The sequence below is a fragment of the Aeromonas sp. QDB39 genome (genome assembly GCF_027707585.1).
GTDB classification, from domain to species: Bacteria; Pseudomonadota; Gammaproteobacteria; order Enterobacterales; family Aeromonadaceae; genus Aeromonas; species Aeromonas hydrophila.
Map to the genome: position 1 here is coordinate 35,820 of NZ_JAPCIV010000025.1, position 48,833 is coordinate 84,652.

Below are 48,833 nucleotides of genomic sequence, written 5' to 3' on the forward strand. Positions count from 1 at the left end.
GCCCGTAGCTCAGCTGGATAGAGTACCTGGCTACGAACCAGGTGGTCAGAGGTTCGAATCCTCTCGGGCGCACCATATTGAAAGCAGTACCAAAAGTTTATGAGCGCCCGTAGCTCAGCTGGATAGAGTACCTGGCTACGAACCAGGTGGTCAGAGGTTCGAATCCTCTCGGGCGCACCATATAGAAGACAGCCTCGACCTCGGTCGGGGCTGTTTTTTTATATGGCCATGCCGCCGAAAGGGCTGACACCGCTCAGCTCTTGGTCTCCTCCCGTTTGGCTCGACAGCCGTCATCCGTCTCGGCCTCAGGCCAACAACCGCGTGACGAAGGCTCCTATGCCTGCATGACGCGCTACCCTGTCGCGAACCATTGCCCATCTCCTTATCCCCTTCATGCTCGCCCTGTTGCTGCGTATGGCTGCTTTACCTGAGGCAATACCTTTATTCCTCCTTTGTGATTGCAGGGCCCAGATGGGCGCAGAGGCGATTTGCGGGCAATAAAAAAGGATGCCGCAGCATCCTTCTTCATCCCCGTGGTGCGGGATCAGCTTTTCAGCCACTTGCGAATGCGGTTGGCATCGCCGACCGGGGTGCGTTTGCCCACCGAGTTGAGCAGCACTATGGCCAGCTCGCGGTTGTCCGGCTTGGCGCGCATCAGCAGGCAACGGCCCGCCTCGTCGGTAAAGCCGGTCTTGGAGAGGCGCACGTCCCAGTCCGGGTTCTTCACCAGCGGGTTGGTGTTGTTGAACATCAGGCTGTAGGCAGGGGTGCGAAAGCGCATGTCCTTGCTGGTGTCCTGGGTAAACTCGCGGATCAACGGCTGGCGATAGGCGGCGGCGATGAGCTTGGCCAGATCCTGGGCGGTGGAGACGTTGCGAGTCGACAGGCCGGTGGAGTCATAGAAGCGGCTGTTGCGCATGCCCAGCTGCTTGGCCTTGTTGTTCATGGCCCGCACGAAGGCGGGGCGTCCACCGGGATAGTGACGGGCCAGGGCCGAGGCCATGCGGTTCTCCGACGACATCAGTGCCAGGTGAAGGGCATCGCGGCGCGATACCTGGGTGCCCATGCGTACCCGCGAATAGGTGTGCTTGATGGCGTCTCTGTCGTTCTGATCGATGGTCAGGGTCTGGCCGAGATCCTGACGGGCATCCAGCACCACCAGTGCCGTCATCAGCTTGGTGATCGAGGCGATGGGGCGCACCCGGGTGGCATTCTTCTGGTACAGGGTCTTGCCCGTACCGACATCCATCACCAGCGCGCTGCTCGATTGCAGCTGCAGTTTGGCCGGGTTGGGGGCAGCCAATGCTGCTGGCAATCCCAGCAGTCCAACCAATGCATAAACCAGCGCCATAGCGCTAACCCGACACCGCATACTACCGACTCCATTCACGTCGAAAAAAAAGGCGCTAGATTCACTCATTTTTACCCTCGCTTGACAAGAGTGCCAGCGGGTAAATCGCCATTATTTAGCTAAAAAAAGGGCCATCTTGCGATGGCCCTGTGTATTTGTCTCAATCCCGTGGCGCACTGGCTTTGCGTTTGCTCAGCCAGCGCCAGATCAGCGCGATGAGACCGCCGACCAGCAGCACGATCGGCAGGCAGAGAATGATGCTGAGGAACTGGGACTGATACTCGGACGCCAGCTTGGTGTGGCTCAGGAAGTAGCCAAAGCCGACCAGCGGGCAGATCCACATGATGGAGCTGACCAGATTGACGATGAGAAAGCGCCCCTGAGGCAACTCGGTCGCGCCGACGATATAGGGGTAGGCGGTGCGCACGAAAGCGATGTAGCGGGCAGTGATCAGGGTCACGATGCCGTATTTGTCGAGCAGGTAGTACACCTTCTGCTGGTGCTTCTCTTCCACATGGGATAGCAGCCGGTGGTAGAGCTGGGTGTGGCCCAGGAAACGCCCCTGCATGTAGCCGAGCCAGGTGCCGACGAAGGTGGCCAGGATCAGCAGCGGGATCACCCCAAGGGAGAGCACGTCCTGATAGATAAGCACGCCGGTCAGGATCAACAGGCTGTCGCCAGGCAGAAAGGCGGTGGGGATGAAGCCATTCTCCAGCACCAGAAACGTCAATAACACGCCGCAGACCATGAAGGCCATCTTGGGATCGGATAGCGTCACCAGATCCTGATGCATAAAGGCGTGAGCCAGTTGGTAAAACTGCTCCATAGTTGCAAACTCCGCAGGTTAGCTGGGTTGATCAAGCAAGGGCATGGCCAGCACCTTGTCGATGCGCAGACCATCCATGTCAACAATTTCCAGTTGCCACTGTTCCAGCGTGACCAGATCTCCGGTCTGGGGAACGCGGCCAAGGAGCAGCATGATAAGCCCTCCGAGGGTGTGATAGTGATGTTTTTCTTCTTCCGGTAGCCGAACCAGTCCCAGACAGTCCTTCAGCTCAGGCAGCGGAATGAGGCCGTCGAGCAGCCAGCTGCCGTCGGTGCGCTGGAATGCCCAGTTGTCGTCGCCGTCCTCCTGCTGGAAGTCGCCGGCCAGGGTCTCCAGCAGATCCTGCTGGGTAACCAACCCCTGCAGCTCGCCATATTCGTCCACCACCAGCACCATGTGCTCGGAGTGGGTACGGAAGTGGTTGAGCAGCTCGAGGCCGTTGAGGGTCTCCGGCAGCAGGCTGCCATCCTGGGTTAGCGCCGCCAGATCGATGGGCTCTCCCTTGATGTAGGCGTGCAGCACCTTGCTGACGTTGATGATGCCCACCAGTTCCGACAGGCTGCCGTCACAGACCGGGAAGAAGCTGTGGCGATACTCCACCAGTCGCTGCAGATTCACCTCCAGCGGCAGGGCGAGGTCGAGATAACGGATGTCGCTGCGCGGCACCATCAGTGACGAGAGGCTGCGCTCGTCGAGGCGGAACACATTCCGTAACATGGTGTGCTCGTGATCCTCGATGATCCCGGCCTCGGAGCCTTCCACCAGCATGGCGTGGATCTCCTCCTGGGTCACGTTGGCGCCACCGTCCTGGCTGACACGCAGGATGCGCAGGCTGGCCTTGGTGGAGGCCGACAGCAGCCAGACGAAGGGGCGGGTGAGGGCCGCTAGCCACATCATGGGGCGGGCCACCAGACAGGCGATGCGTTCAGCGCTGAGCTGGCCGAGCCGCTTGGGCACCAGCTCGCCGATGACGATGGAGAGATAGGTGACCACCACGATGACCAATACGGTGGCGAGCAGGCTGCTGCTCTTGGGGGCCATGCCCCACTCCTGCAGCCAGAGCGCCAGTGGCTGGGCCAGCAGGGACTCGCCGTAGATACCGTTGAGCAGACCGATACTGGTGATGCCGATCTGCACCGCGGAGAGAAAATGGGTCGGATCTTCACTCAGTTTGAGGGCGATGGCGGCGGAGCGGCTCCCTTCGCTGACCATCTTGCTGAGGCGGGCCTTGCGCGCGGTGACGATGGCGATTTCCGACATGGCGAAGACGCCATTAAGCAAAATCAATCCAAACAGGATCAATATTTCCATACAGCAACAGCACTCCGAGTAGAAAAGATCGCTGGCAGTGTAATGAATTTGGGGGCGATGCGCTTGTGAAAGCGGGTGATTTGGCTCGCTAATTTTGCATGAAGAAGCGCAAAAAGCGTGGGGTGGCGGCGGGTGGGCAATAAAAAGCCCCCTGCAGGAGGGGGCTTCTACCAAGTCAAATCCGGCTTACAGCGCGGCGATCTCGGCCTGCTGGGCTTCCAGCTTGGTCAGCTGGAGACGGTAATCTTCCAGCTTCTCGCGCTCCTTGATGATGACCGCTTCCGGCGCCTTGGCGACGAAGGCTTCGTTGCCAAGCTTGCCTTCGATGCGGCCGCACTCGCCCACCAGACGGGCAACCTCTTTGGCCAGACGGGCCAGCTCGGCATCCTTGTCGATGAGACCGGCCATCGGGATCATCAGCTCGGTGGCACTGATCAATTTTTTGACCGACAGCGGGGCGGTTTCACCGGCCGCCAGTACGCGGATGGACTCCAGGCGGGCCAGCGACTTGAGGAAGGCCTCGTTGTCGGCTGCGCGCTGGGCATCCTTGGCATCGCACTGGAGCAGCACGTTGAGGGGCACGCTCGGCGCCACGTTCATCTCGGCGCGGATGTTGCGGATGCTGACGATGAACTCCTTCACCCACTCCTGATCCGCCATCGCGGCTTCGTCCACCTTGGCGGCGTCGAACTCCGGGAAGGCCTGAATCATGATGGTGTCGGCGTGCACGCCGGCCAGCGGGGCGACCGATTTCCAGATGGTCTCGGTGATGAACGGGATGATCGGGTGGGCCAGGCGCAGCAGGGTCTCGAGGACGCTGACGAGGGTGTGGCGGGCAGCGCGCTGCTCGGCCTCGGAGCCCTTGGTCAGTACCGGCTTGGTCAGCTCCAGATACCAGTCACAGAACTGGTTCCAGATAAATTCGTACAGCACGCCAGCCGCGATGTCGAAGCGGTAGGTATCGAGGGCGGTACGGAAGTCACGGATGGCCACTTGCAGCTGGGACTGGATCCAGCGATCCGCCAGGCTGAACTGCATCTCGCCACCGGCAAAGCCGCAATCCTGATCTTCGGTGTTCATCAGCACATAGCGGGAGGCGTTCCACAGCTTGTTGCAGAAGTTGTTGTAGCCATCCAGGCGCTTCATGTCCCAGTTGATGTCACGCCCGGTAGAGGCCAGCGCCGCCAGAGTGAAGCGCAGGGCGTCGGTACCGTGGGCCTCGATCCCTTCCGGGAACTGCTTGGCGGTACGCTTGCCGATCTTCTCGGCCATCTGCGGCTGCATCATGTTGCCGGTGCGCTTCTCCAGCAGGTCTTCCAGCGAGATGCCATCGATCATGTCGAGCGGATCCAGCACGTTGCCCTTGGACTTGGACATCTTCTGGCCTTCTTCGTCACGGATCAGGCCAGTGATGTAGACGGTCTTGAACGGGACTTGCGGCTGGCCGTTTTCGTCCTTGATGAAGTGCATGGTCATCATGATCATCCGGGCAATCCAGAAGAAGATGATGTCGAAGCCGCTCATCAGCACGTCGGTCGGGTGGAAGGTCTTGAGCGCCTCGGTGTTGTTCGGCCAGCCCAGGGTGGAGAAGGTCCACAGGGCGGAGCTGAACCAGGTGTCGAGCACGTCTTCGTCCTGACGCAGCACGGTCACGGACGGGATGCTGTGCTTGGCGCGCACTTCATCTTCGTTGCGGCCCACGTAGACGTTGCCGGCATCGTCATACCAGGCCGGGATGCGGTGACCCCACCACAGCTGACGGGAGACGCACCAGTCCTGAATGTCCCGCATCCAGGAGAAATACATGTTTTCGTACTGTTTCGGCACGAACTGGATGCGGCCATCTTCCACCGCCTCGATGGCGGTCTTGGCCATCGGCGCCACGCGCACGTACCATTGGTCGGTCAGCATCGGCTCGATGGGCACGCCACCGCGATCGCCGTAAGGCTGCTGCAGCACGTGATCCTTGATCTCGGCCAAGAGGCCCAGCTCGTCCAGCTTGGTGACGATGGCCTTGCGGGCGGCGAAACGCTCCATCCCGGCGAACTCGGTCGGCAGGGCGGCGTCATAGGCGGTGCTGGGGTTGCCGTTGCTGTCGACCACTTCGGCCTCGGCACGCACGTGGGCATCCAGGGTGAAGATGTTGATCATCGGCAGGTTGTGGCGTTTGCCCACTTCGTTGTCGTTGAAGTCGTGGGCCGGGGTGATCTTCACGCAACCGGTGCCCTTCTCCATGTCGGCGTGCTCGTCGGCGACGATGGGGATCAGACGATTCACCAGCGGCAGCAGAATGTGCTGACCGATCAGCGCCTTGTAGCGCGGGTCTTCCGGGTTTACCGCGACGGCGGTATCACCCAGCATGGTTTCCGGACGGGTGGTGGCGACGATCAGGTGATCCTGGCCTTCGGCAGTCTTGGCGCCGTTGGCCAGCGGGTAGCGCAGGTGCCACATGTGGCCCTTGATCTCGCGGTTTTCCACTTCCAGATCGGAGATGGCGGTGTTGAGCTTGGGATCCCAGTTCACCAGACGCTTGCCACGGTACATCAGGCCATCTTCGTAGAGACGGACGAACACTTCCTGCACGGCGGCGGAGAGGCCTTCATCCATGGTGAAGCGCTCGCGCTCCCAATCCACGGAGTCACCCAGACGGCGCATCTGGCGGGTGATGGTACCGCCGGACTCTTCCTTCCACTGCCAGATCTTGTCGATGAAGGCTTCCCGGCCGTAATCGTGGCGGGTCTTGCCCTCTTCTGCGGCGATCTTGCGCTCAACCACCATCTGGGTGGCGATACCGGCGTGGTCGGTACCTGCCTGCCACAGGGTGTTCTTGCCCTGCATGCGGTTGTAGCGGATCAGGGTATCCATCAGGGTTTGCTGGAAGGCGTGACCCATGTGCAGGCTGCCGGTGACGTTCGGCGGCGGGATCATGATGCAGAAGGAGTCTTTGCTGGTGTCGCCGTGGGGCTTGAAGTAACCCTGGGCTTCCCAGTGCTGATAGAGCGCCTGTTCGATGGCGTTGTGATTAAAAGTCTTTTCCATGGTCTCGCCGTATTCTGGATGGATGGATTCTGGTGTTGATTCGTCGTGGATCGAGGGTGGCACAGTCAGGGCTGCGCCGGATCCGGTGCGGCAAGGACGGGCTGATCCCTCATCTCGAGGGTGTGGCCTGCCTGGCGATAGTGCTTGTAGCGCTCGCGGGCTTGCTGCTTTTGCGTTTCGTCAGTGGGGACAAAATCTACCACTTGAGCGAAGTGTCCTGCAAACAAAGGTGTCTGTTTGGCCAGATTGATGAGGCGGGCATAGCGCCGCCGTGGCGGCTGATGGCCGATCTCCACCGGTGCCTGACCGCTCTCGCCCTGCAGCTGGTGCGGCACGAAGCGCTCCGGCGGCAACTGCCACAGCAGCTCGTCGAGGCGCAGGGCCTGCGCTTCGTCGTCGCACAGCAGGTAGAGATGGCCCGCCCCCCAGCTATCGGCTACGAGCTGGCAGGCGAGGCGTTCGACGGCCGAAGCCTGCGCGTCATCCTGCTCGCTCATCAGGTAAAAGGTCACTTGGCTCATCAGGTTGATCCCGTTTGCGGTGACGGACTATTGACCGCCGGTAAGGACGGGCAGGGGATATTCCTGCCAACCCTCAATGAAACAAGGAAGAGGCGGGCCTCTTCCTTGTGATTCAGGGTAACGCCATCCCGCTTGATGCACGCATCGAACGGGATAAAAGGGTTACTCCTTCTCTTCGATGACCACCCCTGACCGGTTCAGCAGGAACTGGGTCAGCAGGGGCACCGGACGCCCGGTGGAGCCTTTCTCCTTGCCACTCTTCCAGGCGGTCCCGGCGATATCCAGGTGGGCCCAGTTGTACTTCTTGGTGAAGCGTGACAGGAAGGCGGCGGCGGTGATGGTACCGGCCGGGCGGCCACCTATGTTGGCCATGTCGGCAAACGGACTCTCCAGCTGTTCCTGATACTCGTCGAACAGTGGCAGACGCCAGGCGCGGTCACCCGCCTGCTCGGAGGCGTTGAGCAGCTCGTGGGCCAGCGGGTTGTGGTTGGCCAAGAGGCCCGTGGTGTGGTGACCCAGGGCGATAATGCAGGCACCGGTCAGGGTGGCCACGTCGATCACGGTTTCCGGATCAAAGCGATCCACGTAGGTCAGCGCATCGCACAGCACCAGGCGGCCTTCCGCATCGGTGTTCAGCACTTCGATGGTCTGACCGGACATGGAGGTGAGGATGTCGCCCGGGCGATAGGCGTTGCCGCCCGGCATGTTCTCACAACCCGCCAGTACGCCGATGACGTTGATGGGCAGTTGCAGCTGGGCCAGGGCGTGCATGGTACCGAGCACGGAGGCGGCGCCACCCATGTCGTACTTCATCTCGTCCATGCCCTCGGCCGGCTTGATGGAAATACCGCCGGAGTCGAAGGTCAGTCCCTTGCCGACCAGCACGATGGGCTTGGCATCCGGATGACCCTTGTACTCGATGATGGCCATCATGGCTTCGTTGTCGGAACCGCGAGCCACCGCCAGATAGGAGTTCATGCCGAGCTCGGCCATCTCCTGCTCGCCGATCACCTTGGTGGTGATGTTGTCGAAGGCATCGGCCAGACGACGGGCCTGGGAGGCGAGATAGGCCGGATTGCAGACATTGGGCGGCATGTTGGCCACGTCGCGACAGACGCGCACCCCTTTCGCCACGGCCAGGCCGTGGGCGATGGCTTTTTCACCAATGGTCAGTTCCCGACGCGTCGGCACGTTGAATACCAGCTTGCGCAGCGGACGGCGCGGCTCGGCCTTGTTGGTCTTGAACTGATCGAAGCTGTAGAGGCCCGCCTTGGTGGTTTCTACCGCCTGGCGCACCTTCCAATAGGTATCCCGTCCCTTGACGTGCAGCTCGGTCAGGAAGCAGACCGCTTCCATGGAGCCGGTTTCGTTGAGGGTGGTGATGGTCTTGTTGATGATCTGCTTGTACTGGCGTTCGTCGAGTTCCCGCTCCTTGCCGCAACCGACCAGCAGCACGCGCTCGCTGAGCACGCCCGGTACTTGATGCAGCAACAGCATCTGGCCTGGTTTCCCTTCCAGGTCGCCACGGCGCAGCAGCGAACTGATGTAGCCATCGCTGATCTTGTCCAGTTGTTCGGCAACCGGAGAGAGGCGACGCGGCTCGAACACGCCGACCACGACGCAGGCACTGCGTTGCTTCTCAGGACTGCCACTCTTTACACTGAACTCCATGGAATCTCCTACATCCTAAAGACAAAAGGCACCTTTTATTGAATAATGCGGTGCTTGTTGGGGTATCAGAGGCGGAGCGAACAGGCACTGGCTCCGCAGTTCAAACTGGTAAAAATCCAATATACGGCCCTATTTTTCAGGCATTCGACTAAAAACACAAGTTTACTTGGGAATGACTGTGATCGTTTTCCGATATTTGTTCAGGGAAACCCTGAAAACCCAGCTGGCGGTATTATTCGTGCTGCTGCTCATCTTCGTCAGCCAGCAATTCATCCAGATCATCGGCGACGCCGCCGATGGTGAGGTGCCGACGCGCCTGGTCTCCACCCTGCTGCTGCTCAACCTGCCCAACATGGCCCTGTTGATGCTGCCCATCAGCCTGTTTTTGGCCATCTTGTTCGCTCACGGGCGCCTCTACGCCGAAAGCGAGATGACGGTGATGCATGCGGTGGGCTTCAGCCACCGTTTCGTGATGTGCAGCGCCATGGTGCTGGCCTTGCTGACGGCGGCCGTCGCCGCCTTCAACACCGGCTGGGTGGCCCCGCAAGCCAAGGAGCGCGAGTACCAGGTGATCGACGAGTTCAAGGCCGATCCGGGGATCTCCTTCCTGCAGGCCGGCCGCTTCATGGAGCTCGACAAGGGCCGCCTGGTGGCTTACATCCAGGATCTCAACGACAAGGGCTCCAAACTGCAGAAAATCTTCGTGTTGCAGCGCTCCCAGGATGGCAAGCCGCCGTCGGTGGTGGTGGCGACCGAAGGGGTGGTCACGGTCGACAGCAACGGTCTGCAGTGGTTGACCCTGAAGGATGGCTCCCGTTACGAGGGGCACTTCAATACCCGCCAGTTCCAGATCTCCGAGTTCGACGAGTACAGCCTGGTGATCCGCCAGCAGGAGATGGAGCGCTCCAACCGCAAGGCGGCGGCCAAGCCGACCATGGAGCTGCTGGGTACGCAGGACAACCAGCTGATGGCCGAATTGCAGTGGCGCCTGTCGCTGCCGCTCTCCATTCTGGTGCTGACCTTCCTGGTGGTGCCGCTGGCGCGGGTCAACCCCCGTCAGGGCCGCTATGCCAAGCTGTTGCCGGCCATCCTGCTCTACCTCTCCTACTTCCTGCTGCTCAGTGCCGCCCGCTCTGCCATCGACAGCGGCCGGCTGCCGCACTGGCCCGGCATGTTCCTGGTGCCGCTGGTCTATCTGCTGCTGATCGGGTTGCCGCTCAACCTGCAGGGCACCAGCTGGTGGAACGGGGTCAAGACCCTCTATTTCAAGAGAAAATCGGCATGATGTTGCCATCTGGGAGTCTCTACTGATGTTTGGCATTCTCGATAGACATGGCGATCGGGTCATTTTGATGTCGCCCCCGTTCCATACGTCTGTATTTGAGGAAAAAATCAGCATGCTGCTGCAACAGGGGGGTCTCTGCTGATGTTTGGCATTCTCGATAGATATATCGGCCGGGTTATTTTCATGTCGGTCCTGCTGTGCGAACTGACCCTGGTCGGGCTGGCGGCGCTCATCAAGTACGTGGAGCAGCTGAAGTCGGTGGGGGAAGGCAACTACGACATGCTCAGCGCCCTCTACTATGTGCTGCTCTCCATGCCGAAAGAGGCGGTGCTCTTCTTCCCGCTGGCGGCCCTGCTGGGCGGCCTCATCGGTCTGGGCCAGCTGGCGACCAGCTCCGAGCTGGTGGTGATGCAGGCGGCGGGCCGCTCCAAGATCAGCATAGTGATGGCGGCGCTCAAGACTGCCATCCCGCTGATGATCCTGGTGGGGCTGATGGGAGAGTACGTGGCCCCCATCGCCAAGCGGATGGCGGACGACATCAAGGCGGGCGCCCTGTCTGAGGGGCGGCTGACCGTGTCGGCTTACGGGGTGTGGGCCCGCGATGGCAATAACTTCGTCAATATCAACGGGGTGCGCAACGATGGTGCGCTGACCGGCATCACCCTTTACCGTTTCACCCCGGAGCGCAAGCTGATCGATATCCTGCAGGCGCAGGAAGGGGTGTTCGAGCAGCATCACTGGCTGCTCAAGCAGGTACAGGTGACCCGCTTCGATGACCCCAGACAGATCATGAGCGAGACCCAGCCCCAGATGGAGTGGAGCTCAGAACTCACACCCAAGCAGCTGGGGGTGGTGAGCATTGATCCTGAAAACCTGCCGGTGGCGGGACTGCTGGATTACATCGGCTATCTGGATGCCAACAAGCAGGATGCCGGGCGCTACAAGCTGGAGATGTGGCGCAAGTTGCTGTCACCGCTCTCGGTGGTGGCCATGATCCTGCTGGCCTCCTCCTTCATCTTCGGCCCGCTGCGCTCGGTCAGCATGGGGGCGCGGATGCTGATGGGGATCATGACCGGCTTTGCCGTCTACGTCAGCGATCGGGTGTTTGGCCCCATCAGCCTGGTGTATGCGGTACCGCCGATCCTGGCAGCCATCGCACCGAGCCTGCTGTTTGGTGGTATCTCTTTCTATATCCTGAGCCGCAAGCAGTAGCGGCCTGAAGAGCGGTGGCGCTGCTGACAAAAGGCGGCCATCGCTCCTGCTGCACTGCTGTTCGGTGGTATCTCCTTCTATATCCTGAGTCGTAAGCAATAAGCGTATCGGTCAGCAAAAAGGGCACCCTCGGGGTGCCCTTTTTCGTTGCTGCCACAGGATCAGCGATTGAGCTGTTCCAGGTTCTCTTGCTTGCCGAGCACCACCACTTCACATTCGGACCAGATGTCCTGAAACGCGCGGGGTGACTTGTGGTTGAACAGGCAGAGCAGGTTGCCGAGGCCGAAGGCCGCCGTGGCCAGCCGGATCAGGGCCTGGGTGATGCGAATGTTGCTGCCGTCGGCATTCTGGATGCGCAGACGCCAGGCCCGCATGCCGATGGTCTGACCAGCGCGGGTCCAGAACCAGGTGTAGAAACCACAGATGATGAAGGCGAGCCAGGCGCTGTAGATGGGGCTGGTCAGCAGCCAGGCGGCGTCCTTGCCTTCGGGCACGGTCGCCATGCCGGTTGCCAGCAGCAAGTGTGCAACTCCCATCCCGATAAAGCCGGCGATGATCAGCAATGAGATGACCACCAGATAGTCATAGAGCAGGGCGCCGAGCCGGCGCAGCAGGCCGGCAGAAGGGGAGCGCGCAGTCGCGGGAGGGGTCGGTGTCGGTTGGACGGATTTACGCTTGGCCATCGTTTTTATTCCATTAATATGATGCGGGCATTCTATGTAACTGACCCAACATCGGCAAGGCGTTGAATAAATGAGCAAACAACTGTGAGAGCAAGAAAAACACCTTGCATGCCCAAGCGCCATTCGTATAATCCCTCGCAGTTGCCCGGGTGGCGAAATCGGTAGACGCAGCGGATTCAAAATCCGCCGGTGAATAACCGTGTCGGTTCGAGTCCGACCCCGGGCACCATTCTTGAATTTCATGTCGTATCATGACATGGCTGAAACCCGCATAGTCTAAGGCTGTGCGGGTTTTTTGTTATGTCCTGTCGTATCATATAGCCTCATAACATACCCCCATCGTTGGGGGTACATCTGGGGGTATCAGTCCAGGTGGGGGTAAAAAGTACCCCCACAGGTCACTAGCCCGCGCCGTTCCTGGCCCGCCGAGTGTCCATCTTTTGTCCCCAACATGTGATAAGTACCCCCAGCAGAGACGGGAGATACCCCCATGCCGCTATCCGATATCACCGCCCGGCAGGCCAAATACACTGGCAAGCCTCAGAAGCTCTCTGATGAGAAGGGGTTATTCCTGCTGGTCAACCAGTCCGGTAAATATTGGCGGCTCAAGTATCGTCACGGCGGCAAAGAGAAGACGCTGGCTTTAGGGGTCTATCCTGAGGTGTCACTGAAAGAGGCGCGAGCCAAACGAGATGAGGCTCGTCGACTGATTGCTGAAGGTGTGGATCCGGGCCTCGTCAAAAAGCAGAGCAAGATCGCCAACAAGCTGGCTAGCGAGAATAACTTCGAAGCACTGGCGCGGGAGTGGCACCATAGCCAGCTTGCCCTGTGGAGTCCTGGTCACGCCACCCGGGTAATTGAATCTCTGGAAGTTGACGCCTTCCCTGACCTGGGGATTGTCCCTGTTACCGAACTGACTGCCCCCATGATTCTGGAGGCCCTACGGAAAGTGGAGAAACGGGGCGCAACTGAAACAGCAGGACGGATACTGCAACGGATCAGCGCGATCATGCGCTACGCCATTCAGACTGGACGAGCCAGCTACAACCCGGCCCAAGACCTGAAAGGGGCACTCAAGGCCACCAAGCAGGAGCACAGACCCGCTTTGCCCCGTTCTGAGCTGCCAGAGTTCTTCCGCCGTTTGGAAGCTGAGCCACTTAATCCGGCGACTCGTCTTGCCCTCCATCTGCTGATGTTGACCATGACCCGCCCTGGTGAAGTGCGCTTTGCGCGTTGGGATGAGTTCGATATGGAACGGGCAGAATGGCGGATCCCTGCTGCGCGGATGAAGATGCGAACCGAGCACCTTGTCCCCCTTTCTCGTCAGGCGTTGGCCGTGCTCGATGAGCTGCGCCAGCTGACAGGCCATTGTGAGTTGCTATTCCCGAGCGAGCGCAAACTGACCAATCCCATGAGTGAGAATACCTTGAGCTACGCCATGGGACGGATGGGCTACAAAGGGATTGCCTGCCCTCACGGATTCAGGGCGTTGGCCTCTACCACCTTGAACGAGGAAGGCTTTGATCCGGACGTGATAGAGCGTCAGCTTGCCCACGCCGAACGCAACAAAGTGCGGGCGGCCTATCACCGGGCTGAGTATCTTGACGACCGGCGCAAGCTGTTGCAGTGGCTTGCCGATTTCTATGACTCGCAACGGGGTAGCAATGTGCTACCAGTGAATTTCAACCGAGTGGGTTAACAACTTTGCTGGGGCTGATGCGAGAGCGCAAACCGTTCGGGCCTTATCCGGCAATTTAGAACAAGGCAAGTGTATAGAGGCAACATCATGACAAATGAAATATTTATTCCTCTTGAGTATTGCACCCCTTCTCGTGCGGCAAGATTGTTGGGGTGTGAACTTGAAGATATTTTCCACTGGTATGAGATTGGCGCTATTAAATTGTTTTTGAAGCTTGATGAAGATAGTGAATGGCCTTCTGGTGGAAGTGGGTTTGTCTGTAATAGCATATATTTTGATAGTGATATACTTGGTAAGGTATGTTATCAAGGTGAGAATGGTACGGTAGTAGATGAAGAATTCATCGGTGTTGGTAATGGAACTTTACATGGTCACGGTACTGACGTCATTTTTCTTCTCTCTGATGAATTTAACACTGATGAACTAGATACTGATGAAATCAATAAATATAGTGATATTTGTGCTGATGCTGTTGAAGAAGATGATACAGAAGTCGATTATCATAATGTATGGATAAAATTGGATAAGTATGACCCGCCAACAATTAAAGAGAGCGATACGCCAGCGGAGAGACAAGCTAAGCACGAGAGTGTCAAGAAATTCGACTATATAAGCTATAGGGTTTGGACCTCTGGTTTTCATGAGGTTGAAATCCCATATTCCTACCTAAGAGCTGGTTTTAAAGATGGGTTTGAAAATATAGTAATGGCTGACACTATTAGTTTGAGGGTTAATATTGGTGGTAGTTATGTTTATGTAAATAATGCTCGTATTGAAGATTGTGAATCCCTTTTTAGAGTTTGCAATGATGACTTATTGAGAATAAAAGAGAGCATTTCTTCTGGTAATGCGCTAAATAAATATGCTCGTAATACAGCGCCTCCTAATCAAAATATCTATTCAGATGTAGATGCTCCCGTACGAGTGACGGAAAGACAGAGCAATGCCATCGTGGATTTGCTGAAATCCCTCGGTTATACCCCAGCTGAGTTAAAAGGCAGTACAGAAGCGTTACAGCAAAAAATAACTCGTAACGGGCATAGCAAACAACTGAGTAGCCTGACAGCTAAAACTCTGAGAACTTGGCTAAGTAGAGGTGATGGTCGCTAAGGAAGTTATTCCATAACTTCCGGTAATTTTCTATAACTTCCCCACACATATCTCCTCTCATGGTTTGATAGCTCCTGACATCACAAGACACATCGAGGGCTATCAAATCATGTCATTACATGCATCATCTGAATTACCCAAGGAAGGTTTCGTAAGGGTCGGTACGCTGGCGAAATTGCTGGGGATCGCCGTGGTGACGGTTTGGCGTTGGACTGCTAACGGAAAATTACCCCAGCCGGTGAAATTGTCCGAGCGAGTGACAGCTTGGCGGGCTGAAGACATCCGGGATTGGATGAACGCCCAGGGTAGAGCGGCCTAGAGTGTGAACATTGCAGCAAAAGAAAGGGCTGCCTGAAATACAGTACAGCCCTGACCAATCCGCTGGCGCTTCATCGCATCATCACATGCTCGGCAAGCCAGCCAACCACCGACGTTAGGATAACTCCGTTATGAACTTTTCACCATATGGGCTCACCTCCCAGGGCGAAGCCTTGCCCAAATTCCCCGTCAGGGCGTGCAAAATGATATTGCATGACACGATCCGACACGGTACGATCTTACCCGTTGGGGCTACTAACCCCAACATTACTACTTCCGAGAGCGGTCACCCGCAGCCGACAATTAGCGGTTTTTTTGTGCCTGCCATTTGGGCTACTACCCCAGGCAATCGCACAGACAAACTTCACATTCACGCCGATCACGGCGGGAGTGTACCCGCTTTTGCGGTATGGTTGAGAGGCCCCAATAAGTCCGCAAGGACGAATAAGGCCCGCCTTCTCTCGGAGGTAGTTGATGCCATGCCGCACCCCCATTTGCAGCATGGCCGACTCACTAAACCGAGAGATATTGGCCATGGTCTACACCTTCTTGATCGCCCCAAGCGTCTGCCGTCTGGCAGATCTACACCGTATCCGCACCATTTCCGCCGTTGCCAGCAACGAAGCACAAGCCCGCTCTGCTCTGCCCGGTCTGCCCCTGGTGTTTTTGTCCCGTACCCCGAGCAAGGGGGCCGTAGCATGAAACGCACCATTCGAACTCGCCAGGTTATCCAAGCTGAAGCTCTGTTTGAGCAGTCTGCAATGCTCGCTTCTGCTTTGAGCTGCATCTGTGAGTCCAATACCGAGAGGATGCTCTATTTGGAGCTCTCCGACCTGTTGCATCCATTGCAGACCCAACTTGATGAATTGGAGGCGTGCTGTGCCGGGACACCGCTGGAGGAACCTGCTGAACGGATCAATCGTTATGCCTCCGTCCTACTCAAGGTACTCAATGGAAATCAGTCCCATATCGAGCCGTGTGTGATCAGTGTGTTGCTCGCCCCAGTCATTGCGGAGTTTGAGGCTGTCGAGCTGGCCAAGCTCAGGGAGGGTGTATGACCTATTACGCATGGGCTCCAGCGGCCCAACAACCCACATTCATGGGCCCAGCCAACCCCAAGACAGGCAAACGCTCACAAGCGGGCAGCCTGAGCGCCTTTGCCAGCCGTCGGCAGCGCGATGAGTTCATTGCCAGCACCAGCGGTATGGCGGGGGTCGTTACAGCCAAACAGGCCCGCCAGCTGAAGGCTGGGTTGGATGAACGCGCTTTCAATGAGCTGGTGACCGTTCTGGTGGGGGGTGATACATGAGCCAGGCAACATTCGTTTCTGACGTGGCCGCCGCGGCCTGTGGCCACTGGCCCGAACTGCTGGCCAATCTGGGTGTGACGGTACCGCCACGTAAGCAGCATGGACCTTGTCCGGCTTGTGGTGGGAAAGACCGCTTTCGGCTCGATGACAAGGGCGGGCGCGGTACCTGGATTTGTAGCCAGTGTGGTGCGGGTGACGGGCTGGATCTGATCCGCCGTGTCACCGGTAAGTTGCCGAAGGATGCTGCGGAACTGGTGGCGGGGGTGCTTGGCATTTCCCATGTTGCCATATCAGAAGCAGATCGAGAGCAATTGCAGCAGCAACAGCGCGCGCAGGCTGATGTAGAGCAACAACAGCAGCAGATTAAGCGCCAGAAAGCCGCCAGACGCGCTGCAGATATCCTGCGCGACTGCAAGCCTGGCCAATCCCCTTATCTGTCACACAAGCGCTTGAGCTGGCCCGGTGGGCTGTTGAATAGCTCCCTGATCCGGGTGGGGGAAGAGGCGTTCCCCGCTGGCTCCCTGGTGGTGCCGCTCTACAGCGAGACCGGCGAACTGGTGAACGTACAGCTGATCCGCCATGACGGGGTGAGGCACTACCTTGCCGGTGGCCAGAAGCAGGCTGCCTGCCACCGGATCCCGGGTAGTGCCCTGGTGGCGATTTGCGAGGGCTATGCCACCGGGCTATCAGTGCATCTGGCGACCGGTGCGACAGTCTACTGCGCCATGGATGCGGGTAACTTGCTGGCCATCGCTCAGGTGGTGAGGGGGATGGACGGACCCTTGCAACCGTGCCGGTTATGGCTTGCCGCCGACAACGATGCCACCAAGACGGGCAACCCGGGCAAGACCAAGGCCGAGCAAGCCGCTGCTGCAGTGGGGGCTGTGGTAGCACTACCGCCCACTGCAGGCGACTGGAACGACTACCACCAGGCCCATGGGCTTGAAGAGACCAAGAGAGCCATCATGAGCCAGATTGAACAGATCCAGCAGCAAGGCGCCAGCCAGAAGGAAGGGCCGCGAGCCGAAGTGATCCCATTGCATTCTGTGCCAGATGTGCAAGGCGAGCAGGATCAACCAATTGATGGTGAGGAACTGCCAGAGGGCTATGAGATCAGGGATGGTATGCTCTACGTGCATGAATGGGTGGGCTCGGGGCAGAACGGCAGGCAGGAGGAAACCCTGATTTCCCCTGAGCTTAGGGTGGTTGCCGAAACTTCTGATGAGGCGGGGTATGGCCAAGGGCGCTTGCTGGAGTGGCAGGATCGTGCTGGCCGTACCCGGCAATGGGCGATGCCGGTCAGCATGTTGGTCCACCGTGGTGGCCAGGAGGCGCTGGCGTCCTTACTCAATGGTGGCTTGCCCTTTGTGAACCTCAAGAAGCTCGACAAGTTGGCGGTCTATCTGATGATGAGTCAACCCGAGCGGCGGGTGACCTGTGTTGAACGTACCGGCTGGCACGGCAAAGCCTATGTGCTGCCGGGTGGGGGAATCGGGCCGGATGCTGAGCAGGTGATCCTGCAATCGGCCGGCTATCTGAGTAGCGACTTCACCAGCTCGGGGGAGCTGGCCGACTGGCAGCGCCAGATCGCTGCTATGGCCGTGGGTAACTCCCGCCTGTGCTTTGCCTTGTCGCTGGCCTTCGCCGCCCCCCTGTTGTCACTGGTGGGGCTGGAAGGTGGCGGTTTCCACCTCAAGGGCGAGAGTACCGATGGCAAGTCCACCATCATGAAGGCCGCCGCCAGCATCTATGGCCAGCCCGATCGCTATTGTCACACCTGGCGGGCAACTGGCAACGCCATCGAGGGGATCGCCAGTCGGCGTAACGATGCCTTGTTGTGCCTAGATGAACTGGGCGAGTTGGATGGGCGTGAGGCCGGACAAGTGGCCTACATGCTAGCGAATGGCCAAGGCAAGGGCCGCAGCAAGCAGGATGGTGAGCTAAAAGAGCGCAAGGCGTGGCGGTTGCTGTTCCTCTCCACGGGTGAACTATCCCTAGAAGATCACGCCGCCGAAGCGGGTAAGCGTACCCAAGCCGGGATGGAGGTGCGGACCATCCAGATCCCGAGCAGTACCGGTAAGCACGGTGCATTTGAGGTGCTGCACAACCAACCGGATGGGCGCGCCTTTGCCGATGCCCTCAATGAGGCCTGTAAGCACGAATACGGCACCGCATTTCGTGCCTACATTGAGACCTTGGCAACGGGGCTGGACGCATACAAGGAGCGGCTGAAGGCGGAGATCAAGCGGCTGGCCGTCGAGCTGACCCCAACGGGGGCCGGTAATCAGGTTGGGAGGGCTATCAATCGCTTTGCCATAGTGGCCGCAGCGGGTGAGCTGGCCACTGAACTGGGGCTCACTGGTTGGCCCCAGGGTGAAGCGACCCGCGCCGTGCGGGTATGCCTCAAGGCGTGGCTGGATGAACGGGGGCACCTGGGCAACAAGGAAGACAAGGCCACCCTGGATCAGGTGCGCGGTTTTGTGGTTGCGCATCAGCATAGCCGCTTTGCCGACTGGTTCGACCCCAACCACCGTCCGGCCAATATGGTCGGTTATCGCAAGAAGGAAGCCGATGGAGTGAGTTTCATTGTGCTGCCCCCTGGTTGGAATGAGATCACCCGAGGTCGGGATCCCAAGCGGGTGGCCCAGCTTTGTTTGGAGGCGGGTTATCTGTTGCCCTCGAATGATGGCAAACGAGCCCAGCGCAAGATCCGCCTGCGGGATGGCGGCGCAACGGTCTGGATTTACATGCTGACCGAGAGAGTGCTGGCTGATGAGGCCGATGGGCCGGAAGACGAATAGCCAGCCAGAAGAAAACAAGGGGTCGCCATCGTGCGGCCCTTTACTTTTTGTTGTTGTTCATGATATTCGCGCATGTGCGCGCACAGGGAAGATTTAAGAAAAAGTATGGGAACAGTGGGAACAAGATAGATAAATGACCTTCAAAGCCTTATCCAGCAAGTGATACTAATGTTCCCACACTCACAGAATTTAGTGGGAACAGATTGGGAACAGTGGGAACAAGTCGGAAATGTTCCCAACCCTTGTTCCCTTTGTTCCCACACCTTCCTGCGATCATGGGAACAGAGAAACCCAGTCATGGTGCGGGTTAGCGAGAAATGTTCCCATGTTCCCACTGTTCCCATCGTTTTTACATCACACATGTGTGCGTGCGCGAATAGCAAAAATGGTGGTTTTGTGTCAACTCCTTTCTCTGGCCGGCCGTGTTTAGGGCTTGCAGTTTCCCTCCCATGCTGGTGTTGCCAGCCGCGCCCGCGCCCCGCAGGGCCGACGCTTATGCCGAAGAGGACGAAGGACTCAAGCGCATAAGCAAAGTCGGTCACTATGCGTAAGTTTTCGCCCACTCATTTTCGCTTTTGGGGTAGCGTGGAATGAGAGTAAGCAGGGGGAGGCAGGTCAGGTATGGCGGGATGTCAGTTTGCACACATTGACGGGTATGCACGACAAGGCGGGAAGACAAAGACGGGGCGGGTACTGTCAGCCCAGCAGATAGCGGATGAGGCTGAGCGTAAACCCGGTGCTCATCCACATGTGAAAGAGCCTAATCCGCCGATCCTACGGTTTGGGGTTATGCCATCGGAGGCAGTGCAGCAGGCCATGGCATGGGCGGAGCAGGCCGTTGACCCGCGAGGGCGTAAGCTGAGGATTGACGGACTGTGTTTAGGGGCTGGCGTGGTCAGTGTCCCGGAGAACCTGCCCGATGAGCTCTGGCCAAGGTATCGTGACGCCATGATTGGGTATCTGAAAACAAAGCATGGCGACAGGCTGAAATCGGTAGTCGAGCATGTTGATGAGCCGCATCGGCACATCCACTTTTACCTGGTACCGCAGCCAGGCGAATCATTCGGTGCTGTACATCCTGGGGTTGCGGCGGCGCGGGCCTCAGCTGCTCGAGGGGAGCGAAAGGGTCTGCAACGTCTCGCGTTCAATCAGGCCATGAGAGCTTGGCAGGACGAGATCCACATTGTGTCCGCGGACTTTGGGCTTGCCAGGATCGGCCCGCGTCGGCGGCGACTACCGAGGGAAGTGTGGAACGCGGAGCAGCGTGCTTTGTCTGCCCATGCTGCGCTCATTAGTGCAACGAAGCCGAAAGGGCCAACCATGGGGAAAATCAACCAGATCATCGCCATGCAAGAGGTTGAGCACCGAACCGGGTTGTTGGGGCGGGGCGCTCCGCTCTACACCGAGGAGCAGCTACTGGCCGCGACGAAGGCTGCTGCACTGTATGGTGCTCGACACATGGCCGATCAGCGTCAGGACTTACTGGAGGCGGTGATCCTGCGAACCTCTGAGATTGAGGCCGCAGAGAGTCGGCTGGCCGAACTGGCCACCCAGGAAGCCGCAACTGCGCTCCGGTTGGCTGAGGCTGCCGAGAGAGTAAAGGAAGCCAACTGCAAGGCTCAGGCACGCATAGACGCTTCTTTGCTGCAGGCCGAGCAGGCGGAGGCAATGGCAATACGGGCCGAACGCTGGGCCAAGCAGGCCGTCACTGCCATGGAGGGTCGAATGAGAGAGATTTTGTCCCCCATCCTTGCCGCATTTACGGCGATCCTTCGCGACCCCAAGGCAATAGAACCCAAGGTCGAAGCAGATGCCGCGATTGCAGCGTTGGCGGAGCTACAGCCTCTTGCCACAGAGATCCAGCAAGCACTCTATCCCGTCGCAAAAGCAGTCAAAAAGACCCATAAAGTTAACCAAGCACTTGGGCTTGACCTTCATCCGTAACGACCTGATTACCAATAGCCATTAAGGGGTAATTCCCCTCAGTCCAGCTGAAATATCCAACTCCACCAGTGTGTCCGCCCTGGATACACTGGCCGCTGCTCACATTTCGCTTGAAACCGCCGCATCATCTCTCATAGCGGAGACAGTCATAACCGCCATTGTGTAACGCCATTACACAATGGCGGTGGCTCGTCTCCCTGCGTAAACCGTTGCAACCTCCATAAAGTAACCAACAGCAGGAGTGCATGATGACCAACCAAGTGTTCATTGAGCGTAAGCGTCTGACCGTACTAATCGGCTGTCGCTACGACACGATCGACCGCATGGTTGAGCGTGGAGAATTACCGCGCCCAATTCGCCTCGGTCGCAATGGCCGGTATCGCTTCATTCGTGCCGAAATTGAACCCGCGTTAAAGCTACATGGGATCGATCTGGCGAAGCTTGAAGCCGCCCATGCTGAAAGTGCTGTCTGATCATGCCAATCACCACGACACATGACCGAGGCGGGATCTTCCAGCCTGGCTCGACCTGGTTAACGATTTGCCAGGCTGTGTGTGGTGTATTGCACATAGCAGGACCGCTTTCTCCTGAACAGGCTCGATTGCTACTTACGATCTTCCGCAAGGAACTGGCGAAAGCTGCCCTACCGGCTCAATCCGAGGCTAGGTTAGACCCTTGGCACTACCTTACCGAACACTCCAGAGGGGTGGTCGTCTTAAGTGCTTCAGGTCAAAACATCTTGCGGCAGCAGCCTAGCCGAACCGCCCAAACCCTCGTCAAGAACACCATCAACCACTGGAGAGAAAACCATGAGCAAGCCGCTTAATCATGGCGCCATTTGCGGTCGTATTTTTGCCGCCATGCCCAAGCTTACCCCGCAACAGGAGGCCGTGTTGCTGGATAACCTGGATGGCATGACCAAAAGCGAACTAAGTGAATATGCCTCTAATGCCAGCGAGCTGGCAAAGACCCCTCTTCACCTGCGTGAAGAAAAGATGCTGCTGAGTTTGTCGCAGCAATTTGGCAGGGGATCTACTGGCCAGCCAGGTGTGATGAACTTCACGGCCGAAAACATGGATCGTCTCACTGCTGAACTGAAGCACCTGACCGAAACAGATTGCTGAATTGAACCCGATTTGGAGACCAGAAATGCATAACATCACAAATTTAGTCCAGGCAGCCCAACAAGCGCACCTTGAATATATGGGGTGGCATGATGGCGAGCATCGGTTGCTGACTTGCATCAGCGCATCACGTATCGATGAGATCAAGCAGGATATCCAGAGAGGGCGTGAGCTCCGCCGCACAGCGATTGCCCAAGGGAAGACGTCTGGAAAAGAGTACCGCCAGCTCTCAACTCATATCTCGTCACTTGAGGGTGAGTTGGCTGACATGGCGGTCGTTACCGAAGAGTTGGAAGATGGTGCATTTGAGCGCTCATGCTCTGGGCAGGCGTTGTGGCGCCATCACCTTAAGGAACGTTCCGCCCTTGCCCAAACCTATCTGGATGAATTGATCGCCAGTGATTTTGATGAAGCCCGCGAGGCCCTGGCTCCAATCTTGCCAATGCTGGCCAGATTAGTGTCCAGAGGTAAACAGAAGGCGGACATCGGCTCATTCTTGCAAGATGACACCAGTACTGTATTCACTCCCTCTGGCCTGATAGCTCCGGCAGAAATCCACCCGCTCGATATGGTGAAATCATTGGTGAATGAGTTGCTTGAGCCAATTTGGAGAGATACCGATCCGGAACTGGATCCTGTGGTCATGGACGAGATTAAGCGTATTCCTCCGAGCAATCTGATCCGTCTTGATTTGGTCGGCAGTCCATCTGCAAAAAGTAGCGCTCGTGCAAAACAGGCTTTGCGCCAGCAGAAAGCGGAAGAGCCTAAATCTGCGGTACAGGCAAGCCGTGATAACTGGTCGCCGGAGGCAATGCTGAGCAGAGCTAAACAGCTAAGTGAGTTGTGATTGTCCCAATAACCATTACAGAGCAAGGGGCATTCCAAATCGTGGTTACCCCTTGTTAAAAACCAACAGTTAAATCAATGGGTAAGAACAATGAGCTCTCTCAAACTTCAAATCCTGCTCGGGGCGGTCGACAAGCTCACCGCCCCCCTCAAAGCTGTTAGCGGCCAGAGCCGCCTGACCGCCAAAGACCTGGTCGACGCGAAAAATCGCATCAAAGAGCTGGAAACCCAAAGCGGCCAGATTGAAGGCTATCGCACCCTGGGCCGCCAGATTGGCGCCACCCGGGCCCAGCTCACCCAGGCCCAGCGCGACGCCCAGCAGATGGCCCAACAGCTCGCCCAAGTAGAACGGCCCACCAAGGCCATGACCCGCGCCATGGAACAGGCCAAGCAGAAGGTGCGCGACCTCTCCCAGCAAGAGCGCGAAATGGTCGCCCGCCACGGCAGCTTGAAACGCGCTATGAACGAAGCTGGCATCAACACCAAGCAGCTCGGCGAGCACCAGCGCCGCCTCAAGACCGATCTGGCCGCCGCCAACGGCCAGCTTGACCAACAGCGCTCCAAACTGGGCCAACTGGCTGACCAGCAAAAGCGCCTCAACCAAGTTAAGGCCAGCTACCGCCAGACCCAGGAGCTACGCGGCCAGCTGGCAGGACATGGCGCTGCTGCGCTTGCCACTGGAACCGCCATGGGCCTAACCACCATTAAGCCGGTGATCGAGTTTGCCAAGGCTGAAACAGCTGCCGTCGATCTCAAAGTCACCATGATGGGCAAAGGCGGAGTGGTAAATAAAGACTTTCAAGCGATCAGCAATCTGGCGACCCAGCTAGGTAATAAGCTGCCGGGTACCACAGCTGATTTCCAGAACATGATGAACACCCTGAGCAAGCAGGGTATGACTACCAAGGCTATCCTTGGCGGCTTGGGGGAAGCAACAGCCTATCTGGGTGTGCAGCTCAAAATGCCATATGACCAGGCAGCGCAATCAGCCTCAAAGCTGCAAGATGCCACCAGAACAACCGAAAAGGACATGATGGGCCTGATGGATGTAATCCAGAGGGCAAACTACCTGGGGATGGATATAGGCAACCAGGAGGCGGCCTATGCCAGCTTGTCGCCGATCCTGAACTTGATAAAGAAAGACGGTCTCGATGCCGCCAAGGCACTTAGTCCGCTGCTGGTCATGGCTGACCAGGCAAGCATGGGTGGTGAAAAAGCAGGTAACGCCTATCGCAAGGCGTTCCAACGCAGCATGAATGCCAAGAATATGGATAAGGCCAACGACCTGCTGAAAGGCAATGGCATAAAACTCGACTTCACCGATGGTAAGGGCAATTTTGGCGGGTTGGATAAGATGTTCGCTCAGCTTGGCAAGCTCAATAAGTTGAGCGAACAGAAGCGGCTGGCCGTGTTCAATCAGGTGTGGGGTGACGACAGTGAAACCCAGCAGGTGCTCACCCTGATGATGACCAAAGGCTTGGCGGGGTATAACGAGACCATCGCCAAGATGGAGGCACAAGCTTCGTTGCAGGAACGGGTAAATGCCCAGCTGGGCACACTGGGTAACCTATGGGATGCGGCCACAGGCACATTCACCAATGCCATGGTCAATTTTGGTGAAGCGATTAGCCCGGAAATCAAAGGCATCATCGAATTTATTGGCAACCTGTCAGAACGACTTGGTAACTGGTCAAAGCGTAATCCTGAACTGTCCAACACCCTGATGCGAATTGCTGCGATAACCTCTCTGGTTACTGCTGCTCTTGGTGGGCTATCACTGGTTCTGGCCACTTTGCTTGGCCCAATGGCGATCATGAAACTGACTTTCGGGGTGCTGGGGGTCACCTTTGGCGGAATGCTTGGAGCTATCGGTGCGATATTGGTTCCACTAGCTGGGTTAGCAGCATTGGGTATTACTATCGTCAAACTATGGGAGCCAATCAGTTCATTTTTTAATGGGCTATGGAAAGGGATCTTGGTTGGGTTGTCCCCTGTATTTGAATCTTTAAAGCCATTCTCTCCTTTGGTTGAGGGGATTAGCAGCAGTGTGAAAGCTCTAACTGGTTGGTTCGGTGATCTACTTGCTCCAATCAAGTTTTCCAAAGAAATACTGCAGGGTTTTGGGAATGCTGGTGAACTTGTTGGCCGCATACTTGGTGAGGCATTTAATTTCGCCCTTACCCCTCTCAAGGCTTTCCTGAAAGGCATAGAGTGGCTACTCCAATCTCTGGGGGTACTGGAAACCAAAAAAATTCCAACATTCAAGCTTCCGGCCGCAGATGCCTTGGGGTATCCGAATGGTAACTTTGGTGTGCCTGCATACTCATCTGCATACACCTATGGGGCAGGTAATCGACCTCGTATCGTTGAAGCTCCAAAGCTAGCCCCAAGGGCGAGTAAAACCATCAACAGCCAACCGTTCTATCAGCTGAATGTAACGGCTACACCAGGGATGGATGAGTCACGACTGGCCCAGATGATGGTAGACAAAATTAAAGAGCATGAGCGAGCTAACAAGCGATCGGCTCTGGCCAGCTTGTCTGACATCAACTGAGTGCAACCATACCGATAATCTAAATTTGAAAGCCCGGCCATTTGGCTGGGCTTTTTTACTACGAGCAGAATGACTTGAAGGCGCACAGATAGAGCTCAGCTGTCCAAAAACACGTAGAACTTCTTCGGGAGTAATTTGCTGCATGTAGACATGTAGACATGTCGACCTGACCCTGCACTGATTGCAGTCCAGCTCGCCACATGACGGGCCTTTATTGGCTTGCACCAGAGCGCCTGCGCGGCTCGCTGTGGCATCGGCGGAGTTGTGGCACCTTGCACACTCTCAGATCCTTTCATGCGCCCCCAGAGCGGCTGATGCAGCCTGCCAGCCCCCACAGCGCGCAGAGTAACCCCCGCCACTCCTGCCCGCTTTATGTGTCAATTTCCATTCACTTGAAAGACCATTCCCGCATGGCTGCGCTCAGCGCCAGTATTGGCGCGGGGCCGCGAGGAAGGGGCGAAAGACAATCTTTCAGAATCCTTCAAAATCTTTCACTTTCCGTCACGCCGAACTGGTGGTTTGGGAGTGCTCATGCCAAACGAGGCTAAAACCGCGATTTTGGGCATGGTTTTATCTGTCTTACGGGTTATGCCGTGCTTGCACTTGGCATTGCGGAGTCCATATGAATTTTATGTCTGGGGGTACTTATGGGGGTACATGCGATCTTGCTTGTTGATTTACATGATAAAAATCATAGGCTTAATATCAAAATTCGATAGAGACCCCGGCACCATCAAATTCCAAAACAAAAGGCCATCAGCAATGATGGCCTTTTGTTTTTCCGCTTTTCCCCTTTCTCATCGCTCTTCCGTTCTCTGGCTGATACCGACAAGCCGGCTACTCGCCGATGTCCTGCATGGCGTCCCTCTGCGCCATTTCGGTGCGGCAGTATGTGTGTGCACAGCGGAAGTGCGCACTTGCTCAAGTTAGCGCGTCCCGTGCGCCAATCTGGTGCGTTACTTCGCCGGTACCAGCATAAATCAATGATTTTAATCTATTTATTAAGTTGGCCTGCTTTGTGCTTTGAAGCACTTATGTCGCCATGATACCGCTCATCCGAGGAATGATGGGCGGGGCGGTCACCAGTGTGTAGCGAATGTGGATGTACGTGAATCGTCGGTTTCGATGTTCATATCAGGAAATGGACCCGGCCGGGAGCCGGGACGACAGGGAAGGAGATGGCTGTATGCTCAAGAGACTCGTGATGACTGGCCTGTTGGCGCTTGCCGCCTTGCTGGCCGCCCCCAGTTGGGCTGAAGAGGTGGTGGCCGCCTCGGCCGAGGTCGTGCAGGCTGCGGCACCGGCAGTAGTGACCATCAACAAGGGGGACAATACCTGGATGCTGCTGTCGGCAGCCCTGGTGATCCTGATGTCCATTCCGGGCTTGGCCCTGTTTTATGGCGGCCTGGTGCGCAGCAAGAACATGCTGAGCGTGCTGATGCAGGTGTTCACCCTGTTCTCGCTCATCTGCGTGTTGTGGATCCTCTACGGCTATTCACTGGCCTTTACCGAGGGCAACAGCGTTTATGGCTCCTTCAGCAAGGCGCTGCTCAAGGGAGTCACCCCTGATTCCATCGCCGCCACCTTCAGCAAGGGGGTCGGCATCAGCGAGTTCATCTATGTGGTGTTCCAGGGCGCCTTTGCCGCCATCACCTGCGGTCTGATCGTGGGGGCCTTCGCCGAGCGCATCAAGTTTGCCGCCGTGCTGCTGTTCTCGGTGATCTGGTTCACCTTCGCCTATATCCCACTGGCCCACATGGTGTGGTACTGGGCGGGTCCGGATGCCTATACCACAGCCGATGCCGCGGCAGCGGCCACCGCGACCGCCGGGTATCTGTTCCAGCACGGTGCGCTGGACTTTGCGGGCGGCACAGTGGTGCACATCAACGCGGCGGTGGCCGGTCTGGTCGGTGCCTATCTGGTGGGCAAACGCCTGGGCTATGGCCGTGATCCCATGACTCCGCACAGCCTCACCATGACCATGATCGGGGCTTCCCTGCTCTGGTTCGGCTGGTTCGGTTTCAACGCCGGCTCCGCGCTGGAAGCCAACGGCACGGCGGCACTGGCCTTCATCAATACCTGGGTGGCTCCGGCGGCGGCAGCCCTCTCCTGGACCCTGGCCGAGTGGGTGATGAAGGGTCGTCCCTCCCTGCTGGGGGCGGCTTCCGGCGCCGTCTCCGGGCTGGTGGTGATCACTCCGGCGGCCGGCTTCGTCGGAGTGGGCGGCGGTCTGGTGATGGGCCTCATCAGCGGTGTTGCAGGGCTGTGGGGGGTCCACGGTCTCAAGCGGCTGCTGGGCGCCGATGACAGTCTGGACGTGTTCGGCGTGCACGGGGTGTGCGGTATCCTGGGGGCGCTGCTGACCGGCGTCTTCGCCAGCCCGGATCTGGGCGGTACCGGGGTGTGGGACTACGTCACCAACCATGTGGCGGAGGGCTACTCCATCTTGGCGCAGGTCAAAATTCAGGCCATCGGGGTCGGGGTGACCATCCTCTGGTCCGGCATCATCTCGGTGGTGGCCTACAAGCTGGTGGATCTGCTGATCGGCCTGCGAGTGAAAGAAGACGCGGAGCGGGAGGGGCTGGATGTCACCACCCACGGCGAGAAGGCCTACAGCCTGTAATCCGCCATCTGTTAGTCAGCAATATTGCCGCCGGCCATGCCGGCGGCTTTTTTATGTCCGCCCACCAGGCCGAGCATCCTGTTTGATGTCTGGCCAGCGGCGATGATGGCCCGTCCGTGGTCACCATGCCCTCTTATTAGGACAGCCCCTGAATCGCGCCGGGGGATTCCGGCTTTTTCGGCAGATAACGCTAGGCGGGGCAATGTCCTCGGTCTTGTTGCTGTTTTATGCCTGCAATTTGGCCGGATCTCCGCTAAACTCTGCCACCTTTTCTTGATGGGGCTGGCCGGGCCGGTTCCATCGCCCCTCTTTATATGTACTTTTGGAGCCGCTCATGCCGTTAGTGGGACATCAACACCAGATCGAGATCCTGGAACTGACCGACAAAGGAGATGGCAAAGGACGCCTGTTCGACCGCCCCCTGTTTGTCGAAGGTTTGCTGCCCGGTGAGCAGGCGCTGGTGGAGCTGACCGAGGTCAAGCCCAACTATCTGCACGGCAAGGTGACCGAGCTGCTCCAGCCCTCCGCCGATCGGGTCGCCGACTTCTGCCCCAACACCGAATGCGGTGGCTGCCAGGTGCGCCCGCTGGCCTATCCGGCCCAGCTCAAGCTCAAGCAGGCGCTGGTGGAGAGTGCGCTGGAACAGGCCGGGCTGGGTGATACCACCGTCAGGACGATCCTCGGCATGGACAGCCCGTTTGCCTATCGCAACAAGGCCCAATATGCGGTGCGCGGTTGTGACGCCGGCGCCGAGATCGGCTTTTATCGCAAACACTCTCATGACCTCATCACCGCCGATGATTGCGCGGTGCAAGATTCCCTGCACGTGGAGCTGAACGCCCGGGTACGCAACTGGATGCGCGAGCACGACATCGCCGCCTATGACGAGGTAAACCACACCGGCTGCGTGCGCAACCTGATGACCCGCAAGGGTTTCAAGAGCGGCGAGCTGATGGTGGTGCTGGTGACCCTGGGCGAGGAGCTGCCGTTCGAAGCCGAACTGCTGGCGAGCTTAAGCGATCTGTCGGTTACCACCCTGGTGCAGAACATCAACGAGGAGCGCACCAACCGCATACTGGGTGCCACCAACCGGGTGCTGCTGGGTGAAGGGGTGATCCGCGACAAGATCCACGAGCTCGAGTTCGAGATCTCGCCACTCTCCTTCTTCCAGAACAACCCGAGCCAGACCGATGTGCTCTACTCCAGCGCCCTCGAGTATGCCGAACTGACCGGCAACGAGACGGTGTTCGACATCTATTGCGGTATCGGCACCATCTCCCTGTTCCTGGCCGGCAAGGCTGCCAAGGTGGTGGGGATCGAGTCGGTGGAGAGCGCCATCAGCGATGCCCGTCGCAACGCCGCCCTCAACGGCATCGAGCACACCGAATTCCACGTCGGCAAGGCCGAGCAGCTGATGCCCGAGCTGCACGCTCAGGGCGTGACTGCTGACGTGGTGGTGATGGATCCGCCGCGCAAGGGCTGTGACAAGGCCGTGCTGCAGACCCTGGTGGCCATGGCGCCGCGCCGGCTGGTCTATGTCTCCTGCAACCCGCAGACCCTGGCCCGCGATCTCGCCTGGCTGGTCAAGCAGGGCTTCGTGCTGGATGAGGTGCAGCCGGTCGACATGTTCCCGCACTCCATGCACGTGGAAGCGGTTGCCCGCCTGAGCCTGCCGGCCAAGGGCTGATCGCCGTTGGACATGCTCCCTCGTGTCAGCCGTCTGAGCCTGTCCACACAGGCGTGAATTGAATTAGCCAGATGGCTCTGATAAAAACGACTCCAAATGGAGTCGTTTTTTTATACCTGTCATTCCGGTATCGAGTCGTGGCATTAGCTGATTCGGAGCAGATAGGCAGAAACGGCAAGGGGACGACAGAGACGAGGAACAGACCATGAAAGGCATCTTGTTACGCTGGCTGGCTCGCTACGATGGCTGGTGCGAGGAGTGGGGACTCACACCGGAGAACCGGCGCTGCTGCGTGCCGGTGCGCCGCGAGCAGGATGACGCGCCGCAGACGGAGCGGCAGGGCGAGTCGGAATCGCTCACTGGAAATTGCGGGTCACGGCACCAGTGACGCTGTTGTAGTCGAAGGAGAGGCCAGCTGGATAGGCCGGGAAGCGGCCGATGGAGTCACGCAGGGTATAGCGGCAGTTGCTGTGCGGCTCCCCATCCGCATCTACCTGGTTGGCAGGCAGTTCGCTGGACAGGTAGTCGGCGTTGAGCTGGATCTCGGGATCCTGATCGACCGAGGCGACGGTATAGCTGCTGTCCAGCAGTCCCTGAAACAGTAGGCGGCAGTCTGACTGGTTGCTCACCGAGATGTAGTCACCCTGACCTGCGACATAGGGCTCATCTATCCCCTTGCGGCCCTGATCTTCGTCGGTGCCGGCGGGCCAGCCATAGCGGTTGATGTCGAGATTGCGCTGCCCCATGCTGCCGAGATTGTAGAGCGCCTGATCCTGCGCCTTGACCGCCCAGCCGGCATGGGCCAGCTGCACCGCGCTGGCAAAGCTGGTGGCGGTGGTGGCGACCGTACTCTTGAGAGCGTCATCCTTGAGATTGATGAAACGGGGCAGGGCGGTGACGGCCAGGATCCCCAGCACTATGATGACCAGCACCAGTTCTATCAGGGTAAAGCCGTGGCTTGTGCGTTTCATCATGATATGGACCCATTAATTACGACAAACAGGTGAGAGCGACATGCAACTGATCGACACCCATTGCCATCTCGATTTTCCGGTCTTCGATCCCGATCGGGCGGCGCTGCTGGCCGAGTGCCGCCAGCTGGGGGTGAGCGAGTATATCATCCCCGCCGTGGGAGAGGAAAACTGGGGCCGGGTGATGGCGCTGGCGGCAGAGCACGACGGTATTTCCTATGCCCTGGGTGTGCACCCCTGGTATGTGGGGGGGCAGACTCCGGCGGTATTGACCCGGTTGCGACGACTGCTGGCCGAGCGTCCACGCGGGCTGGTGGCGGTGGGCGAGTGCGGGCTGGATCTGCGCTCTCATGTGCCACAGGAGGGGCAACTCGAGATGTTCGAGGCTCAAATCAAGCTGGCTATGGAGCATGAGCTGCCCTTGATCGTCCATTCGGTGCGTGCCAACGACACTGTCGCCAAGATCCTCAGGCGCCTGCGTCCGGCCAGAGGGGGCGTCATCCACGCCTTCAGCGGTTCTCTGCAGCAGGCAGAGGCGTTCTGGCAATTGGGATTTCGGCTCGGTATCGGCGGGGTCATCAGCTTCGAGCGGGCCAACAAGACCCGAGAGGCTGTGCGCGACATGCCGCTGGAATCCTTGCTGCTGGAAACCGACGCCCCCGACATGCCGCTGCAGGGTCAGCAGGGGGCGCCCAACACCCCCGCCAACCTGCCGAAAATTGCGCAACTGCTGGCCGATTTGCGGCAACAACCGCTGGCCCATGTTGCCTCGGTGTTACGTGAATCCACTTTGCACGCTTTCCAACTGGGCAAGTCACAAATTAACAGCTGATTAACTATTGATAGCGGCATGATAAAAAACGGGATAAGTAAAAATCGTTTGCGGTCTAATTTGACGACCCCTAGCGCATTTCATGCTTATAAAATGTGACCAGCATTCTACTTTGTCGCACCGTAATTAGTATAATGCGCACCCTTGATTGATGGCTTTGAGATACAAGTTGTTAACAAGCTGGAAGGTGCTACTAAAGAGGAAGTGTTAATAATGAATTTGATAATGGGTCTGGTAGGGATGGCAACGCTCGTCCTTATCGCGGTGCTGTTCTCCAGTAATCGCAAAGCAATAAAAATTCGCACCGTTGTCGGTGCCTTTGCAATTCAAGCTGGACTGGGTGCATTCGTGCTGTACGTCCCGGTTGGCCGAGATATTCTGGTGGGTGTATCCGATGCCGTTTCCAGCGTCATCGGTTATGGCCAAAACGGTATCGAATTCCTGTTCGGTGGTCTGGTCAGCAACAAGATGTTCGAAGTATTCGGTGGCGGCGGCTTTATCTTCGCCTTCCGCGTATTGCCGGTCATCATCTTCTTCTCCTCGCTGATCGCCGTTCTTTATTACCTGGGCATCATGCAGTGGGTCATCAAACTGCTGGGTGGTGGCCTGCAAAAAGTACTGGGCACTTCCCGTACCGAATCCCTCTCCGCTACTGCCAACATCTTCGTGGGTCAGACTGAAGCCCCGCTGGTGGTGCGTCCCTTCATCTCCAAGATGACTGACTCCGAGCTGTTTGCCGTCATGTGTGGTGGTTTGGCCTCCGTTGCCGGTTCCGTACTGGCTGGCTACGCCTCCATGGGCGTCAAGATGGAATACCTGATCGCCGCCTCCTTCATGGCCGCTCCGGGTGGTCTGCTGTTCGCCAAGCTGCTGGTGCCGGAAACCGAGACCCCGAGCTACGACGAGAACAATGCCGATGGCGAGCTGGAAGACAAGCCTGCCAACGTGATCGATGCCGCTGCCGCCGGTGCTTCTGCCGGTCTGCAACTGGCCCTGAACGTCGGTGCCATGCTGCTGGCCTTCATCGGCCTGATCGCCATGATCAACGGCATCTTCTCCGGTGTGGGTGGCTGGTTCGGTTATCCGCAGCTCTCCCTGGAACTGCTGCTGGGCTGGATCTTCTCCCCGCTGGCCTTCCTGATCGGGGTGCCTTGGAGCGAAGCCATCGTGGCCGGTTCCTTCATCGGTCAGAAACTGGTGGTCAACGAGTTCGTGGCCTACCTGAACTTTGCCCCGTATCTGAAAGATGAAGTGCTGATCAATGGCGTGGCCATGTCCGACCACACCAAGGCCATCATCTCCTTCGCCCTGTGCGGCTTCGCCAACCTGTCCTCCGTTGCCATCCTGCTGGGTGGTCTGGGCTCCATGGCACCGAACCGTCGCGGCACCATTGCCAAATTTGGTCTGAAAGCCGTACTGGCTGGCTCTCTGTCCAACCTGATGTCTGCGACCATCGCAGGCTTCTTCCTGGCGCTGTCCGGCATGTAATATCGCCTGACTGTCAGGGTAAAGACGAACGCCACAGCGAGAAGCTGTGGCGTTCGCGTTTGGGGCGGTGACAACCGTTTTCCTTTCTAAACTAATAATAAAATGAGTCAAATCGGAGGTTATATGAATGAAGTGCTACTGGCGATGGCGGCCGGCTTTATCGTTGGCTTGTTGTTTTCTTTCCTCAAATTGCCGATCCCGGCCCCGCCCGTGTTGTCCGGGGTAATGGGGATCGTCGGAGTCTATCTGGGGGGGCTGGCATACTCCTGGATACTCACTCGCTTCTTCTCTTAACGCACTTTTCAGTACCGGATTTGCCAGATGTGAGGTACCTCTGAAAATGGCAAATCCGGCTTGCAAACAAGGGGTATCTCGGCTGAAATAGGCATTGCCAGCAGGGTGCTGGCATTGACTAATGCCCGATGAAATCGGGTGTTGGCGGTCAAATGGAATTGATTGGGAAGTCGGGTCAGACCTTGTCTGCCTTTCTCAAGTCTTCATGGAACCAAGTCCGCACTTTTGTAAGAAAGTGACAGGGCTCTTGCCTTATTTGCAGCCTCATTGCCCGTGCAATTGCGCTGCAATTCCATTCCCGTTTCTTTGGGAGTCGTGTCTTGCCGGTTGCGTTGCGACAGGCGGACCCATGCCCTGGAATCCGGACTAAATCGAGACTTTGGAGAACAGAATGACTGATCTGAAACTGGCCGCTCAGCGCGCCCTGAATCTGATGGACCTGACCACCCTGAACGATGACGACACCGATCAGAAGGTGATCGACCTGTGCCATAAGGCCAAGTCACCGGCTGGCCTGACCGCCGCCGTCTGCATCTACCCCCGTTTTATCCCTATCGCTCGCAAAACCCTGCGTGAGATCGGCGCTGCCGACGTACGCATTGCGACCGTGACCAACTTCCCGCACGGCAACGACGACATCGAGATCGCCGTGGCCGAAACCCGTGCCGCTGTCGCCTACGGTGCTGATGAAGTGGACGTGGTGTTCCCGTATCGCGCCTTCATGGCCGGTAATGAACAGATCGGTTTTGATCTGGTCAAAGCCTGTAAAGAGGCCTGCGGTGCCAACGTGCTGCTGAAAGTGATCATCGAAACTGGTGAACTTAAAGAAGAGGCGCTGATCCGTCGCGCTTCCGAAATCTGTATCGATGCCGGTGCCGACTTCATCAAGACCTCCACCGGCAAGGTGCCGGTCAATGCGACTCCGGAAGCGGCGCGGATCATGATGGAAGTGATCAAGGCCAAGAATCCGAAAGTCGGCTTCAAGCCTGCCGGTGGCGTGAAAGATGCCGCCGTTGCCGGTCAGTACCTGGCCATGGCCGAAGAGATCCTCGGCAACGACTGGGTATCCGCCCGTACCTTCCGCTTTGGTGCATCCAGCCTGCTGGCCAGTCTGCTGGCCACTCTGGGGCATGGCGACAAGCCGGCCAACACCAGCGGTTACTAATAGGTTGATGAGAGGGCGGACGGCTGTCCGCCCTGTTAGCCCCCACCATGCGGTGTGTGGGCAAGGATTCAGGCTTGTGTAACGCCAGCAATGGCGGAGGGAATGAAAGATGTTTTTGCCTCAAGAAATTATTCGCAAGAAGCGCAACGGTGAAGCGCTCAGTACCCAAGAAATTCAATTCTTCGTTCAGGGCATTACCAACAACACCATCGGCGAGGGGCAGATCGCCGCGCTGGCGATGGCGGTCTACTTCAAAGACATGACCATGGATGAGCGGGTTGCCCTGACCTGCGCCATGCGCGACTCCGGCATGGTGCTAACCTGGGATCACCTCAATCTGGGTGGCCCGATTGTCGACAAGCACTCCACTGGCGGTGTGGGTGATGTGGTCTCCCTGATGCTTGGCCCGATGGTCGCCGCCTGCGGCGGTTTCGTGCCGATGATCTCCGGCCGTGGTCTGGGCCACACCGGCGGTACCCTCGACAAGCTGGATGCCATTCCCGGCTACCAGACCTCGGTCGACAACGATCGTTTCCTGAAAGTGGTGAAAGAGGCTGGTGTCGCCATCATCGGCCAGACCGGCGATCTGGCCCCGGCTGACAAGCGTATCTATGCAGTACGGGACATCACCGCCACCGTTGAATCCATCGCGATGATCACCGGCTCCATCCTCTCCAAGAAGCTCGCCTCCGGGCTCGAAGCGCTGGTGATGGATGTGAAAGTTGGCTCCGGTGCCTTTATGCCGACCTTTGAAGCCTCCGAAGAGCTGGCCAAGAGCATAGTCGCGGTGGCCAACGGTGCTGGCTGCCGTACTTCGGCGCTCTTGACCGACATGAACCAGGTGCTGGCCTCCAGCGCCGGCAACGCGGTGGAAGTGCGTGAAGCGGTGCGCTACCTGACCGGTGAATACCGCAACCCGCGCATTCACGCCGTGACCATGGCACTGTGTGCCGAGATGCTGATCTCCGCCGGCCTGGCCAGCGATGACGGCGAGGCCCGTCGCAAACTGCAGGCGGTGCTGGACAACGGCAAGGCGGCCGAGATCTTCGGTCGCATGGTGACCGGCCTCGGCGGCCCGGGCGACTTCATGGAGCGCTACGATCACCACCTGCCGAAAGCCGCCATCGTGCGCCCCGTCTATGCTGCCAACAGCGGTTTCGTGACCGCCATGGACACCCGTGAACTGGGTCTGGCCGTGGTCGCCATGGGCGGTGGCCGTCGCGCTGCCGGTGACAAACTTGATTATGCGGTCGGTCTGACCGACTTTATCCGCCTGGGTCAAAGCGTCGAGGCAGACAAGCCGCTCGCCCTGATCCACGCTCAAACTGAAGAGCAATTCGCTCAGGCTGCCAGCATGGTGCAGGCCGCCGTCAAGATCGGTGACACCCGACCAGAGGCGCTGCCCGAGGTCTACCGTCGCATCGGTCTGGCTGATTTGTAACAAGGGGAAGTCCCATGAAACGTACCTTTATTCTGATGATGGACTCTTTCGGTATTGGCGCTGCCGCCGACGCCGACAAGTTCGGAGATGTGGGCGCCAATACCCTTGGCCATATCGCCAAGGCCTGCGCCGCCGGTGAGATCGAAGGCCGTGGCGCCCTCAATCTGCCGAACCTCAGCAAGCTGGGTCTGGGTCACGCAGGCGAACTCGCCAGCGGCACCTTCCCGGCCGGTCTGAACAAGGACATCGACGTGGTCGGCGCCTACGGCTTTGCCCAGGAGCTCTCCTCCGGCAAGGATACCCCGTCCGGTCACTGGGAGATCGCCGGTGTGCCCGTGCTGTTCGAGTGGGGTTACTTCCATGACCACCACAACAGCTTCCCGCAGGAGCTGCTGGACGCCATCGTCGAGAAGGCCGGTCTGCCGGGGTATCTGGGCAACTGCCACGCCTCCGGTACCCAGGTGCTGGATGATCTGGGCGAAGAGCACATGCGCACCGGCAAGCCGATCCTCTACACCTCTGCCGACTCCGTGTTCCAGATCGCCTGCCACGAAGAGACTTACGGCCTCGAGAAGCTCTATGAGCTGTGCCACATAGTGCGCGAGCTGCTGGAGCCCTACAACATCGGCCGCGTCATCGCGCGTCCGTTCGTGGGCAGCGGCAAGGGCAACTTCAAGCGCACCGGCAACCGCCACGACTACTCCGTGCTGCCGCCGGCACCGACCGTGCTGGACTACATGAAGGAAGCGGGCGGCCAGGTGGTCTCCATCGGCAAGATCGCCGATATCTATGCCCAGCAGGGCATCACCAAGCAGGTGAAGGGGACCGGTCTGACCGAGCTGTGGGATCGTACTCTGGAAGAGGTGAAAGCGGCCGGTGACCAGACCATCGTCTTCACCAACTTCGTCGACTTCGACTCCTCCTACGGTCACCGTCGCGACGTGAAGGGCTACGCCGATGCGCTGGAGTATTTCGACTCCCGCCTGCCGGAGCTGTTCGAGTTGCTGGAAGATGGCGACGTGGTAGTGCTGACCGCCGACCACGGCTGCGATCCGACCTGGGGTGGTACCGATCACACCCGCGAGTACATTCCGGTGCTGTTCTACGGCAAGCCGGTCAAGGCCGGCTCCGTCGGTCGTCGCGAGACGTTCGCCGACATCGGCCAGAGCATCGCGGCGTACCACGGCCTGCCCAAACTGGCATACGGTACCAGCTTCCTGTAATTTACCCGCCCGCCGCCTCGGCGGCGGGCAACCAATAAAGACAATAAAACTCAACCTAGTGTGAAGGAATCAAGAGAATGGCAACTCCTCATATCAATGCGAAAGATGGCGCCTTTGCTGATACCGTGCTGATGCCGGGCGACCCCCTGCGCGCCAAGTACATCGCCGAGACTTTCCTGGAGAACGTCGAGCAGGTGTGCGACGTGCGCAACATGTTCGGTTTCACCGGTACCTACAAGGGTCGTCGCATCTCCATCATGGGTCACGGCATGGGCATCCCGTCCTGCTCCATCTATGCAAAAGAGCTGATCACCGATTACGGCGTGAAGACCCTGATCCGTGTCGGTTCCTGCGGAGCCGTGCGTGAAGACGTGAAACTGCGTGACGTGGTGATCGGCATGGGTGCCTGTACTGACTCCAAAGTGAACCGTCTGCGCTTCAAGGATCACGACTTCGCCGCCATCGCCGACTTCGATCTGGTTGCCAATGCCGTACAGGCCGCCAAGAACAAGGGCGTCGCCGTGCGCGTGGGCAACATCTTCTCCGCCGACCTGTTCTACACCCCGGACCCCTCCATGTTCGACGTCATGGAAAAGTACGGCATCCTGGGTGTCGAGATGGAAGCCGCCGGCATCTACGGCGTGGCTGCAGAGTACGGTGCCAAGGCACTGACCATCTGCACCGTCTCCGACCATATCCGTACCGGTGAGCAGACCACCTCCGAAGAGCGTCAGCTGACCTTCAACGACATGATCGAAATCGCGCTGGATTCCGTCCTGCTGGGCGACAACTAATCCCCCTCGCGCATGAATAATGACAACGGCGGCCTTCGGGCCGCCGTTTTGCATTGCAAGGATGGCAGCTCAGAGGTCGAGGGCGAAGCGCCCCTTGCCGGCCTGCTTGGCTTGGTACATGGCGCTGTCGGCCCGGTGCAGCAGATCGTCGATGTGACAATACTGGCCCGAGTGACAGAGCGCACCGCCAATGCTGCCGGCGAGGGGCAACAGGTGGCCGGCCACGTCGGCCGGCACCGCCATGGCCGCCAGCAACCGCTCGCACAGGGCGGGCAGCTCGAGCTCTGGCTGGCGCAGGGCCGGCAGTATGATGGTGAACTCGTCGCCAGCCAAGCGCGCCACCATGTCGCCGGGGCGTACCTCGGCACTCAGCACGCTGGCGAAGCGTTGCAGCAGAGCGTCGCCGACGTGATGGCCGAGCTGATCGTTGATCCGCTTGAAGCCGTCGAGATCGAGAAACAGCAGGCCCAGGGTCTCGGCATTCTGGCGCACCCGCTCCAGCTCCCGGGAGAGGCGCAGGGTGAAGGCGCGCCGATTGGGCAGGCCGGTGAGGGGGTCGTGGGCCGCCTCGTGCTCCAGCTGGTTCTGCAGCGCCTTGAACTCGGTGATGTCGCTGCCGAGAATGTAGACCCCCGGCTCATCGCCCCGGCTCGGGATCATGGTGATCCTGAGATCGCGCGGGCCGATGGGCAGCTCGAAACGGTTCTCGAAGCTCACCTGCTCGCCGGCGAGGGCCCGTTCCAGATGGGCGATGGCCCGGCCGTAGGCCGCGTCGCCGATCACCTCCCGCACGCTCATCTCCCGCATCCGCTCGGTATCGAGCCCGAAGTAGCGGCAGTAGGCCTGGTTGGCGAACAGGTAGCGCCCCTCGGGCGAGACCATGCTGATGGTGACCGGCAGGCCGTCGGTGATGGCCCGCAGCCTGGCCCGCCCGCGCTCAATCTCGGCCAGCACCTGGCGGCGAGCCGTGATGTCGTGCAAAAACAGGGCGATGCGCACCTTGCCGTCGAACTGGTAACGCTCGGCAATCACCTCCACCGGGATGCGCCGGCCATCGTGGGTGCCGATCTCGCACTCCAGACGGCGCGCAGCACTCTGGGGATGGGTCAGCTGGGCCAGCAGGGGGTGAGCGCTGCCGAGCAGGGCGGGCAGGGTACGCCCCAGCATCTCTTCGGGGTGCCAGCCAAGCAGGGTGGTGGAGGCCGGGTTCCAGCCGGTGATGACCAGCGCCTCGTCGAGTTCGAGGAAGGCGTTGCTGGTGTGTTCCAGCATGTGCTGCAGGCGGCGCTGCTCTTGCCACAGGCGCTGCTGCATGGCGCCGCGCTCCTGCATCTCGCGATGCAGTTGCTCCACCGTGCTCGACAGCTCGCGGGTGCGCTCACGGACCTGCCGCTCGAGCCCCTGCTGCAGTTGCAGCAGCTCGGCTTCGGCCTGCTTGCGCTCGGTAAGGTCGGCGAACACGGCGATCAGGTGCGGCGCCATGGTGCGGCTATGGCACAGGGTCACGCTGAGCTGGACCCAGCACTGGCTGCCGTCGGCCCGGATCATCCGCTTCTCCAGCCGGTAGTCCTGCCGTTGCCCCGCGAGCAGGGCGTTGAACAGGGGCAGCTCGCGCGGCAGATCCTCGGGATGTGTCATGGCGTGCCAGGTGCGGCTCAGCATCGCCTGCTCGCTGTAGCCGAGCAGCCGCTCCAGCCCCGGGTTGGCCCGCAGCCACTTGCCTTCGAGGGAGGAGAGGGCCATGCCCACCGACGACTGGTTGAAGGTGAGGGTGAACAGGTGATCCTTGTCCTCCAGCACCTGATTGAGGCTGCGCACCTGATGGCGCCGCTCCAGATCGTGCAGGGTGTTCTCCACCAGGCGGCCGAAGTCATCGAGATCGCGGCAGGCCTCCTGGTCGAGGTGACGCGGGGCATGATCCACCAGACAGAGGGTGCCGAGCACCACGCCATCCAGCGCCCGCAGTGGCCGCCCGGCATAGAAGACCACGTGCGGCTCCTCGGTCACCAGCGGGTTGTCGGCAAACCGCGGGTCGAGCCGGGCATCCGGCACCTGCATGATGTCGGGACGCAGGATGGCGTGGCCGCAAAAGGAGTGCTCCCGGCTGATCTCGCACAGGGCGACGCCGGTGCGGGCAAGAAACCACTGCCGGTTCACGTCGGTCAGCGAGACCATGGCGATGGGCAGCGAGAAATGGCGGGTAATGAGCCGGGTCAGGCGATCCAGCTGATCGATGGGCTCGCGGTCAAGCAGGCCGAGGATGCGGAGTCGTTCCAGTCGACTCTCTTCATCCAGCGGCAGAGAGGGGGCAATCATACAGCGCTCCTGCTGGTGGCATTGCCAGTTTCGGGTCGGGGGATCGCGCCGCCTTATTGCGGCTCGACCGGTTTGCTTTTCTTCTTGTGCTTGCGCACCCGCATGTAGTTGCGACGGATCCCGTAGGAGATGAGCAACCCGGCCAGCAGGGCGACCAGCAGCATCAGCCGCTGCTTCTCCTGTACCACCTTGAGTCGGGTATCCTTGTCCGCCAGCATCTGCTGCTCTTCCAGCGTAATGCGCAGATACCCCAGGGTCTGCTCCCCATCCAGGATCTCCTGCACGAACTGGATGCGCCCCTTGCCCTGTTCCGGTATCGACTTGTTGCTGTCGCCGATGGGCAGCAGGCTGTCCAGCGGCACCGCATTGTCCGACTGGGCGAGGGGGATGCCACGGGCATCGTAGAGGGTGACATCGAGGATCTCGGGCTCGGCGGCCAGATCCTGGGCCAGCCGCTCCAGCTCGCTGTTCTTGTCCTCCTTGAGCCAGCGCTTCATGTCGCGGGCAGCGTAGGCCACCAGCGCCTGGGCCCGGTTGCGTGCCTCGCTGTGCAGCGAAGCCTGGCTCTCACCCTGCATGTGGATGAGTACCGCGAGCACCCAGAGCCCGAGCAGGACGCCGGCACCGAGACTGAGCACGCGTTTGATGGGGAGATGACGCAAGCGTTGAGCCTTTTGCTAACAAGGGGTGGCGGGATCTTGGCGCTTGCCTGTACAAAAAGCAATACGCTACTCTGGGCCAGCATTGTTAACCCCATGATCACCAAGGAAGGCGTTATCCCTATGTTGTTGTCCCAATTGCCCGCAGAGATTTCAGAGTGGCCCGAGTGCCTGTCCGGCGCCCCCTGGTGGGAGGCGACGCCGCAGGCGCTGCTGCCTGCCGCCAGTGCGCTGGATGGCGGCTGGCTGGTGCTGTTCGGGCGCGCGCTGGCCGGTCATCATCTCGGGCGGCTGGCCGGGCTGCTGGCGCAGCACGCGTTGCAGGCCAGGCTCTATCCGCCCGCCATGCCGGCCGGAGTGCCTCTGCTGCTGCTGGGCACGGATCGCTTCTCACCCGCTCTGGTACAGGCGCTCAAGGGGGAGGAGTGGGACATCGATCTGTGTCATCTGCCAGCCCTGCCCAGTCTGGCGGAGCCCGGTTTGCTGGTGATGGACATGGACTCCACCGCCATCCGCATCGAGTGCATCGACGAGATCGCCCGGTTGGCCGGGGTCGGCGAGCAGGTGGCGGCGGTCACGGCGGCTGCCATGCAGGGCCAGCTGGAGTTTGCCGACAGCCTGCGGGCCAGGGTCGCCCTGCTGGAAGGGGCGCCGGTCACCCTTCTCGACCAGGTGGCGGCCGACATGCCCTGGATGCCGGGCCTGCAGTTGATGGTCGATACCCTCAAACAGGCCGGTTGGAAGGTGGCGATCGCCTCCGGTGGTTTCACCCGTTTTGCTGGCCAGTTGCAGCGGGAGCTGGGGCTGGACGCCATCTTCGCCAACGAGCTGGCGGTGGAAGGGCAACAGCTGACCGGCAAGGTGAGCGGGCGTATCGTCGATGCCGCCGTCAAGGCCGAGGTACTGCAGCAGCTGGCGCAGGAGTATGGCATCGCCGCTGGCCAGACCGTGGCCGTCGGCGATGGCGCCAACGATCTCAAGATGATGGGAGTGGCCGGGCTCGGCATCGCCATTCACGCCAAGCCGCTGGTGCGGGCGCAGGCGGCGGCTACCCTCAATTACCACGATCTGGAAGGGGTGATCTGCCTGCTCGGTGCGCTGGCCTGCCGCCAGCAGCGCTGGGATCGCCGCTAGTCGCGGCGCCTCGACAAGGCCCCCACGTCACGGAGGACGTAGTCTCAAAATGGAACTGTTACAGCAATCCCTGTTTATTCCCTGCGGCGCACATCGGCTGCACGTGCGCCACATTCAGCCGCGGGTCGCGGTACATGGCGAGCCGATCCTGATGGTGCACGGTGCCATCGAGAACGGCCGCATCTTCTACACCGAATCGGGCAAGGGACTGGCCTGCTTTCTGGCCCGCCACGGCTATCAGGTCTATGTGGCCGACCTGCGGGGACGGGGGCTGAGCACGCCGGCCATCGCCGAGCAGGCCGAACATGGCCAGCATGAGCTCATCACCGAGGATCTGCCGGCCCTGCACCGCTGGATTGCCGCCCGCCATGCTGGCTTCAAGCTGCACTGGATGGCCCACTCCTGGGGCGGCGTCATCATGGCGTCGACCCTGGTGCGCTTCCCCGAGTTGGCGGAGCAGGTGGCCAGTCTGGTGTTCTTTGGCACCAAGCGCGGCGTGTCGGTACAAAATCCGGAGCGCTGGCTGAAGGTGGATCTGATCTGGAACCGGCTGGCCCCCTGGCTGGCCAGGCGCAACGGCTTTCTGGCCGCGCGCAGTCTGAAGATCGGGGCGGATGATGAGCCGCTGCGTTACCTGCAGGAGACCATCCCCTGGGTCAAATGCGGCCCCTGGCAGGATCCCAGCGACGGGTTCGCCTATGACGAGGCGGCCGCCCGGGTCAACTGGCCACCGCTCTGGATGATCTCGGCCAAGGCGGACAAGGTGCTGGGTCACCCGACCGACGTGCGCCGTTTCAGTGCCGAGATGGGCTCGGCCGCCCGCCATACCCGCCTCGGCCGGGACAACGGCAACCGGCTCGATTACGACCACATCAACATGTTGACCGCCCCGCAGGCGCAGGAAGATCACTTCCCGCAGATCCTTGAATGGCTGCTCAACCCGCAGGCGGCCTGACAAAGACCGGGCTGGTGGCGCCGGTCATCCGGTGTACTGATGGATGCACAAACCATGGCGGGCCAGAGGCCGGCCATGGTTTTATTGCCTGCCCGCCTGGTTGAGGGCCGTGGTTTGCAGAGGGCTGCTCAATTGACGGGCGCCGTGATGCCGAGCCGGAACAGGGTCGCCTGGCTGGTATCGGTCAGCTCGCCCACTCCCACCACGCTCCACAACTCCTCTTCCAGCTTCTTGGCCTTGTGAATGGCGAACTTGGCGATGTAGTCCAGCTCGTTGGCGATGAAGTTGGTGTCGGGGCGGCCGGTGCGGGAGATGCCCACCAGCACCGAGTAGAACTCCCCTTGGCGCAGCGCCTGTTCGATGAAGCTGCGCTTCTCCGCCACATTCTTGAAGCTGCTGGCGAGCCGGCTGGTGAAGATGGGCAGGCCGGCCGCCGTCTGCAGACTGGCAATGTAGACCTCCTCCTCCTGGGGCTGATCCTCCCGCTCGATGGCCCGCAGCGGGTTCATGATGAGCTGTTTGAGCAATTCGCCCTGGAACAGGGGATAGAGGTTGTCCTGGTCACCCTGCTCGGCACAGGCTTTCAGCAGCCGCGACAGGCTGCGCGCCTGCGGGGCATGTCCGATGGAGGCCGGCCTGGGGGCGCCCTTCAGCTTGTTGATGTAGACCGGGGTGCTGAAGACGTGGTGGGTGTAGATGTTGCGCAGCGCCCGTGCCATGCCGCGATAGCGGCGCTGCTCCTGGGCTGCTTTGAGCTTGTTCTGGTTGCTCTCGATCAGCAGCTTGAAGAACTGGCGGCCGGTGTGGCGCTCCGGATCGCCCTCGATGCACAGGTGCAGCAAGGTGCGGGTCAGGTTGATGCTGACCAGCCGGTAGGGCAGGCGCTGCAGATCCATGCTCTTGGAGAGCTCCTGCAGGCGCGGCAGGGCGATGGTGACGATGTCGTCCTTCACCCCCTCGAACGGCTCTTCCAGCTCGATCTGCATGCCGTGAGCCGAGATGTCGCGGGTCCAGCCGAGCCAGGCGCGACCATTGTGCTTGATGGCCACGGCCGTCTTGTGGATGTAGCGGGCCTCCTTGCGCAGCTGGACATAGTGCAGCGTCTCTATTTCGAAGGGGGCGGCACTGCTGTCGTGGCCGAAGCGCTGCAGTTCGTTGGCATTGTGCTGGGCGCTGGCATCGTACTGGAACTCTTCCCGCTGGCTGTCGAGGCCGACATCCTGCAGCAGGCCGACATAGCTTATCTGCTTGAGCCGCTCCTGCAGCAGCATGTCTTGCAGCTGGGGGCTCTCCTTGCTCTGCTGGCTGGCCAGATCGGCCTCGTGCAGGTCACAGCGCTCCAGGCTGAATTTGTAGACTCGCCAGCTGGGGCGCCGGGCGCCGACCTGGAAGAAGAGCGACATCAGCCCGCTCTGCAACAGCTCTTCCCGGGTGGCGGAGAAGAAATAGAGGTGACTGCGTACCGAGTGGGTGAAGCAGTAGATCAGGGTCTCTTTCAATTCCCCCGCTGCCGGCAGCAGGGCCTGCATGCGGGTGGCGGAGAACAGGCTGGCGAGCATGTCGCGGTTCTTGGCATCGCGCCAGTATTCCAGGATGTGCTGGTTGTTCTCGGTGCGCAGGGCGATCTCGAGGCTGGGGCTGTCGCCCGAGCCGAAAAACAGCGGCATGCCGGTCATGCGCGGCAGATAGAACTGCTCATACCCCTTGATGATGGCGGCGGAGAGCAGGTAGTCGACGCTGACCCGATAGCGGCTCTTGTTGCTCTCGATGAACTCGCTAAGAAACTGGTCGAAGCCGGGGTGTTCGCCGGTTTTGACCAGCCTGAGCCAGAACTTGCCCTCCTTGCTCTCTTCCCCGAGGATCTGGTAGCTGACCGAATGGTGCAGGACCGGGTTGGCATGATCCCGCTCCAGCCCGGTGAAGAACACCTCGACCTGGGCGCCGGTCTGGTAGTTGGGCAGATAGGGCACCGAGACCCGGATCCCGCCGAGGGAAAGATCGGAGCTTTTGGCAAACAGCTTGTCGCCATCGGCAAACTTGATCAGCACGGGGGAGCTGAAGTGCATCCGCTCCTGACGTCGGCCATAGTAGCTGGCAAAGGCGATGGGGTTGACATCGTACTGGCGAAACGGGCTGGCAGGTGGCTGCAGCGGGCCATCGCTCTTGCCATGGTGGTGTTTCTGCCAGTATTGCAGTGCCTCATAGACTCCCAGGGTGTAATCGTCTTTGTAGAGATAGCATTGGGACTGGAACAGACCGATGGCTTCGGCCGGCATGAAGTGGGTGATCCCGTCGGATTCATGGACCAGACACTCGTCACCCAGTTCGTCCCGCATGTCGATCACGCGACGGCAGGGGGTGCATCTGCGCTTGATCTCCATCTTGATCAGAAAACGGCTGTTGCTGTTTTCATCCTGGGTCAGGCGATTGAAGATGTCATCGAAATCCTTTTCTCTGAGCAGGGGGATGAGCTGTTCAATAAGGTGCTGTTGTTGTTCTGAATCCATGTGTTCCTGCCACGGAAAGTCACTTTTCCGATTCTGGGTTTGATCTGTCGGTCGCAAACAAGTATATCAAGCAGGAATTCATCCTGTCCCCGAGTTATCCATGGCCAAAAACAAAACTGCCTATGTTTGTACTGAATGTGGCGCCGACTTCACACGCTGGCAGGGCCAGTGCAGTGAGTGCAAGGAGTGGAACACCATCAGCGAGGTGCGCCTCGGCTCGGTGACCCCGGGCAAGAGTGCCCGTTATACCGGTTATGCCGGCGCCATCGGCAGCCAGGTGCAGACGCTGGCGGAGATCGCCACCACCGAGATCCCACGCTTCTCTTCCGGTTTCAAGGAGCTGGACCGGGTCCTGGGTGGCGGGGTGGTGCCGGGCTCGGCAATCCTGATCGGTGGCAACCCGGGGGCGGGCAAGTCGACCCTGCTGCTGCAGACCATGTGCGGTCTGGCGGAGCGGATGAAGACCCTCTATGTCACCGGCGAGGAGTCGCTGCAGCAGGTGGCGATGCGGGCCTCTCGCCTCGGCCTGCCGACCGACAAGCTGCGCATGCTGTCGGAGACCTCGGTCGAGCAGATCTGCCTGATTGCCCAGCAGGAGCAGCCACAGATCATGGTCATCGACTCCATCCAGGTGATGCATGTGGCGGATGTGCAGTCGGCGCCGGGTTCAGTGTCTCAGGTGCGGGAAGCCGCCGCCCTGCTGACCCGCTATGCCAAACAGAATCATGTCGCCATCTTCATGGTGGGCCACGTGACCAAGGATGGCACCCTGGCCGGCCCCAAGGTACTGGAGCACTGCATCGACTGCTCCGTGTTGCTCGATGGCGGCCACGACTCCCGCTTCCGGACCCTGCGCTCCCACAAGAACCGCTTCGGGGCGGTCAACGAGCTCGGTGTCTTCGCCATGACCGGGCAGGGGATGCGGGAGGTGAGCAACCCCTCCGCCATCTTCCTCAGCCGCGGTGAAGAGCAGGCGCCGGGGTCGGTGGTGATGGTGATCTGGGAGGGCACCCGTCCCCTGCTGGTGGAACTGCAGGCGCTGGTTGATTATTCCCAGCTCTCCAACCCGCGCCGGGTGGCGGTGGGGATGGATCACAACCGTCTCGCCATGTTGCTGGCGGTGCTGCATCGCCACGGCGGCCTGCAGATGGCGGATCAGGATGTCTTCATCAACGTGGTTGGCGGGGTCAAGGTCGAAGAGACCAGCGCGGATCTGGCCCTGCTGCTCTCCATGGTCTCCAGTTTCCGGGATCAATCCCTGCCCAAGGATCTGGTGGTGTTCGGGGAAGTGGGGCTGTCCGGCGAGATCCGGCCCGTGCCCTCCGGCCAGGAGCGGTTGCAGGAGGCCGCCAAGCATGGCTTCCGCCGGGCCATAGTGCCGTACGCCAACGCACCCAAGCATCCCATCGAAGGCATGGAAGTGGTGCCGGTCAAGAAGCTGGCCGATGCCCTGGAGGCTTTGTAATCGGCATGGTGGCCGTAGGCAGGCAATAAAAAGGAGCGCAATGGCGCTCCTTTTTACATCGGGTATACCGCTCAGGGGTGGGGGTGTTCGAGATGTTCGCTCAGCAGCTGCTCCAGCTCCCGGTGCAGCAAGTCTTCATCCCCGACGTTGAGCTCGATCATCCGCTTGAGGTGGGTGGCGCTGTCGATGTCGATGTGATGGCAGTAGAACCCCAGCTTCTTGCTGGCTTCATGGGTCAGCATGACCTGCATCTTGATCTCGATGTCGCTGCCGCTCAGCACGAAGCTGAGTGAATACTCTTTGTTGTCGTGGCTTTCCCAGTCATCGGGCCGGATCAACAGGGCGCCCTGCAGGGAGATATCCACCAGCTGGGTCCGCCATTTCTTATCTCCCTGGACGAGGTCGGCCATGGTCAAGTAGAGGATCCGTGAAAAACGGCGACGCTCGGACATTCTCATCTCCTGTCAGCAATAGGAATTGGAGCTAAAGGTCATGACATAGAGTGTAATGCACCTTGCACATCAGGATCTTGAACTGGCTCCGAAATTGGATATCAAACCTGCTGGGCGCTGAGTGACTCCACGACCTGCAATGCTTTGATCAGCCGATCTTCCTGTTTGAAACGATCTTCCAGCACGGGACCTAGCTGGTTCAGATCCTCATCCAGCAACAGCAACTGGGCCTCATCGGCATTGCTGTACTTGTCGTTGAACTCCAGCGCGAACTCGGTGCAGGCCCGGATGTGGGGATAGATGCGTTTCGCCAGTTCCAGCTTGTCGCCGCTGGCCTGTTCGAAGGCGGTCACCACGTGGTTGTAGATCTCGAAGTGTCCGGCGCTGACGTAGTCGACCAGGCGTTCACAGAAGCCTTGCAGTTCCACATGGCCGGGCAGCGAACGCTGCTTGGTGCGGGCGGGAGTCAGTCCGGCAAGTCGCATGTATTCGACCAGCAATGCCTGCCTGGCATCCAGCCAGTCGTCGATAGCTCTGTGCTTTCCTGCCAATGCGCGTTTGGTTTGTTCCAGTTCAGTTAACATAGTCCCTCCGTGGGGCATAGGCATGGAGTGCTATCGTGACGGGCCTCCGGCCTTTTTATTGACTGACGACACCCTCCTATAACTAAATAACTGATCCCAATAGTGCTACACCTTCGCTGTGCCATAGCCATTCCCCGGGAAAGGAGACACTGTGTTCATGAAGTGTTTCACTCGGGCCAGCAGACTGGCCATTCCTCTGCATTGATGATTGCGCGTGATGGTTTCATGTAACTTGTGCCACAGCCGTTCTATGTGATTAACCCAAGGGCTGTAAACTGGCTGGAATACCATGCAGAACTTGGGATTCTTCTTCAACCATCGCTCGGTCTGCTTGCTTTTGTGAATGATGTAGTTATCGAGGATCAGCGTGATGGTTTTGGCTCGTCGGTAGTGGTGACGCAGCTTTTCCAGCATGGCGATAAACAGCGATGAGTTTTTCTTTATCCCGCTGACGTAAAGCACTCTTCCGTTGCCTGCATGGAGAACGCCTGCCAGGTAATGTTTGGCGTTCTGTCCCGGTGTGACAACCCGCTTTTGCTGCGCTCTGAACATCCAGTCGGCCCCTAATTTGGGATTGAGGTCTATATCGACTTCATCCTCATAAAACACTGGATTAGCGGTATCACAGCGGGCCAGCGC

The 48,833-nt window shown here is 59.3% G+C and carries 40 protein-coding genes and 2 tRNA genes; 28 read left to right on the plus strand and 14 right to left on the minus strand.

The genetic code is table 11. The features are described from left to right. Window positions 1-103 precede the first annotated feature (103 nt). Window positions 104-180, plus strand: a tRNA-Arg gene (locus PG899_RS15490). Window positions 181-544: 364 nt separating this feature from the next. Here the strand turns inward: PG899_RS15490 and pbpG are convergent. The 6 genes from pbpG to pepA all read right to left on the minus strand — a co-directional run bounded on the left by pbpG (window position 545) and on the right by pepA (window position 8,719). Beyond that, window positions 545-1,372, minus strand: a complete 828-nt coding sequence (gene pbpG / locus PG899_RS15495) for a D-alanyl-D-alanine endopeptidase (RefSeq protein WP_011707427.1) — start codon at window positions 1,370-1,372, stop codon at window positions 545-547. 139 nt (window positions 1,373-1,511) lie between these two features. After that, a complete protein-coding gene (locus tag PG899_RS15500) occupies window positions 1,512-2,177 on the minus strand; it encodes a DedA family protein (RefSeq protein ID WP_016352045.1) in 666 nt (221 codons plus the stop codon). Between the two features lie 18 nt (window positions 2,178-2,195). Then, entirely contained in the window at window positions 2,196-3,488 is a 1,293-nt protein-coding gene (locus tag PG899_RS15505; protein WP_029302168.1) for a hemolysin family protein, read from the minus strand. 186 nt (window positions 3,489-3,674) lie between these two features. Then, a complete protein-coding gene (locus PG899_RS15510; protein ID WP_179101289.1) occupies window positions 3,675-6,527 on the minus strand; it encodes a valine--tRNA ligase in 2,853 nt (950 codons plus the stop codon). A 65-nt stretch (window positions 6,528-6,592) separates the two neighbouring features. Further along, entirely contained in the window at window positions 6,593-7,048 is a 456-nt protein-coding gene (locus tag PG899_RS15515; protein WP_042064706.1) for a DNA polymerase III subunit chi, read from the minus strand. A 162-nt stretch (window positions 7,049-7,210) separates the two neighbouring features. Continuing rightward, window positions 7,211-8,719: a leucyl aminopeptidase gene (gene pepA, locus PG899_RS15520; RefSeq protein ID WP_011707422.1), complete on the minus strand. Its 1,509-nt coding sequence runs from the start codon at window positions 8,717-8,719 to the stop codon at window positions 7,211-7,213. Between the two features lie 172 nt (window positions 8,720-8,891). Between pepA and lptF the strand changes: the two genes are divergently transcribed. Together lptF and lptG are read left to right on the plus strand one after the other, a co-directional pair. Further along, window positions 8,892-10,004, plus strand: a complete 1,113-nt coding sequence (gene lptF / locus PG899_RS15525; protein ID WP_179101288.1) for an LPS export ABC transporter permease LptF — start codon at window positions 8,892-8,894, stop codon at window positions 10,002-10,004. A gap of 141 nt (window positions 10,005-10,145) precedes the next feature. Next, window positions 10,146-11,216: an LPS export ABC transporter permease LptG gene (lptG, locus tag PG899_RS15530; protein WP_011707420.1), complete on the plus strand. Its 1,071-nt coding sequence runs from the start codon at window positions 10,146-10,148 to the stop codon at window positions 11,214-11,216. Between the two features lie 161 nt (window positions 11,217-11,377). On the opposite strand, the gene PG899_RS15535 is transcribed toward lptG, so the two are convergent. Continuing rightward, window positions 11,378-11,899: an RDD family protein gene (locus tag PG899_RS15535; RefSeq protein ID WP_179101287.1), complete on the minus strand. Its 522-nt coding sequence runs from the start codon at window positions 11,897-11,899 to the stop codon at window positions 11,378-11,380. Between the two features lie 143 nt (window positions 11,900-12,042). Here PG899_RS15535 and PG899_RS15540 point away from each other — a divergent pair. The 15 genes from PG899_RS15540 (at window position 12,043) to rlmD (ending at window position 29,914) form a co-directional block, all read left to right on the plus strand. Then, window positions 12,043-12,128 (plus strand) — tRNA-Leu (locus PG899_RS15540). A 261-nt stretch (window positions 12,129-12,389) separates the two neighbouring features. Beyond that, window positions 12,390-13,598: a tyrosine-type recombinase/integrase gene (locus PG899_RS15545; protein WP_202041375.1), complete on the plus strand. Its 1,209-nt coding sequence runs from the start codon at window positions 12,390-12,392 to the stop codon at window positions 13,596-13,598. A gap of 87 nt (window positions 13,599-13,685) precedes the next feature. Continuing rightward, complete coding sequence (locus PG899_RS15550; RefSeq protein WP_270697469.1) at window positions 13,686-14,708, plus strand: hypothetical protein; 1,023 nt, start codon at window positions 13,686-13,688, stop codon at window positions 14,706-14,708. Between the two features lie 109 nt (window positions 14,709-14,817). Beyond that, window positions 14,818-15,027, plus strand: a complete 210-nt coding sequence (locus PG899_RS15555; RefSeq protein WP_234925569.1) for a helix-turn-helix transcriptional regulator — start codon at window positions 14,818-14,820, stop codon at window positions 15,025-15,027. Window positions 15,028-15,560: 533 nt separating this feature from the next. Further along, window positions 15,561-15,728, plus strand: a complete 168-nt coding sequence (locus tag PG899_RS15560) for a hypothetical protein (protein WP_270697470.1) — start codon at window positions 15,561-15,563, stop codon at window positions 15,726-15,728. Beyond that, on the plus strand, window positions 15,725-16,084 hold the full coding sequence (locus PG899_RS15565) for a hypothetical protein (RefSeq protein ID WP_042467308.1): 360 nt from the start codon (window positions 15,725-15,727) through the stop codon (window positions 16,082-16,084). Before PG899_RS15560 ends, PG899_RS15565 begins: the two co-directional genes overlap by 4 nt. Next, entirely contained in the window at window positions 16,081-16,335 is a 255-nt protein-coding gene (locus PG899_RS15570; protein ID WP_270697471.1) for a hypothetical protein, read from the plus strand. Before PG899_RS15565 ends, PG899_RS15570 begins: the two co-directional genes overlap by 4 nt. After that, entirely contained in the window at window positions 16,332-19,136 is a 2,805-nt protein-coding gene (locus PG899_RS15575) for a DUF927 domain-containing protein (protein ID WP_270697472.1), read from the plus strand. Before PG899_RS15570 ends, PG899_RS15575 begins: the two co-directional genes overlap by 4 nt. Window positions 19,137-20,084: 948 nt before the next feature. Next, window positions 20,085-21,080 (plus strand): hypothetical protein, encoded by a 996-nt coding sequence (locus PG899_RS15580; RefSeq protein WP_270697473.1) that lies wholly within the window; start codon window positions 20,085-20,087, stop codon window positions 21,078-21,080. 248 nt (window positions 21,081-21,328) lie between these two features. After that, the gene (locus PG899_RS15585) at window positions 21,329-21,553 is read left to right on the plus strand and encodes a helix-turn-helix transcriptional regulator (protein WP_106551751.1); all 225 of its coding nucleotides are present in this window, start codon (window positions 21,329-21,331) and stop codon (window positions 21,551-21,553) included. 336 nt (window positions 21,554-21,889) lie between these two features. Beyond that, window positions 21,890-22,204 (plus strand): hypothetical protein, encoded by a 315-nt coding sequence (locus tag PG899_RS15590; RefSeq protein ID WP_270697474.1) that lies wholly within the window; start codon window positions 21,890-21,892, stop codon window positions 22,202-22,204. 25 nt (window positions 22,205-22,229) lie between these two features. Next, window positions 22,230-23,051: a hypothetical protein gene (locus PG899_RS15595; protein ID WP_270697475.1), complete on the plus strand. Its 822-nt coding sequence runs from the start codon at window positions 22,230-22,232 to the stop codon at window positions 23,049-23,051. Between the two features lie 90 nt (window positions 23,052-23,141). Next, window positions 23,142-25,604, plus strand: coding sequence for a phage tail tape measure protein (locus tag PG899_RS15600; protein ID WP_270697476.1), 2,463 nt, complete (start codon window positions 23,142-23,144; stop codon window positions 25,602-25,604). Window positions 25,605-26,790: 1,186 nt separating this feature from the next. Beyond that, complete coding sequence (amt, locus tag PG899_RS15605) at window positions 26,791-28,227, plus strand: ammonium transporter (RefSeq protein WP_077095151.1); 1,437 nt, start codon at window positions 26,791-26,793, stop codon at window positions 28,225-28,227. Between the two features lie 334 nt (window positions 28,228-28,561). Beyond that, window positions 28,562-29,914, plus strand: a complete 1,353-nt coding sequence (rlmD, locus tag PG899_RS15610) for a 23S rRNA (uracil(1939)-C(5))-methyltransferase RlmD (RefSeq protein WP_077095150.1) — start codon at window positions 28,562-28,564, stop codon at window positions 29,912-29,914. 356 nt (window positions 29,915-30,270) lie between these two features. On the opposite strand, the gene tppF is transcribed toward rlmD, so the two are convergent. After that, window positions 30,271-30,888, minus strand: coding sequence for a type IVa pilus pseudopilin TppF (gene tppF / locus PG899_RS15620; RefSeq protein ID WP_011707416.1), 618 nt, complete (start codon window positions 30,886-30,888; stop codon window positions 30,271-30,273). A gap of 40 nt (window positions 30,889-30,928) precedes the next feature. Between tppF and PG899_RS15625 the strand changes: the two genes are divergently transcribed. The 7 genes from PG899_RS15625 (at window position 30,929) to deoD (ending at window position 38,122) form a co-directional block, all read left to right on the plus strand. Further along, the gene (locus PG899_RS15625) at window positions 30,929-31,717 is read left to right on the plus strand and encodes a TatD family hydrolase (protein ID WP_060390690.1); all 789 of its coding nucleotides are present in this window, start codon (window positions 30,929-30,931) and stop codon (window positions 31,715-31,717) included. A gap of 213 nt (window positions 31,718-31,930) precedes the next feature. After that, entirely contained in the window at window positions 31,931-33,205 is a 1,275-nt protein-coding gene (locus PG899_RS15630) for a NupC/NupG family nucleoside CNT transporter (protein ID WP_011707414.1), read from the plus strand. A gap of 123 nt (window positions 33,206-33,328) precedes the next feature. After that, window positions 33,329-33,499 (plus strand): XapX domain-containing protein, encoded by a 171-nt coding sequence (locus PG899_RS15635; protein WP_005305103.1) that lies wholly within the window; start codon window positions 33,329-33,331, stop codon window positions 33,497-33,499. Between the two features lie 391 nt (window positions 33,500-33,890). Beyond that, complete coding sequence (gene deoC / locus PG899_RS15640) at window positions 33,891-34,664, plus strand: deoxyribose-phosphate aldolase (RefSeq protein ID WP_077095148.1); 774 nt, start codon at window positions 33,891-33,893, stop codon at window positions 34,662-34,664. Between the two features lie 109 nt (window positions 34,665-34,773). Next, window positions 34,774-36,105 carry a thymidine phosphorylase gene (gene deoA / locus PG899_RS15645; RefSeq protein WP_016351989.1) on the plus strand — a complete coding sequence of 444 codons (1,332 nt, stop codon included), beginning with the start codon at window positions 34,774-34,776 and terminating at the stop codon, window positions 36,103-36,105. 14 nt (window positions 36,106-36,119) lie between these two features. Then, complete coding sequence (locus tag PG899_RS15650) at window positions 36,120-37,328, plus strand: phosphopentomutase (protein ID WP_011707411.1); 1,209 nt, start codon at window positions 36,120-36,122, stop codon at window positions 37,326-37,328. Between the two features lie 77 nt (window positions 37,329-37,405). Continuing rightward, window positions 37,406-38,122 carry a purine-nucleoside phosphorylase gene (gene deoD / locus PG899_RS15655; RefSeq protein ID WP_011707410.1) on the plus strand — a complete coding sequence of 239 codons (717 nt, stop codon included), beginning with the start codon at window positions 37,406-37,408 and terminating at the stop codon, window positions 38,120-38,122. 69 nt (window positions 38,123-38,191) lie between these two features. Here deoD and PG899_RS15660 read toward each other — a convergent pair whose 3' ends face one another. Next, window positions 38,192-40,438, minus strand: a complete 2,247-nt coding sequence (locus PG899_RS15660; protein WP_190283793.1) for a sensor domain-containing diguanylate cyclase — start codon at window positions 40,436-40,438, stop codon at window positions 38,192-38,194. Window positions 40,439-40,491: 53 nt separating this feature from the next. Next, a complete protein-coding gene (locus PG899_RS15665; RefSeq protein WP_017411238.1) occupies window positions 40,492-41,100 on the minus strand; it encodes an AhpA/YtjB family protein in 609 nt (202 codons plus the stop codon). Window positions 41,101-41,220: 120 nt separating this feature from the next. On the opposite strand from PG899_RS15665, the gene serB reads away from it, so the two are divergent. Together serB and PG899_RS15675 are read left to right on the plus strand one after the other, a co-directional pair. Beyond that, complete coding sequence (gene serB / locus PG899_RS15670) at window positions 41,221-42,231, plus strand: phosphoserine phosphatase SerB (protein ID WP_077095146.1); 1,011 nt, start codon at window positions 41,221-41,223, stop codon at window positions 42,229-42,231. Window positions 42,232-42,280: 49 nt separating this feature from the next. After that, complete coding sequence (locus PG899_RS15675; protein ID WP_011707407.1) at window positions 42,281-43,186, plus strand: alpha/beta fold hydrolase; 906 nt, start codon at window positions 42,281-42,283, stop codon at window positions 43,184-43,186. Between the two features lie 128 nt (window positions 43,187-43,314). Here the strand turns inward: PG899_RS15675 and PG899_RS15680 are convergent, their stop codons facing one another. After that, the gene (locus PG899_RS15680; protein ID WP_077095145.1) at window positions 43,315-45,693 is read right to left on the minus strand and encodes a PilZ domain-containing protein; all 2,379 of its coding nucleotides are present in this window, start codon (window positions 45,691-45,693) and stop codon (window positions 43,315-43,317) included. Window positions 45,694-45,793: 100 nt separating this feature from the next. Between PG899_RS15680 and radA the strand changes: the two genes are divergently transcribed. Next, a complete protein-coding gene (gene radA, locus PG899_RS15685; RefSeq protein ID WP_024945847.1) occupies window positions 45,794-47,158 on the plus strand; it encodes a DNA repair protein RadA in 1,365 nt (454 codons plus the stop codon). 71 nt (window positions 47,159-47,229) lie between these two features. Here the strand turns inward: radA and PG899_RS15690 are convergent, their stop codons facing one another. From PG899_RS15690 to PG899_RS15700, 3 genes are all read right to left on the minus strand, one after another. Beyond that, window positions 47,230-47,610, minus strand: a complete 381-nt coding sequence (locus PG899_RS15690; protein ID WP_011707404.1) for a PilZ domain-containing protein — start codon at window positions 47,608-47,610, stop codon at window positions 47,230-47,232. A 101-nt stretch (window positions 47,611-47,711) separates the two neighbouring features. Next, the gene (locus tag PG899_RS15695) at window positions 47,712-48,194 is read right to left on the minus strand and encodes an Rsd/AlgQ family anti-sigma factor (RefSeq protein WP_011707403.1); all 483 of its coding nucleotides are present in this window, start codon (window positions 48,192-48,194) and stop codon (window positions 47,712-47,714) included. 105 nt (window positions 48,195-48,299) lie between these two features. Then, a partial coding sequence (locus PG899_RS15700) for an IS630 family transposase (protein ID WP_270697477.1) occupies window positions 48,300-48,833 on the minus strand: 534 nt, incomplete at its 5' end.

Coding starts and splice junctions, on each gene's coding strand:
- pbpG (WP_011707427.1), bottom strand. CDS start 1,372: ATGCGGTGTCGGGTTAGCGCTATGGCGCTGGTTTATGCATTGGTTGGA.
- PG899_RS15500 (WP_016352045.1), bottom strand. CDS start 2,177: ATGGAGCAGTTTTACCAACTGGCTCACGCCTTTATGCATCAGGATCTG.
- PG899_RS15505 (WP_029302168.1), bottom strand. CDS start 3,488: ATGGAAATATTGATCCTGTTTGGATTGATTTTGCTTAATGGCGTCTTC.
- PG899_RS15510 (WP_179101289.1), bottom strand. CDS start 6,527: ATGGAAAAGACTTTTAATCACAACGCCATCGAACAGGCGCTCTATCAG.
- PG899_RS15515 (WP_042064706.1), bottom strand. CDS start 7,048: ATGAGCCAAGTGACCTTTTACCTGATGAGCGAGCAGGATGACGCGCAG.
- pepA (WP_011707422.1), bottom strand. CDS start 8,719: ATGGAGTTCAGTGTAAAGAGTGGCAGTCCTGAGAAGCAACGCAGTGCC.
- lptF (WP_179101288.1), top strand. CDS start 8,892: ATGACTGTGATCGTTTTCCGATATTTGTTCAGGGAAACCCTGAAAACC.
- lptG (WP_011707420.1), top strand. CDS start 10,146: ATGTTTGGCATTCTCGATAGATATATCGGCCGGGTTATTTTCATGTCG.
- PG899_RS15535 (WP_179101287.1), bottom strand. CDS start 11,899: ATGGCCAAGCGTAAATCCGTCCAACCGACACCGACCCCTCCCGCGACT.
- PG899_RS15545 (WP_202041375.1), top strand. CDS start 12,390: ATGCCGCTATCCGATATCACCGCCCGGCAGGCCAAATACACTGGCAAG.
- PG899_RS15550 (WP_270697469.1), top strand. CDS start 13,686: ATGACAAATGAAATATTTATTCCTCTTGAGTATTGCACCCCTTCTCGT.
- PG899_RS15555 (WP_234925569.1), top strand. CDS start 14,818: ATGTCATTACATGCATCATCTGAATTACCCAAGGAAGGTTTCGTAAGG.
- PG899_RS15560 (WP_270697470.1), top strand. CDS start 15,561: ATGGTCTACACCTTCTTGATCGCCCCAAGCGTCTGCCGTCTGGCAGAT.
- PG899_RS15565 (WP_042467308.1), top strand. CDS start 15,725: ATGAAACGCACCATTCGAACTCGCCAGGTTATCCAAGCTGAAGCTCTG.
- PG899_RS15570 (WP_270697471.1), top strand. CDS start 16,081: ATGACCTATTACGCATGGGCTCCAGCGGCCCAACAACCCACATTCATG.
- PG899_RS15575 (WP_270697472.1), top strand. CDS start 16,332: ATGAGCCAGGCAACATTCGTTTCTGACGTGGCCGCCGCGGCCTGTGGC.
- PG899_RS15580 (WP_270697473.1), top strand. CDS start 20,085: ATGATTGGGTATCTGAAAACAAAGCATGGCGACAGGCTGAAATCGGTA.
- PG899_RS15585 (WP_106551751.1), top strand. CDS start 21,329: ATGACCAACCAAGTGTTCATTGAGCGTAAGCGTCTGACCGTACTAATC.
- PG899_RS15590 (WP_270697474.1), top strand. CDS start 21,890: ATGAGCAAGCCGCTTAATCATGGCGCCATTTGCGGTCGTATTTTTGCC.
- PG899_RS15595 (WP_270697475.1), top strand. CDS start 22,230: ATGCATAACATCACAAATTTAGTCCAGGCAGCCCAACAAGCGCACCTT.
- PG899_RS15600 (WP_270697476.1), top strand. CDS start 23,142: ATGAGCTCTCTCAAACTTCAAATCCTGCTCGGGGCGGTCGACAAGCTC.
- amt (WP_077095151.1), top strand. CDS start 26,791: ATGCTCAAGAGACTCGTGATGACTGGCCTGTTGGCGCTTGCCGCCTTG.
- rlmD (WP_077095150.1), top strand. CDS start 28,562: ATGCCGTTAGTGGGACATCAACACCAGATCGAGATCCTGGAACTGACC.
- tppF (WP_011707416.1), bottom strand. CDS start 30,888: ATGATGAAACGCACAAGCCACGGCTTTACCCTGATAGAACTGGTGCTG.
- PG899_RS15625 (WP_060390690.1), top strand. CDS start 30,929: ATGCAACTGATCGACACCCATTGCCATCTCGATTTTCCGGTCTTCGAT.
- PG899_RS15630 (WP_011707414.1), top strand. CDS start 31,931: ATGAATTTGATAATGGGTCTGGTAGGGATGGCAACGCTCGTCCTTATC.
- PG899_RS15635 (WP_005305103.1), top strand. CDS start 33,329: ATGAATGAAGTGCTACTGGCGATGGCGGCCGGCTTTATCGTTGGCTTG.
- deoC (WP_077095148.1), top strand. CDS start 33,891: ATGACTGATCTGAAACTGGCCGCTCAGCGCGCCCTGAATCTGATGGAC.
- deoA (WP_016351989.1), top strand. CDS start 34,774: ATGTTTTTGCCTCAAGAAATTATTCGCAAGAAGCGCAACGGTGAAGCG.
- PG899_RS15650 (WP_011707411.1), top strand. CDS start 36,120: ATGAAACGTACCTTTATTCTGATGATGGACTCTTTCGGTATTGGCGCT.
- deoD (WP_011707410.1), top strand. CDS start 37,406: ATGGCAACTCCTCATATCAATGCGAAAGATGGCGCCTTTGCTGATACC.
- PG899_RS15660 (WP_190283793.1), bottom strand. CDS start 40,438: ATGATTGCCCCCTCTCTGCCGCTGGATGAAGAGAGTCGACTGGAACGA.
- serB (WP_077095146.1), top strand. CDS start 41,221: ATGTTGTTGTCCCAATTGCCCGCAGAGATTTCAGAGTGGCCCGAGTGC.
- PG899_RS15675 (WP_011707407.1), top strand. CDS start 42,281: ATGGAACTGTTACAGCAATCCCTGTTTATTCCCTGCGGCGCACATCGG.
- PG899_RS15680 (WP_077095145.1), bottom strand. CDS start 45,693: ATGGATTCAGAACAACAACAGCACCTTATTGAACAGCTCATCCCCCTG.
- radA (WP_024945847.1), top strand. CDS start 45,794: ATGGCCAAAAACAAAACTGCCTATGTTTGTACTGAATGTGGCGCCGAC.
- PG899_RS15690 (WP_011707404.1), bottom strand. CDS start 47,610: ATGTCCGAGCGTCGCCGTTTTTCACGGATCCTCTACTTGACCATGGCC.
- PG899_RS15695 (WP_011707403.1), bottom strand. CDS start 48,194: ATGTTAACTGAACTGGAACAAACCAAACGCGCATTGGCAGGAAAGCAC.